This is a genomic window from Halalkalibacter alkalisediminis, from assembly GCF_028610705.1.
GTDB classification, from domain to species: Bacteria; Bacillota; Bacilli; order Bacillales; family Bacillaceae_D; genus Halalkalibacter; species Halalkalibacter alkalisediminis.
This window is the reverse complement of record NZ_JAQQWT010000001.1, coordinates 403701-461371: the sequence shown is the minus strand read 5'-3', so window position 1 is coordinate 461371 and position 57671 is coordinate 403701. Positions and strand designations below refer to the sequence as shown.

At 37.2% G+C, this 57671-nt stretch carries 61 protein-coding genes, 2 pseudogenes and 1 riboswitch (2 of these 64 cut by a window edge); of the genes and pseudogenes, 16 read left to right on the top strand and 47 right to left on the bottom strand.

What is annotated here, in order from left to right; translation table 11 throughout:
• The 4 genes from PQ474_RS02300 to PQ474_RS02285 form a co-directional block, all read right to left on the bottom strand.
• Nucleotides 1-465, bottom strand: partial view of an ABC transporter ATP-binding protein gene (locus PQ474_RS02300; RefSeq protein ID WP_273840204.1) — the start only. It extends 1569 nt beyond the left edge of the window; the window shows 465 of its 2034 coding nt (coding positions 1-465); it begins with the start codon at nucleotides 463-465; its stop codon lies beyond the left edge, outside the window.
• Nucleotides 466-2214: an ABC transporter ATP-binding protein gene (locus PQ474_RS02295; protein WP_273840203.1), complete on the bottom strand. Its 1749-nt coding sequence runs from the start codon at nucleotides 2212-2214 to the stop codon at nucleotides 466-468.
• Between the two features lie 449 nt (nucleotides 2215-2663).
• The gene (locus PQ474_RS02290) at nucleotides 2664-3551 is read right to left on the bottom strand and encodes a TIGR01777 family oxidoreductase (protein ID WP_273840308.1); all 888 of its coding nucleotides are present in this window, start codon (nucleotides 3549-3551) and stop codon (nucleotides 2664-2666) included.
• Nucleotides 3552-3895: 344 nt separating this feature from the next.
• A complete protein-coding gene (locus PQ474_RS02285) occupies nucleotides 3896-4261 on the bottom strand; it encodes a DUF1801 domain-containing protein (RefSeq protein WP_273840305.1) in 366 nt (121 codons plus the stop codon).
• A gap of 127 nt (nucleotides 4262-4388) precedes the next feature.
• On the opposite strand from PQ474_RS02285, the gene PQ474_RS02280 reads away from it, so the two are divergent.
• The 3 genes from PQ474_RS02280 to PQ474_RS02270 all read left to right on the top strand — a co-directional run bounded on the left by PQ474_RS02280 (nucleotide 4389) and on the right by PQ474_RS02270 (nucleotide 6607).
• Nucleotides 4389-4838 carry a YtxH domain-containing protein gene (locus PQ474_RS02280; RefSeq protein WP_273840202.1) on the top strand — a complete coding sequence of 150 codons (450 nt, stop codon included), beginning with the start codon at nucleotides 4389-4391 and terminating at the stop codon, nucleotides 4836-4838.
• A gap of 22 nt (nucleotides 4839-4860) precedes the next feature.
• The gene (locus tag PQ474_RS02275) at nucleotides 4861-5139 is read left to right on the top strand and encodes a thiamine-binding protein (protein WP_273840201.1); all 279 of its coding nucleotides are present in this window, start codon (nucleotides 4861-4863) and stop codon (nucleotides 5137-5139) included.
• A 544-nt stretch (nucleotides 5140-5683) separates the two neighbouring features.
• Nucleotides 5684-6607, top strand: a complete 924-nt coding sequence (locus PQ474_RS02270) for a 3'-5' exonuclease (protein WP_273840200.1) — start codon at nucleotides 5684-5686, stop codon at nucleotides 6605-6607.
• Between the two features lie 521 nt (nucleotides 6608-7128).
• Here the strand turns inward: PQ474_RS02270 and PQ474_RS02265 are convergent.
• Both PQ474_RS02265 and PQ474_RS02260 read right to left on the bottom strand, forming a co-directional pair.
• Nucleotides 7129-8574 (bottom strand): DHA2 family efflux MFS transporter permease subunit, encoded by a 1446-nt coding sequence (locus tag PQ474_RS02265; RefSeq protein ID WP_390186140.1) that lies wholly within the window; start codon nucleotides 8572-8574, stop codon nucleotides 7129-7131.
• Nucleotides 8575-8655: 81 nt separating this feature from the next.
• Nucleotides 8656-9234 carry a TetR/AcrR family transcriptional regulator gene (locus PQ474_RS02260; protein WP_273840196.1) on the bottom strand — a complete coding sequence of 193 codons (579 nt, stop codon included), beginning with the start codon at nucleotides 9232-9234 and terminating at the stop codon, nucleotides 8656-8658.
• Nucleotides 9235-9445: 211 nt separating this feature from the next.
• On the opposite strand from PQ474_RS02260, the gene PQ474_RS02255 reads away from it, so the two are divergent.
• Nucleotides 9446-9610 carry a hypothetical protein gene (locus PQ474_RS02255; RefSeq protein ID WP_273840195.1) on the top strand — a complete coding sequence of 55 codons (165 nt, stop codon included), beginning with the start codon at nucleotides 9446-9448 and terminating at the stop codon, nucleotides 9608-9610.
• A gap of 338 nt (nucleotides 9611-9948) precedes the next feature.
• Here the strand turns inward: PQ474_RS02255 and megL are convergent, their stop codons facing one another.
• Nucleotides 9949-11136 carry a methionine gamma-lyase gene (gene megL, locus PQ474_RS02250; RefSeq protein ID WP_390185990.1) on the bottom strand — a complete coding sequence of 396 codons (1188 nt, stop codon included), beginning with the start codon at nucleotides 11134-11136 and terminating at the stop codon, nucleotides 9949-9951.
• A gap of 451 nt (nucleotides 11137-11587) precedes the next feature.
• Here megL and PQ474_RS02245 point away from each other — a divergent pair, with 451 nt between their 5' ends.
• The 3 genes from PQ474_RS02245 to PQ474_RS02235 all read left to right on the top strand — a co-directional run bounded on the left by PQ474_RS02245 (nucleotide 11588) and on the right by PQ474_RS02235 (nucleotide 12755).
• Nucleotides 11588-11947 carry a hypothetical protein gene (locus PQ474_RS02245; protein ID WP_273840193.1) on the top strand — a complete coding sequence of 120 codons (360 nt, stop codon included), beginning with the start codon at nucleotides 11588-11590 and terminating at the stop codon, nucleotides 11945-11947.
• A gap of 318 nt (nucleotides 11948-12265) precedes the next feature.
• Complete coding sequence (locus PQ474_RS02240) at nucleotides 12266-12430, top strand: hypothetical protein (RefSeq protein ID WP_273840191.1); 165 nt, start codon at nucleotides 12266-12268, stop codon at nucleotides 12428-12430.
• A gap of 106 nt (nucleotides 12431-12536) precedes the next feature.
• A complete protein-coding gene (locus PQ474_RS02235; RefSeq protein ID WP_273840189.1) occupies nucleotides 12537-12755 on the top strand; it encodes a hypothetical protein in 219 nt (72 codons plus the stop codon).
• A gap of 124 nt (nucleotides 12756-12879) precedes the next feature.
• Here PQ474_RS02235 and PQ474_RS02230 read toward each other — a convergent pair whose 3' ends face one another.
• The 4 genes from PQ474_RS02230 to PQ474_RS02215 all read right to left on the bottom strand — a co-directional run bounded on the left by PQ474_RS02230 (nucleotide 12880) and on the right by PQ474_RS02215 (nucleotide 15052).
• The gene (locus PQ474_RS02230) at nucleotides 12880-13089 is read right to left on the bottom strand and encodes a CDGSH iron-sulfur domain-containing protein (RefSeq protein WP_273840187.1); all 210 of its coding nucleotides are present in this window, start codon (nucleotides 13087-13089) and stop codon (nucleotides 12880-12882) included.
• Nucleotides 13090-13142: 53 nt separating this feature from the next.
• Complete coding sequence (locus PQ474_RS02225) at nucleotides 13143-14066, bottom strand: alpha/beta hydrolase (RefSeq protein ID WP_273840186.1); 924 nt, start codon at nucleotides 14064-14066, stop codon at nucleotides 13143-13145.
• A 335-nt stretch (nucleotides 14067-14401) separates the two neighbouring features.
• A complete protein-coding gene (locus tag PQ474_RS02220) occupies nucleotides 14402-14695 on the bottom strand; it encodes a phosphatase PAP2 family protein (RefSeq protein ID WP_273840304.1) in 294 nt (97 codons plus the stop codon).
• 18 nt (nucleotides 14696-14713) lie between these two features.
• Nucleotides 14714-15052: a phosphatase PAP2 family protein gene (locus PQ474_RS02215; RefSeq protein WP_273840185.1), complete on the bottom strand. Its 339-nt coding sequence runs from the start codon at nucleotides 15050-15052 to the stop codon at nucleotides 14714-14716.
• Nucleotides 15053-15232: 180 nt separating this feature from the next.
• Here PQ474_RS02215 and PQ474_RS02210 point away from each other — a divergent pair, with 180 nt between their 5' ends.
• Nucleotides 15233-15322 (top strand): YjcZ family sporulation protein, encoded by a 90-nt coding sequence (locus tag PQ474_RS02210; RefSeq protein ID WP_035663752.1) that lies wholly within the window; start codon nucleotides 15233-15235, stop codon nucleotides 15320-15322.
• A 267-nt stretch (nucleotides 15323-15589) separates the two neighbouring features.
• Here PQ474_RS02210 and PQ474_RS02205 read toward each other — a convergent pair.
• Nucleotides 15590-15682, bottom strand: a pseudogene (locus PQ474_RS02205) (NAD(P)H:quinone oxidoreductase, type IV); the annotation flags it as partial.
• A 170-nt stretch (nucleotides 15683-15852) separates the two neighbouring features.
• Entirely contained in the window at nucleotides 15853-16047 is a 195-nt protein-coding gene (locus PQ474_RS02200; protein ID WP_273840184.1) for a hypothetical protein, read from the bottom strand.
• A 115-nt stretch (nucleotides 16048-16162) separates the two neighbouring features.
• On the opposite strand from PQ474_RS02200, the gene PQ474_RS02195 reads away from it, so the two are divergent.
• Complete coding sequence (locus tag PQ474_RS02195; protein ID WP_273840183.1) at nucleotides 16163-16558, top strand: GNAT family N-acetyltransferase; 396 nt, start codon at nucleotides 16163-16165, stop codon at nucleotides 16556-16558.
• An 82-nt stretch (nucleotides 16559-16640) separates the two neighbouring features.
• On the opposite strand, the gene ald is transcribed toward PQ474_RS02195, so the two are convergent.
• Together ald and PQ474_RS02185 are read right to left on the bottom strand one after the other, a co-directional pair.
• Nucleotides 16641-17762: an alanine dehydrogenase gene (gene ald, locus PQ474_RS02190; protein ID WP_273840180.1), complete on the bottom strand. Its 1122-nt coding sequence runs from the start codon at nucleotides 17760-17762 to the stop codon at nucleotides 16641-16643.
• 139 nt (nucleotides 17763-17901) lie between these two features.
• On the bottom strand, nucleotides 17902-18321 hold the full coding sequence (locus PQ474_RS02185) for a hypothetical protein (RefSeq protein ID WP_273840179.1): 420 nt from the start codon (nucleotides 18319-18321) through the stop codon (nucleotides 17902-17904).
• Between the two features lie 125 nt (nucleotides 18322-18446).
• Here PQ474_RS02185 and PQ474_RS02180 point away from each other — a divergent pair, with 125 nt between their 5' ends.
• On the top strand, nucleotides 18447-18878 hold the full coding sequence (locus PQ474_RS02180; RefSeq protein WP_273840177.1) for a DUF2621 domain-containing protein: 432 nt from the start codon (nucleotides 18447-18449) through the stop codon (nucleotides 18876-18878).
• A gap of 41 nt (nucleotides 18879-18919) precedes the next feature.
• Here PQ474_RS02180 and PQ474_RS02175 read toward each other — a convergent pair whose 3' ends face one another.
• The 11 genes from PQ474_RS02175 to PQ474_RS02125 all read right to left on the bottom strand — a co-directional run bounded on the left by PQ474_RS02175 (nucleotide 18920) and on the right by PQ474_RS02125 (nucleotide 29447).
• Complete coding sequence (locus PQ474_RS02175) at nucleotides 18920-19462, bottom strand: DUF6944 family repetitive protein (RefSeq protein WP_273840175.1); 543 nt, start codon at nucleotides 19460-19462, stop codon at nucleotides 18920-18922.
• Nucleotides 19463-19619: 157 nt separating this feature from the next.
• Nucleotides 19620-20126, bottom strand: coding sequence for a CcdC family protein (locus PQ474_RS02170; RefSeq protein ID WP_273840174.1), 507 nt, complete (start codon nucleotides 20124-20126; stop codon nucleotides 19620-19622).
• 203 nt (nucleotides 20127-20329) lie between these two features.
• Nucleotides 20330-22117, bottom strand: coding sequence for an ABC transporter ATP-binding protein (locus PQ474_RS02165; RefSeq protein ID WP_273840172.1), 1788 nt, complete (start codon nucleotides 22115-22117; stop codon nucleotides 20330-20332).
• Nucleotides 22107-23870 carry an ABC transporter transmembrane domain-containing protein gene (locus tag PQ474_RS02160; RefSeq protein WP_273840171.1) on the bottom strand — a complete coding sequence of 588 codons (1764 nt, stop codon included), beginning with the start codon at nucleotides 23868-23870 and terminating at the stop codon, nucleotides 22107-22109. Before PQ474_RS02160 ends, PQ474_RS02165 begins: the two co-directional genes overlap by 11 nt.
• Before the next feature lie 45 nt (nucleotides 23871-23915).
• Complete coding sequence (gene mnmH, locus PQ474_RS02155) at nucleotides 23916-24968, bottom strand: tRNA 2-selenouridine(34) synthase MnmH (RefSeq protein WP_273840169.1); 1053 nt, start codon at nucleotides 24966-24968, stop codon at nucleotides 23916-23918.
• Between the two features lie 74 nt (nucleotides 24969-25042).
• Entirely contained in the window at nucleotides 25043-25258 is a 216-nt protein-coding gene (locus tag PQ474_RS02150; RefSeq protein WP_250095513.1) for a YneF family protein, read from the bottom strand.
• Between the two features lie 125 nt (nucleotides 25259-25383).
• Nucleotides 25384-25842, bottom strand: a complete 459-nt coding sequence (sirA, locus tag PQ474_RS02145; RefSeq protein ID WP_273840165.1) for a sporulation inhibitor of replication protein SirA — start codon at nucleotides 25840-25842, stop codon at nucleotides 25384-25386.
• Between the two features lie 291 nt (nucleotides 25843-26133).
• On the bottom strand, nucleotides 26134-28131 hold the full coding sequence (tkt, locus tag PQ474_RS02140; protein ID WP_273840163.1) for a transketolase: 1998 nt from the start codon (nucleotides 28129-28131) through the stop codon (nucleotides 26134-26136).
• 137 nt (nucleotides 28132-28268) lie between these two features.
• Nucleotides 28269-28508 (bottom strand): DUF896 domain-containing protein, encoded by a 240-nt coding sequence (locus PQ474_RS02135; RefSeq protein ID WP_273840161.1) that lies wholly within the window; start codon nucleotides 28506-28508, stop codon nucleotides 28269-28271.
• A gap of 65 nt (nucleotides 28509-28573) precedes the next feature.
• On the bottom strand, nucleotides 28574-29233 hold the full coding sequence (locus PQ474_RS02130) for a YneB family resolvase-like protein (RefSeq protein ID WP_273840159.1): 660 nt from the start codon (nucleotides 29231-29233) through the stop codon (nucleotides 28574-28576).
• Nucleotides 29226-29447: a hypothetical protein gene (locus PQ474_RS02125; protein WP_273840158.1), complete on the bottom strand. Its 222-nt coding sequence runs from the start codon at nucleotides 29445-29447 to the stop codon at nucleotides 29226-29228. The genes PQ474_RS02130 and PQ474_RS02125 overlap by 8 nt, the downstream gene beginning before the upstream one ends.
• 155 nt (nucleotides 29448-29602) lie before the next feature.
• Here PQ474_RS02125 and lexA point away from each other — a divergent pair, with 155 nt between their 5' ends.
• Entirely contained in the window at nucleotides 29603-30226 is a 624-nt protein-coding gene (gene lexA / locus PQ474_RS02120; RefSeq protein ID WP_273840157.1) for a transcriptional repressor LexA, read from the top strand.
• A gap of 26 nt (nucleotides 30227-30252) precedes the next feature.
• Here the strand turns inward: lexA and PQ474_RS02115 are convergent, their stop codons facing one another.
• Both PQ474_RS02115 and PQ474_RS02110 read right to left on the bottom strand, forming a co-directional pair.
• Nucleotides 30253-30459, bottom strand: a complete 207-nt coding sequence (locus PQ474_RS02115) for a hypothetical protein (protein WP_273840156.1) — start codon at nucleotides 30457-30459, stop codon at nucleotides 30253-30255.
• A 247-nt stretch (nucleotides 30460-30706) separates the two neighbouring features.
• Complete coding sequence (locus PQ474_RS02110) at nucleotides 30707-30934, bottom strand: phage holin (RefSeq protein WP_273840152.1); 228 nt, start codon at nucleotides 30932-30934, stop codon at nucleotides 30707-30709.
• Between the two features lie 481 nt (nucleotides 30935-31415).
• Nucleotides 31416-31500: riboswitch (cyclic di-GMP riboswitch) on the top strand.
• A gap of 73 nt (nucleotides 31501-31573) precedes the next feature.
• Between PQ474_RS02110 and PQ474_RS02105 the strand changes: the two genes are divergently transcribed.
• Nucleotides 31574-31888: a hypothetical protein gene (locus tag PQ474_RS02105; protein ID WP_273840150.1), complete on the top strand. Its 315-nt coding sequence runs from the start codon at nucleotides 31574-31576 to the stop codon at nucleotides 31886-31888.
• A gap of 35 nt (nucleotides 31889-31923) precedes the next feature.
• Here PQ474_RS02105 and PQ474_RS02100 read toward each other — a convergent pair whose 3' ends face one another.
• A complete protein-coding gene (locus PQ474_RS02100; protein ID WP_273840148.1) occupies nucleotides 31924-32409 on the bottom strand; it encodes a peptidoglycan recognition protein family protein in 486 nt (161 codons plus the stop codon).
• A gap of 201 nt (nucleotides 32410-32610) precedes the next feature.
• Here PQ474_RS02100 and PQ474_RS02095 point away from each other — a divergent pair.
• Nucleotides 32611-32919, top strand: a pseudogene (locus PQ474_RS02095) (tyrosine-type recombinase/integrase); the annotation flags it as partial.
• Nucleotides 32920-33077: 158 nt separating this feature from the next.
• Here the strand turns inward: PQ474_RS02095 and glnA are convergent.
• From glnA to PQ474_RS02070, 5 genes are all read right to left on the bottom strand, one after another.
• The gene (glnA, locus tag PQ474_RS02090) at nucleotides 33078-34427 is read right to left on the bottom strand and encodes a type I glutamate--ammonia ligase (RefSeq protein ID WP_273840145.1); all 1350 of its coding nucleotides are present in this window, start codon (nucleotides 34425-34427) and stop codon (nucleotides 33078-33080) included.
• Between the two features lie 234 nt (nucleotides 34428-34661).
• Nucleotides 34662-35915, bottom strand: coding sequence for a methionine gamma-lyase family protein (locus PQ474_RS02085; RefSeq protein ID WP_273840144.1), 1254 nt, complete (start codon nucleotides 35913-35915; stop codon nucleotides 34662-34664).
• Nucleotides 35916-35925: 10 nt separating this feature from the next.
• On the bottom strand, nucleotides 35926-37200 hold the full coding sequence (gene hflX / locus PQ474_RS02080) for a GTPase HflX (RefSeq protein ID WP_273840142.1): 1275 nt from the start codon (nucleotides 37198-37200) through the stop codon (nucleotides 35926-35928).
• A 238-nt stretch (nucleotides 37201-37438) separates the two neighbouring features.
• The gene (gene spoVK / locus PQ474_RS02075) at nucleotides 37439-38392 is read right to left on the bottom strand and encodes a stage V sporulation protein K (RefSeq protein ID WP_273840140.1); all 954 of its coding nucleotides are present in this window, start codon (nucleotides 38390-38392) and stop codon (nucleotides 37439-37441) included.
• 269 nt (nucleotides 38393-38661) lie between these two features.
• Nucleotides 38662-39114, bottom strand: coding sequence for a hypothetical protein (locus tag PQ474_RS02070; RefSeq protein WP_273840138.1), 453 nt, complete (start codon nucleotides 39112-39114; stop codon nucleotides 38662-38664).
• A 483-nt stretch (nucleotides 39115-39597) separates the two neighbouring features.
• Between PQ474_RS02070 and PQ474_RS02065 the strand changes: the two genes are divergently transcribed.
• The 3 genes from PQ474_RS02065 to PQ474_RS02055 all read left to right on the top strand — a co-directional run bounded on the left by PQ474_RS02065 (nucleotide 39598) and on the right by PQ474_RS02055 (nucleotide 41979).
• Nucleotides 39598-40596, top strand: coding sequence for a tyrosine-type recombinase/integrase (locus tag PQ474_RS02065; protein WP_273840136.1), 999 nt, complete (start codon nucleotides 39598-39600; stop codon nucleotides 40594-40596).
• Between the two features lie 361 nt (nucleotides 40597-40957).
• Nucleotides 40958-41824 (top strand): permease, encoded by an 867-nt coding sequence (locus tag PQ474_RS02060; protein WP_273840134.1) that lies wholly within the window; start codon nucleotides 40958-40960, stop codon nucleotides 41822-41824.
• 14 nt (nucleotides 41825-41838) lie between these two features.
• Nucleotides 41839-41979: a hypothetical protein gene (locus PQ474_RS02055; protein WP_273840133.1), complete on the top strand. Its 141-nt coding sequence runs from the start codon at nucleotides 41839-41841 to the stop codon at nucleotides 41977-41979.
• A gap of 23 nt (nucleotides 41980-42002) precedes the next feature.
• Here PQ474_RS02055 and hfq read toward each other — a convergent pair whose 3' ends face one another.
• From hfq to rny, 13 genes are all read right to left on the bottom strand, one after another.
• Entirely contained in the window at nucleotides 42003-42233 is a 231-nt protein-coding gene (hfq, locus tag PQ474_RS02050) for an RNA chaperone Hfq (RefSeq protein ID WP_273840131.1), read from the bottom strand.
• Between the two features lie 30 nt (nucleotides 42234-42263).
• Nucleotides 42264-43205 carry a tRNA (adenosine(37)-N6)-dimethylallyltransferase MiaA gene (gene miaA, locus PQ474_RS02045; protein ID WP_273840130.1) on the bottom strand — a complete coding sequence of 314 codons (942 nt, stop codon included), beginning with the start codon at nucleotides 43203-43205 and terminating at the stop codon, nucleotides 42264-42266.
• Between the two features lie 44 nt (nucleotides 43206-43249).
• Nucleotides 43250-44023: a class I SAM-dependent methyltransferase gene (locus tag PQ474_RS02040; protein ID WP_273840128.1), complete on the bottom strand. Its 774-nt coding sequence runs from the start codon at nucleotides 44021-44023 to the stop codon at nucleotides 43250-43252.
• A gap of 263 nt (nucleotides 44024-44286) precedes the next feature.
• Nucleotides 44287-46164, bottom strand: coding sequence for a DNA mismatch repair endonuclease MutL (gene mutL, locus PQ474_RS02035; protein WP_273840126.1), 1878 nt, complete (start codon nucleotides 46162-46164; stop codon nucleotides 44287-44289).
• 45 nt (nucleotides 46165-46209) lie between these two features.
• Nucleotides 46210-48810: a DNA mismatch repair protein MutS gene (mutS, locus tag PQ474_RS02030; RefSeq protein WP_273840123.1), complete on the bottom strand. Its 2601-nt coding sequence runs from the start codon at nucleotides 48808-48810 to the stop codon at nucleotides 46210-46212.
• 185 nt (nucleotides 48811-48995) lie between these two features.
• Nucleotides 48996-49556, bottom strand: coding sequence for an outer spore coat protein CotE (locus tag PQ474_RS02025; protein ID WP_273840122.1), 561 nt, complete (start codon nucleotides 49554-49556; stop codon nucleotides 48996-48998).
• A 477-nt stretch (nucleotides 49557-50033) separates the two neighbouring features.
• Nucleotides 50034-50465: a YlbF/YmcA family competence regulator gene (locus PQ474_RS02020; RefSeq protein WP_273840121.1), complete on the bottom strand. Its 432-nt coding sequence runs from the start codon at nucleotides 50463-50465 to the stop codon at nucleotides 50034-50036.
• Nucleotides 50462-52090, bottom strand: coding sequence for a tRNA (N6-isopentenyl adenosine(37)-C2)-methylthiotransferase MiaB (gene miaB, locus PQ474_RS02015; RefSeq protein ID WP_273840120.1), 1629 nt, complete (start codon nucleotides 52088-52090; stop codon nucleotides 50462-50464). The genes PQ474_RS02020 and miaB overlap by 4 nt, the downstream gene beginning before the upstream one ends.
• A gap of 269 nt (nucleotides 52091-52359) precedes the next feature.
• Nucleotides 52360-53226: a 2-oxoacid:ferredoxin oxidoreductase subunit beta gene (locus PQ474_RS02010; RefSeq protein WP_273840118.1), complete on the bottom strand. Its 867-nt coding sequence runs from the start codon at nucleotides 53224-53226 to the stop codon at nucleotides 52360-52362.
• Complete coding sequence (locus tag PQ474_RS02005) at nucleotides 53227-54990, bottom strand: 2-oxoacid:acceptor oxidoreductase subunit alpha (RefSeq protein ID WP_273840117.1); 1764 nt, start codon at nucleotides 54988-54990, stop codon at nucleotides 53227-53229. It lies immediately after the preceding gene.
• Between the two features lie 234 nt (nucleotides 54991-55224).
• Complete coding sequence (locus tag PQ474_RS02000) at nucleotides 55225-55485, bottom strand: stage V sporulation protein S (protein ID WP_035663695.1); 261 nt, start codon at nucleotides 55483-55485, stop codon at nucleotides 55225-55227.
• Nucleotides 55486-55650: 165 nt separating this feature from the next.
• Complete coding sequence (locus tag PQ474_RS01995; RefSeq protein ID WP_273840110.1) at nucleotides 55651-56445, bottom strand: TIGR00282 family metallophosphoesterase; 795 nt, start codon at nucleotides 56443-56445, stop codon at nucleotides 55651-55653.
• A 201-nt stretch (nucleotides 56446-56646) separates the two neighbouring features.
• Nucleotides 56647-57671: the 3' portion of a ribonuclease Y gene (gene rny / locus PQ474_RS01990; protein WP_273840108.1), read on the bottom strand. It continues 541 nt past the right edge of the window; 1025 of the gene's 1566 nt are visible here — the last part of the coding sequence; the start codon falls outside the window, past its right edge; its stop codon occupies nucleotides 56647-56649.

Sequence of the window (57671 nt, the reverse complement as noted above, 5' to 3'; positions counted from 1 at the left end):
TTGAATGATGGGCCTGATTGCTGGTGCATAAAACGCAAATAGCTCTTGCTGGCTTATGCGATTTACTTCATAGCTTGCCGTGTTATCTCCCTGTGAAATCGTTAAGATATTACCTTCGATTGAACGTTCTCCATCAAAAGCTACATACTCACTAGTGGCATAAAAAGCTCGACCGACTTGAACAAGTTGCAATTCAGCCTCTCCAATGCGATCTGTCTCCTGTACATACGAAGTACGTTTATATAAACGATCTTCATATTGAACACTTTTGTCGTCTTGACTCACCACTTCAACCCAAGGCGTCTCAATTCCCATCATATGCTCATCAATCATCTTTTTAGCAATAATCGGTCCTGTTAATTCTGCCCCGACTGCAACCACAAGCATCGCAAGAGCAATCAGAATCGTTCGTTTATATAAAAGAGCATATTGAAAAAGTCGTTTCGCCGTATTCTTTTCTCTCATTTAGCTGACCTCCCCGTAGGAATCTGCCTGTTGCCGGTCAAATTGCTCTTTGTACCAACCTTTTTTATCTAAAAGCTCAGCATGAGTTCCTTCCTCTACAATTCGGCCTTCTTCCATCACAACTATCCAATCGGCATGTTGGACAGCAGAGAGACGGTGAGCGGTTATAAAGGTCGTTTTTCCGGCTCTTTCTTTACGGATATTTTCGATGATTTTCGCTTCAGTCTTGCCATCAACAGCAGACATCGCATCATCCAATAAAAGAATCTCAGGATCTTTAATCAGTGCTCTAGCAATCGAAATACGTTGTTTCTGACCACCAGATAAAGCGACCCCTTTTTCACCAACAAGAGTATCTAACCCTTTTGGTAAAACGGTTAAATCTAAGTGGATCGCAGCCATCTCTAAAGCCCGATCTATCTCTTCATCACTCACTTCTTCTTTACCAAAATAAAGATTTTCTCGAATTGTACGTGAGAAGAGAATCTGCTCTTGCGGAACATAACCGATCCAAGACAAAACTTTGTCAACAGAAATGGACTGAAGCGGATGATCCGAAATGGCGATCGACCCGGTTCCTACTGGATACTCCCTTAACAATTGTTTTAATAACGTCGTCTTTCCGCTTCCTGTTTTTCCTACCACACCAATCGTCTGTCCTCTATGAACATGCATCGTGACATCTTTTAAATTGTCCGTTGTAGAAGTTGGATAGCGGAATGTAACGTTGGTAAAAGAGATTGTTTCGGCTACGCTCACTTGAAGCGGATCTTCTTGATCTTGAACATCAGCTTCATAAGTTAGTGTTTCATTTACCCGATCTAATGAAGCGTTTCCACGTTGAAGTACATTAATTAACTCTCCAACAGCAAACATCGGCCAGATTAACATTCCTAAATAAATGTTAAAACTAATTAATTCTCCTAGTGTAATGGTTTGATAGAAAACAAGATAAGCTCCGTACCCAAGTCCGATGACATAACTTAAACCAACTAGAATTTTTATCGTTGGTTCAAACAAAGCATCGACTTTTGCCACGTCCATGTTTTTCTTGAAAACATCCTCTGTGGCATCATTAAAACGACTTTCATCTGCTTTTTCTTGGACATAGGCCCGAATGACCCTTGCTCCGGCAACGGATTCAAGAACGTTGTCGTTTAAATCTCCAAAGGCATTTTGTGCGACTGTAAAACGCTGATGAATCAACTTACCATAATAATTGATCGCAAGTGCCATTAACGGCAAAGGCAATAGAGCTGCAAGTGTTAGCTGCCAGCTGATCGTAAAGCCCATTACTGCGATGATTATGATCATAAAAATAGTTGAGTCAATTAACGTTAAAATCCCAAAACCAGCCGTCATGGAGATGGCCTTTAAATCATTCGTTGCTCGCGCCATTAAATCTCCGGTTCTATTTTTCTCATAAAAACTCGGTGTCATTGAAAGCAAATGTCGCATAAAGCGGAATCTTAGTATCCGTTCAATTAAAAAGGCCCCACCGAATAACTGATACATCCACACATAGGTAATGACATAACTAACTACAATAAGTCCCCCATAAAAAAGCAGGATCTCACGCAGACGGTCTCCTGTCATCTGCCCAAATTGAATATCGTCAATCGCCATCCCAATTAACTTTGGTGGAATCACATCTAAGAAACTAACGATAATCAATAATGAAACAGCAATTGTATAACGTTTCCAATATTGTTTAAAAAACCAACTTAACTTTCTAAGAACTGAGAACAAATGGGTTCCTCCTTTGATTGTCTACAATAAATTAAAAACGTTAGCCTCCTTCAATCCAATCCAAAAAAATCATTCGAATCACCTTTTCCTTTTCCATTAAAAACACTCCCTTTCAATTAATTTATTTATTGTTACGAGCTAGAAAACCCGGAACAAACGCAAAAAAGGCATCATGCGTGGTCGCACGATACCGGGTAGTCTAGATAGAGCGCACGTCACTATTTGTGACCTGCAAATGAAAGACATTAAAAAAAGATACAAGAATGGCCATTCATTGGTCGGGTCACATATTTATATGAAGTTAATTTATTGTTCATCATAACTACTCTCATTTCGTAACCCTCCAATCTTTTATTCTATTTATCAAAGATATTGTATATTTTTCCAGTGGTCTTTGTCAATTGTTTTTTTAGAGAAGCGAAGTAACAGCGTCTTACCACTTATGATCCTCACTTTAATATTTGTTTCAGAGCCTCATCTAAATGCCTATATGTGAATGTAAACCCAGCCTTTTCCAACCTTTCTGGAAAGACCCACCGACTCTTTAAGACCAGTTCAGGTTCTGTTCGTATAAAAAACGCTCCTATTTCAAGCATCCATTTCGGAGTCGGCAATCCTAGATTTACGTTCATCATTTCTCGTAAGCGCTCCATTAATTCACTGTTGGTAATGGGATGAGGCGAAGAACAATTTATTACACCACTTATCTCTTTTTGATCTCGAACAAATAAAACAATCTTAAATAAATCTTCAATATGAATCCAACTGAATTGTTGGTTCCCAGACCCTTGCGCCCCACCAAGACCACATTTGACAATATTTTTTAAAGGAGTCATTACCCCTCCTCTGTCCCCAAGTACAATCGCAATTCTTAGCGCTACTTGCCTTGTTTCGGGCAAGTGAAAAGCAAAAAAAGATTGCTCCCATTCTTTTGCAACATCAACAGAAAAGCCAGTGCCAATTTCCCCATCTTCTTCTGTCATTGGTCGATCTTCAGCATGTCGATAAATCGTAGCAGTACTAGAATTAATCCATAACGACGGTGGATTTTTGCATGCTAGTAGTGCTTTTCCCAAGATTCCCGTTGTTTCGGTTCGTGATTTTAAAATTTCAGCTTTATTCTTTTGATTATAACGACAGTTTACTGACTTTCCTGCCAAATTAATTAAAGTATCAGCATCCTCAAGGGCTTCTATCATCCCTACCTGATCTTCCCAAGAAATATGCTGAGGTTGCCTTGAGACCATCATCACTTCATATCCGTTATTCATAAATTCGTCCTTAAAATACTCTCCAATGAAACCTGTACCACCCGCTAAGACCACTTTTTTTATCACAAAATCACTCATTTCCATTGGCTTAACTCGTTAAAAATATACATAACCATTTATTTATCTCCTTCTAATCTACCACTTTATGAATCAACAAAAAATCTTTTCTTGTAATTTTTTTAAAAATAACCCTTTAAATGAAAGAATTACAACCTATTGTAAGATCATTCTCGATGCAAAAATACAACGCCATCTAGATCTATTTGTTTTAGTGTGTAACTCTGTTATATCATTACCATCTCAAAGTCTTAATGATAAAGGCATCAAAAAAGAGTAGAACCCACTAGAGGAGCTTACTCTTTCGGATACAATTCTTGTAAGAATTTTACGGATTGGTGAATTAGTGCTCTTCATACATTCTCGTCAATATCAGCTACTTTGTTGATGTATACACATGCTTTTCCTGTAGTATGTTTTCCAAAGTTTTTTAGAAGGGCTTCGCGTTTCTCGTCACCCGTAGCAAAATATAAGCTAATTTTTGATTTCCGTGGAGAAAATCCCACTAGTGGAGCATCTCCTTCATGGCCAGACTGATACTTATAATGGTACGAACCAAATCCAATAATACTTGAACCCCACATCTTCGCTTTATATCCAGTTGCTTCTGTAAAAATATCTAACAAGCGGTAAGCATCTTCTCGTTTTTTCGGGCTTGCCACCATCTCTATAAACTCAATAACACTGTTCTCGGTTTCTTGTGTTTTAAGTTCATACATTGCCTTGATTAAGTAACTTTTCTTTCCTAATATTAGCATAGTTGTTACAAATTCCATAAATTGGATGTTTTACCACTAAAAAAAGTGGTTAGAGAGAAATAAGTACAATAAAAGGAGTTGATCGTAAATGAAAAATCAAAAAAGTGTTGCACTAGGTACCGTCGTTGGAGGAGTAGTTGGTGCTACAGCCGCATTACTCACGGCTCCAAAACCAGGAGAAGAATTACGAGAAGACATTAGTAATCAACTATCTAAAAAAGCAGCTCAAACAGAAATACTAGCAAGTGAAGTAAGAGAGAAAATGAGTGAGTTATCAACTTTGCTCAATGAAAGCGCGTCAAATGTCTCTCAAACCGTTAAAGAAAAAAGTGATAAAGTAATCAATGAAACGATGGAAGTACTTAGTAACAATCAATCATCTAGTAAAGAACAGATCAAAATATTAGTCGGTGACATGCTTAAAGAGGAAATGAATGCGAGCGAGGATCTAAAAGAAGTGGTTGAACAAGAAATTAAAGAGATTGAAGCAAAATTAAATAAAGATATTAACGATCTAAAAGACACAGTAAAAAAATAACTAAATGAAAGGATGACTAAACATGGCAACAGTTACAGCTGGGTTTCAAATTTTACCAGACGGAAAAGACATGCATACTGATGGGATGATCCCTGAAATAATCAAAGTGATTAAAGAATCAGGCTTGAATTACCATGTTGGTCCCATGGAAACGGTGGTTGAAGGAAACTTGCATCAAGTGTTTGAGTTGATTCAGAAGGCACAACAAGTCGGAATTAACACAGGAGCATCTGAATGTATGGCAAATATAAAAGTTCATTATAAACCCAACGGTGTGACGATTGCAGATAAATGGTCTTAATGAACTATTTCAAACAACTGAAACTTACAGGACAGAGCTTCTCATTATGGCGTTAATGATTAATTGGGGAATTTGGGAGCTGAAGCGGCGGCGTTCCTCTCCTTTTTTTGAGAGTTATCAGAAGCACTGTTACAATTTCCACTTTACCATTTATGTTTGTTGCTTTCATATGGTCAATTCAGCTCCATGAACCACCTATAGTGAAAGGATTATTTCTATAACTGAAATAATAAAAAAGTAAAACGAATGAATGTTGGTAGTCAACCAAATGGAATTGCCTATTTAAAGCGATAATCATACTGCAATTGACCTAAAAGCATTTTGCTTTTAGGTTATTTATTTATACAAATACTCTAGTTACTTACACCTTTTTTGCTGTTTCAACGAATAAGAATACGACAATAATCCCTTTCAAGCAGGACTAAAACCTTTACGATGTAAGTATGCATGATAAACCCATTAAAAATGGAATCTATTGGTCCTTTCCTTTTCATCTAAACTACCCTATAATTTCCTGTTAAAGGAAGGAGATGACAGGTGAAAAATGGCACAGCTAAAACAATATATCTTTTTTGATTTTGAAATGCTTTGCGCAAGTAAAGGGCTAACCTTTGAATCTATGGAAGCCATTAGGCTCGGTGCGGTTAAATACGATCTAGAAACAAGACAAATCACCACGTTTGATCAGTACATTAAACCTATATCAAATGAACCTTTAAGCGAATTTTGTAAGAAACTAACTGGAATTAGTGATGAAGATTTAATAGACGCAGCAGATTTTAAAGAGGTCCTTAAAGAATTCTTAACCTGGGTGGGAGGGATAAAAAAATCACAGTTCTTCTCTTGGTCATCGAGCGATTTAACACGTCTTTGTCTGGATGCATCTTTTCACGAAATTTCTAGCTCGACCATCAAAAAGATTCAACAGCGCTATGTAGACTTTCAGGCTATCTTCACACAACGTGTCTCTAAAACAAATGCCTCTGTTGAAACAGCCTTACATTTATACGGGCTAACTTTCGTTGGAGAGAAACACAATCCAAAGTGGGATGCTTATAATACCCTTCGCATCTACTTACAATTTCTGAATCAACCATTAGCTTCTGACTTGATTATGTTGAAGTCTTTTATTTTTGAAGAGGAAGAGCAATATTCGGTAGAACGAGTCAATACCCTTCTTCACCATAAATTAATTGATGACTTCTCCTCAATATTAGGGGATCGTGACACCTTTCCAATGAAAGAGGCTAGTAAGTTAGTCAAGAAAACAAGGAATTTAGTTAAAAAATACAACAACATTCTTATTAATCGCTCAGGATTGTTTAGCCAAGACATTCTTTTCTTAGTTAAACGATTAGTCGATTTTCATCATACTTTCATAAGTGCTTATGAAGAACATAGAGCATATTCATCAAAGATCATAATTCTTGATGACTCAGAAAGACCATTAATCTTGAAGCGAAGATAAACATCTTCCTTCATACATAGCATCCTTCACTTACTCTCATTCTATGTTTAACTGCAAAAAGGACGCCTAGCTTATGCTAGCGCCATTACTTATGCACGAGACTTCGATAATCGATACAACACCTCGCACACCCGTTCCATGAAAATAACTTTACTTGCTTATCAAAACAACTAAGACATATATATCGCTCACAATATGGGCACTCTTTTTGATGGTCTCCCCCTCTTTCTAAGCTTCCACAATCAGCACAACGCTCCACCGCCATACTATATCTCCTCCCTCTTCTATAAAATATATGGACATGTAGAGTCGTTTAGACCTTTGAATCCTAAACAAAATATATTTTTCATCATGTATTACCATGTTTTTTCATAGAACAATGAGTACTATCGCTACTTTCTACTTAAGTTAAGGAGCACTTTTTTATCTTCCAAACTGTATTGAGTCATATCTTATATCTTTTTCTTACAAACAATGAAAAAGCCAATCACTCTCTAAAGAGTCATTAGCTTCTCCATTAACTATTCTTCAATCGGTGCTTTCGTCCGTTTAATAAATAAAGTTAGGATAAATCCAATGATCGCAAAAGCTAAGGCAACCTTAAAGGCTCCTTGGACTCCCACTGTCATCGCCTCAGCCTGAATATTGGCCACAGTAGAAGGATCTGTGTTTTCTATATAGCGAATCGAACTGTTAGACATGATACTAATAAAGAAGGCGATTCCGATGGCCCCTGCTACTTGCTGTAGCGTATTTAAGATCGCCGTTCCATGTGGATAATATCTACGAGGCAATTCATTTAAGCCATTCGTTTGCCCAGGCATCATGATTAATGAAACAGCAATCATGAGCAATGAATGTAGAACAATAAATGTCGTTAATGAAGTGGTGGTTGTGACCGTCGTAAATTGCCAAATAACGATCACTAAAAGCACGGAACCAGGAATTATAAGAGCTCTAGGACCAAACTTATCGAAAAGCTTTCCCGCTATTGGTGACATAAAACCATTTAGGATGCCTCCTGGTAAAAGAGCCAACCCTGCAACATACGCACTTAAAAGTAAACCGCTTTGTAAAAACATCGGCAAGATAATCATCGTCGAGAACATCGACATCATCACGATAATCAATAAGACAGTAGTTAAAGCAAACATCGGTGATTTAAACGCCCGAACGTCAAGCATTGGCTCTTTAAGCTTCAACTGTCTTAAAACAAAAAGGATAAGTGAGATAAAGCCAACAATAATCGTTATATATACTTCAGGGTTTGTTAATCCCGCATCACCTTCCCCTGCACTGCTAAATCCGTAAACGATTCCACCAAAACCAACAGTAGATAAAAGAATCGACAAGACGTCAACTTTAGGTTTTGTTAGCTCAGAAACGTTTTTCAAGAAAATCATTGCAAACACAATTGAAAACACGGCAAAAGGAATTACAATAAAAAATAACCATCGCCAGTTTAACGCTTCAATGATGAGGCCAGATAAAGTCGGTCCTAATGCTGGTGCAAACATAATAACCAGCCCCATCATTCCCATTGCAGCACCGCGTTTTTCTGGTGGGAAAATAATCAAAATCGTATTCATCATAACCGGTAGTAACAGACCAGTGCCACTTGCTTGGACAAGACGTCCTACTAACAAAGTTGAAAAATTCGGTGCAAATCCACTGATAATCGTACCAATGGTAAAGAGAATCATAGCCCCTAAAAACATTTGTCTTGTTGTAAACCAACCGCTTAATAATGCAGTGATCGGAATTAAGATTCCAACCACTAACATGAATCCAGTCGATAACCATTGAATCGTACTGTGTGTCACACCAAATTCAGCCATTAAGTCTGTTAGAGCTACATTTAATAATGTCTCATTTAATATTGCGAAAAAGGCACCTATGATTAAAGAGATCATGATGGGTGCTCTTTTAACATCTACTGGTGCTTGTGCATTGGGTCTTGCTGTCATACTTAAAGAATCCATTGGCATTTCCACTCCTGTTTTTCATTAGACCAGTCTATATAATTTTAGAATAATTAAAGGTTAAGGCTAACTCTTATTTAATAGAGAAGGGATTTGCTTCGCAATAATAATAAACGGTTGACTTGTCTTATTCACAACAGACAACGTTACTGCTCCTTCAACTAACACAATCATAACCAAACTTAATTCTTTTGCTCTCGTTTGGTCTATCCCACATTCAATCATTTTAGCTTCAAAAATCTTTTGCCACTCTTCATATGATTCTTTGCAAATCCTTCTTAATGGTTCGCTCATTGAAGAGGTTTCTAAAGCAAGTAAGCCAATCGGTGCACCCTCTTCTTTCTCTTCATCATAATTGTTAACGAACTCCTGAAAACCAGCGAATAAAGCTTGAAAGGCCTCTTCCACATGATGATAAGGAGCCAAAGTCTCCATTAGAGCTAAGCTTGCATTAGCTTTTGTTATCCTAATAGACTCAACGGCAAGTTCTTCTTTTCCATTTGGAAAGTAATGATACAACGATCCTTTTGGAGTACCACTCTCTTGAATAATTTGATTAAGTCCAGTTGCATGATAACCTTGTTGTCTAAATAAACGTGCCGCCGTTTTTAAAATCTTTCTCTTAGTGCTTCCCTTTTCATTCATTTAGTTTCTCCTCCATTATAACGATCGGTCTATATAATTTATAATGAAACAATGATCATTTGTCAATTAAAAAGTGCAGTTCAACTCATTTTTCGAATGATCGTTTATCTTGTGATTCTGTTGTCTATGCTGAATTACAGAGACGCATATTTAATTAATTACTAATTCGTTCGTTAGCCAAAAGAAAAACTCGACCTAATAGGAGGGATTTATGGTTTCTTTTCGAGGAGATGCACATAAATTTTATTTAAAGCTAAAAAAAGAAGCCGCTAAAGGATTAAACTCAGAGAAATTGCGAGAAATACAGGAGCTTAAGGAGATTAAAAATTTCTACGAAACAATTGACACTTCAACACTTGAAAACATTCACCATTAGATTCTAAAAGAAAAAAATGGATCCGGTCTCATTCCAATTCTTGTCACAGCAGTGCCCTGGGTCCTCTTTATTTTTGGGAAACAAGTTCAAGCTTTTTTTGAAAACGACAACTACATGTGGGTTATATTTGTCTTACTCTATTTATTTGCAGTTACGATTAGCGTCAGCATTCATTTTAGAGAACGTTCATGGGCAACTGTTCATTCAAGAATTATTGAAGATATTTTCAGAAAAAGAAATGTTCATTTCCAAAGCTACTCGGATGAATAGGAGATTATAATTAACTAAAAAAAGTGACTCTGGTGCTACTGCCACTCTTGAGTCACATTTCTAATGCATTATATAGAATCTAACGCCTGTTCTATATCTCCCCAAATATCTTCCCACGCTTCAAGACCCACTGATAAACGCAACATTTCATTGGAGATTCCCATGTCCTTTCTAATATTTTCAGGAACAACGGCATGTGTCATAGATGCAGGGTGTTGAATCAAGGTTTCCGCATCACCCAGACTTACGGCAATTTTGATGAGTTTTAAGTGATTAACTACTTTAACGGTATCTTCATAGGTCCCTTCAAGTTCAAAGGAAAGTAGTCCTCCTGCTTTACTCATTTGTTTTTTCATGACATCATGATCAGAATGAGAGGCATGACCTGGATAATAGACCGACTTCACTTTTGCATGGTTTATTAAGCGGTTGGCTATCATTTCAGCATTTTCACAATGCCGCTCCATCCTTACAGCTAAAGTCTTGATTCCACGAATTAACAACCATGCGTCGAATGGTGAGATTACACCTCCAATATCCTTTTGAGTCGTTTTCTTAATCTCTTCAATAGTTGTTGCCTCTCCAACAACAATACCTCCTATAACATCGCCATGCCCGCCAATATACTTCGTTGCGCTGTGCACTACTATGTCACAGCCTAAAAATAATGGTTTCTGTAAATACGGTGTCGAAAACGTATTATCTACGACAACTTTAATCCCTTTCTCCTTAGCAATGCTAACAAGTAATTGTAGATCAATTAGTCTCATGGTTGGGTTAATGGGCGTCTCTATATAAATACAAGTTGTATTCTCATTTATGTGAGAGCGAATTTCTTCAGCCGTTGATAAATCTGATAAAGTATAATCAATGTGATATTTTTCCTTAAGTAATTGAAGAAGTCCAAACGTACATCCATAGACTCCTCTCGAGCACAAGATGTGATCATTCGCTTTGGTTACGTTCATTAAAACCGCTGAAACTGCTGCCATGCCAGAAGAAAAACCTAAAGCAGCTTCACCTTCTTCTAGTTGAGCCATTCGTTCCTCTAAAACCGTGACCGTCGGATTGGTCAGTCTAGAGTAAATGTAACCGTCCTCCGTACCCCCGAATCGTCTCGCTCCTTGCTCTATTGATGAGAACGTAAAAGTTGATGTTTGATAAATGGGGGGAGTTAAACTGTCAAGATGTTTTTTAGGGTCATAACCAGAATGAATTGCTTTCGTTTCAAAGCGGTGTGTATTCTCATTTTTCACCCTTATCCATCTCCTTTCCTCTAATGATGGTAACGCTTTCATTTTATCTTACTTTCACTACTCTCATTTCGTTACACTTCCATGAAAAAAGACGCATACAGCGTCCTTTATCCTCCACCAAATATAAGAATAATAATAGCAGCAATTGCACAACCAATGACGCCGGCTGTTACAAAAGGCTTCAAGCGATCTAATATTGTCATTTGGGCATCCCCCTTATCCAATCTTAAGTGCTCGAATAGTAAATTATATGTACAAACCTCACTTCTAAGACATTTTATTTATAGGAGTTTTGGGGTGTTTTCACAAATGATACTAGCTATGAATACATGCTACAAACGATTTACATTGCTCAAATGATTTTATTTCTGCTAGAATAATACTATTGCCAAATGAGGGCTTACTGAAAAAATTTTTTTATCAGTTTTCTCTCAAATGAGGAGGTCTTTTTTTGTTTAAAGGTAAAGCTTTCTGTGAAGCTAGCATTATTTTATACTCCAAACTTCATGCAAAAGAAGAAGAGTTAACCAAGAGAATTAAATCCATTTCTAATTATCAAAGTCCTACTGTTAAGGTAACAGATGTGCGTATCGTATCTACTGGTTACGATGAAAAGTATATGGAAAATTTCACATCATTATCAGTCCGAGCTGACGTTCTTGTAAAATACGATCCTCACATCACCCACCTGAATGATTACCGAGTGAGGGCGTGTACCATTTTAAGAGAACAGCTTCCTAGATCAGGTGCGATCATGGCTCATTCAATAGACACCTATACCCCTTTAAGAGATTCAGGTTTTAAAAGATAAAAATGTTTTTCAACATAAACCATCTCGAGCTTCTCTCCCCTCCCTTTTCTAGCGCAACAATTCCTTTGTCTCGCTTAAATTTTCACTTAAAAAAGGCGCAACTTAAACGAGTCTACTGAAAATAAACTTTTTCGTAGCCTTGTTAGGGGCGCCTTTTTATGGATAAATTATTACTCTTGTCCTACCGTCAGTATGATTTCCATACAAACGTAGTTAAATGTTTCTCTTCATTTTTTTTTTCAAAAGCGGAATTTATTCTTAATAAAAGGGAAGGTTTCTGAATATATTTTGTTAAATTCCTTAACGGAGGTGTTGTCTATGGTTCATTGGAAAGTTACGGCCATCTTAAAAAACGGGGATTATGTACTTCAATACGGGTCTTCTGAAAACGAAGAAATGGCGCAAGAGCATATGAAAGCGGAAGAGGTACTAATTAGGCAGCAATATCAAGATCATATAAGTGAGATGCAATATTGGATTTGATTGATAAAGGTTTCCATTTCAGAATCTAAATTATATTTTTCTCCCTATATCACTCCTTCATGTGACTAGCATATTATATATCATCACATGAACGGAGAGATGAATGATGGCGAAAAAAACGAATAAGAAAAAAGCAGCTCCTAAAATTTCTGCGAGTGAAAAATATGCATTTACAATGAAGATGGTCACCTCTGATACATGTTTTTCTTGTAAACAACAATGCACTAGAGGCCTAGCGTACTTAAACAAAATGTCTGTTCCTGGCGCTATAGGAAAAGGCGTACCTTGTGTGCTCACTAAGGGGCGTGCAACAAACAAGAGGTAAATCTTCTCGTTGCCATTGTTTTGTTAATAGATGATTCCATCTCATATAAGTCTAAAAAAGCGTAATGGATTGAATCAGGGTCCACTACGCTTTTGCTTTTTCTAATACTTAACAACCTCTCTGTCTATTTAGCTCTCGGTGCACTCTCAAATCCAATTGCCTTATGTGCACCATCACAGTAAGGTTTATTATTAGAGGCACCGCATCTACAGAGGGAAAAGGTTGGTTTTGATTCGTATGGATTTCCTTCTCCGTCCACTAATTCAACATCACCTGTTACACGGATAGATCCGTTATCATTTACTTTTAAAACTACTTTTTTCGTTTCACTCATATTTATCACCCCTTTATGAAGATTATACCATTCTGAACGTAGACAAGAAGATATTATAATTGTTGTTCTACCCATTTTATTATATCAAGTGTCACATCATCCCTATTAACTTCATTCAGCATTTCATGACGTCCTTTTTTATAAAACTTATACTGGATATTTCTTATTCCTTGCTTTTTATATTGATGAATGACATTTAATACGGCTTTTGTTTTTTTTCCTAAGGGATCCTGGTCTCCACTAAAAAAGAAAAACGGCAAATCTTTCTCTATTTTTTTGACTTCCTCATCTTGATGGATGAGTTCAAGGCCTTCAAATAAATCTTCAAAAAAACCGGCTGTCGGGATAAACCCACACAACGGATCGTCAATATATTTTTGAACTGCCGTTTTATCTCGAGAAAGCCAGTCATACTCTGTTTTTGGTGATTTTATTTTTTTGTTGTAATGACCAAATACGAGTTTGTTTAATAACGGGCTTTCTTTTTGTTTCCCCAATTTTCGAATTTGGCTTTTCACTACGTTCTTAGCAAGTTTTCCCGCAATCCCAGGGTCACCGCCCGTACCTGAGATGATTGCACCTTCTACTACACCCTGGTATTTTTGAATAAATCGTCTTACTAAAAACGAACCCATGCTATGACCTAATAAGAAAACAGGAACTTCTTGATGTTGATGATGAATAAATTCATTGATCTCCTTTAAATCCGTCACCGCCCGGTCAAAACCGTTTTCATCATTAAAATGACCAAGCAACCCACTCTTCTCTCCTGTTCTGCCATGCCCACGGTGATCATTTGCGTAAACCATTATCCCATTAACAACCAACTGCTCCGCAAATGTTTGATAACGTGCTCCGTGCTCCGCCATCCCATGAGCAATTTGAATGATTGCTCTTGGTGCTACCGTTTCATCACTCCACCTATAGACAAAAATTTCATGGTTATCAGACATGGGAATCCACATTTTCTTCTCCATTCATGCTCTCCCCCTTATAAAAAAAGACCAAAGTTTACATTTGGTCTTTTACCTTCCTATAAACATTCATATCCTTCTTTAGACGGAAACATTCCCTTTATCAATGTATTTATTGTTCTCTGATTGATAGATATTTAACTTTACAAACACATACGGTGCACCAAGTAATCCCCACAATCCAATGCAACTATAGTGAATAAAAATCAAATATAGATAGATCTGGAAAAATTATTTTCAACCCGACCTGAAGACCAAATAAACCTATAATCCCAATCAAATAAGCAAACATTTTTCTGGCTAGCTTACCGCTTATATTCATCCGAACTTTCTTTGATTCAAGCAAAATACCCTATTCCTGCACCTAATAGAAAACCTGCATATTTAATTCCCTCTTCTTCAGAGAATACCGCTATGATCAATAGCGATGTAACGATTGCAAGTACCCAATGATAGGTAACAGAAAGTTTCGCTATTTTGTCTTGAACGAAAATAGCCATAATTAATACGATTACAGCCACCATGACTCCGATAAGTACATCACTTGGCCAATGTAGCCCGGTATAAAGTCTGGAAAAAGAAATGAGACCAACTAGAGCAACCGATAAAATCCAAAATGAAGGTCTTCTCACCAATTAACCTAAATACCCCTAAAGTGTTGTTGAACCTTGGGCATGTCCGCTCGGAAAGGAATCATATGGATAATGACTTCCAACCTCTGCTGATGAAATGAAGATTGACTGAACACCCTCCACTCCTATTGGTCGCAAAATTGCATAAGTGATTTTTAAAAAGGCATTTACAGTCACAGAAAGTAAGAAAATATAAAACAACCTGAAACCTGCTGTTTTAGAAAAGCACCAATAAACGAGTGGTACTAGTAAAAAGTAAAACTCTTCATTCCCTAAAAAAGTTAAAACGACCGCAATGCTGTCTAACAATGGGTGTTGATACTGTGTGATCGTTCTTAAAAACTCAGCTTGATTCATATATCCTCCAAAAAATATAAAATAATTACTTTTATTACTTCCACCTTTAGTAAACGTTTTCCTTTAATCCTGAAAAAAATGTAGAGCGTTGTTACAACCTTCCGATTTCCATTCTTCTTTCACCTTTTTATTTTTCTTACATAGGTATATGGTGTAGCAACTCAAAAAGGAGGTTATCTCATGACTCACTTTGCAGGCGCTAGCAGCTTTACACTAATTGTTGTGTTATTTATTTTATTAGTGATTGTTGGTTCTGCTTATATCGCATAAGTAGACTGAATTAAATCTCAAAAGGTGTTGTTTAAAACCTTTTGGGATTTGATTTTATATGTAGGCCTCTTAATTAAATTTTCTCGCTTGGGGCAAAGGACCTTCTACACACGCTTATTATACTAAGATAATTCTGTAGTCACTTTAAAAGAGAGTTTACATTACGTGTTGCTTCCTGACCACTCAAACTACCCCTACAATAAAAAAACATGTTAAAAGGGATTGACCAGGTCAATCCCTTTTAACATGTTTTTTAAAGTTTCTTCGTCCTGTTTCAGTACCACCTTCTTCTGCCCACTGAGCAAGCTGATAATTAGTACCTGTTGAACTATAATAGATAACGGCTAAATTTACTGACATGATGGGTGTTCTCCTTTTTTGGCTAAATTGAACTTCCTCACTATTTTTAGCGTAATAGATGGTACTATTCAGCAAAACATGAGGAAAAAGCAAGTACCCATTAATGTAACAGGTACTTGCTTTGAAGATATTTACCTATTTGTATGAAGAAAGAACCAGAATTATCCCTTCTATTTTGTCCAGCCAGGCTCATACGTGTAGATGGTCTCTCCACCGTGCTGTGCGTTCCCTCGAAAATCAATGGCATCTTCCTGTTTTAACAATACTCCGCAAAAAGCTAAGAAATCACCTTTTGACACACGATAAGATTCTATTTCCTTATTTCGTAGCTGTTGCAAAATCATTAGAATATCTTCATTATTCATCTTTATACTTCCTTTCATAACAATAACACAAACTCAAATAAAGCATTGAAAACGACTTTAACTCATAGTAGGATCATAATAATCAATATTTTACCAGAGAGTTGGAGGAATTCCTATGATTACCTATAAAGTGAATGAAGCCATTAGTCCTGAACAAATGGCAAAGGTGTTTCAAGAATCGGGCATCAAACGCCCCACTTCGGATTTAGCTAGGTTAAAAAAGATGATTGATCAAGCTGATTTACTTATTACAGCCTGGGATCAAAATGAATTAGTTGGACTCGCTCGTTCCCTTACCGATTTTGCTTACTGCTGCTATTTATCCGATCTCGCTGTCCATTCTAGCTATCAAAAATCAGGAGTCGGTAAAGCCTTATTTGAACAAACTCGAGTTGCAATTGGGGATCAATGTAGCTTAGTCCTACTCTCCGCTCCAGGAGCTATGGACTACTATCCAAAAATAGGGATGGATCAAGCTGAAAATGCATTTGTCATTAAAAGAAAACAGTAAGCTCTAAGGTCTAAAATTGATCTAATAACTAAAAAGGCTACATTTCTTAGTAGAAATGTAACCTTTTTCCCATTCTAATTACCTACACTTTTGCTAATGCTTCTGTTACCGATGTATATTCATATCCAAGATCACTAGCCACAGCTGCATAAGTGACCGAACCAGCTGCTGTGTTCAACCCAAGCTCTAATGCATGATTGTCTACTAAAGCCTGTTTTACGCCTTTGTTGGCTATTTGTAGGGCATATGGAATTGTAACGTTCGTTAGAGCTATGGTTGATGTTCTAGGAACAGCACCTGGCATATTAGCTACAGCATAGTGAACAACATCATGCTTCGTATACGTAGGTTCATCATGAGTTGTAATACGATCAACGGTTTCTATGATTCCACCCTGGTCAATCGCTACATCAACCACAACTGATCCTGGCTTCATTGATTGGATCATTTCTTCTGTTACCAATTTTGGTGCTTTTGCTCCTGGGATGAGTACAGCCCCAATCACTAAATCAGAATCTGCTACTGCTTCAGCAATATTAAGAGGGTTTGACATTAATGTTTGAATGTCTGTTCCATATAAATCGTCTAATTGACGTAAACGATCAGGACTAAGATCCATAATGGTTACATCTGCACCTAAACCCATTGCGATCTTCGCTGCATTTGTTCCGACAACGCCTCCACCAATTACCGTCACTTTTCCACGTTTTACACCTGGTACCCCAGACAACAAAATTCCTTTACCGCCTTTTGGTTTTTCAAGAAATTGTGCGCCAATTTGAGCAGCCATCCGTCCTGCTACTTCGCTCATTGGCGTAAGAAGCGGTAATGTCCGACCAACCTGAACCGTTTCGTAGGCAATTGCTGTTACTTCTTTTTCTACTAATGCTTTAGCAAGTTCTGGTTCTGCAGCTAAATGTAAGTAAGTAAATAAAATTAACCCTTTACGGAAATAACCATACTCTGATGGTAATGGTTCTTTTACCTTCATAATCATGTCTACTTTTTCCCAAATCGATACAGTGTCCGCTTCAATTTCCGCTCCAGCTTGTGCGTATGCTTCATCATCAAACCCACTACCGACACCAGCGTCTTTCTCAATCATAACTTGATGTCCCGCTTGTACAAGGGTCATTACGCTTGCCGGTGTCATTGCAACTCGATTCTCGTTGTTCTTAATTTCTTTAGGTACACCAATTAACATATCAAGTCCTCCTCGAATCATAACTAAGTTATTGTTAGTATAGCCACTTATAGAGAACTTGACATTGTCTAGATTGCAAAACGTTCATTTATTCGTTTGTAAGAAACCACAAACACAATACCAAATTCAACCAATTATATTACAAATAGATCACAACTTTCATTAAAAACATCGACAAAATGGCAATCATCAGTACAAAACTAAAAAATCTTAACTTCGCAATTTCATCCTCTGTTGATTGGTGTAACTCTTGTTTTTCTAATATTACTCTCACCATTTTAGCTGACATTCCTAGAAATGCACTTATAGCTAGCCAAATGAGTGTAACGATCATAAACCAAACAGTGAACCAATTGGTTGTCATTAATATCCCTGAAACGACCGCGACGACTACTCCCCCATGAGCAGCCCAGATGATTCGTTTGTAGATTTTCAACAAAAGCTGAAATCGACCAGGCTCGTCCAACAAACTCCCTTTAATTAAGAAAGGAAATGGAATAAGTAGAAAAAATAAGACCGCAACAAGCATATGAAACGCATAACTAATTAAATAGATCATTTTATCACCTCAGCTTATAATCTTACCATTACAACTCCATTTATGGAACAAACATGTGCTATTCTATTAGCGAGCCATTGTTTTTTATGGTAGGATAGGAATGAATAAAAGCTGAGGTGAAGACTATGCCTACTTGGTTTATGTGGTTTATTGTTTTATGGACCATTTTCTTAATAACTGTTATGTTTATTGGTGGATATTTTATGTTTCGGAAATTCCTAAAAAGGTTTCCAAAAGAAGACGGAAAGTCCATTTTAGACTGGCAGGATTATTACATCGAGAAAACGTTACATTTATGGAAAGATGAACAACGTCAGCTCCTAAATGATTTAGTTGAACCAGTTCCCGAGTTATTCCGTGATGTAGCAAAAGGGAAAATAGCTGGTAAGATTGGTGAACTAGCATTAAAGGATCAGATAAGCGAATTGACATTAGATTATATTATCCGAGGATATATTCTAGCTACGCCTAAACGCGATCATAAATTTCTTAAGAAGAAACTTAGAGAAAAGCAGATTGATATGAAACCCTATGAGAAGTTGTTAGAATCCTCTTAGAGAAAGTAAAAAGCAAGAAGCCACTAGAGCGCTTCTTGCTTTTATTCTCGATTCTCTTCCTGATAAGTTAGAACAATTGCCTGTAAGAATGCACCAGAGGTTTGAATCCAACTTCCTATAAACGTTAGAAACCTTCCTTTTTGTTCCAATCCAGACAACTCATATACTCCACCAATCGCCTCCAGTCCAGGGCCTATTATTTGTAGTCGAATAGCTATTAATAAAGTATCGTCATCTTTATTTACTGCTGAAATAGCCGGACCGAGCACTTGTAACATATCCCCTAGAATTTCAAGTCGTATGCTCTCAAAATCTTCTTCTCCTGCTTCTAGCTGCTGCGAGACAGCGATACCCGAAGTTGCTGCGCCTGCAGCTTCAATCCAATCGCCTATTCTATCCAATTTATTCGTTTCACCAATCGCTTGTAATGCATTACCCAATGCCTGAATTCCTTCTCCTATAAGTATTAATTTTTGATTCGCAATCGTTGTTTCGACAAGTTGCTCTGTGTTACCAATCGATGAGAGAAGCTGGCCGATAGCATCAAGCCAACTCCCAGTTAATTGAAGCTGTTGGTTCTCCACTATACAACCACCTCACATACTAGTGCTTTTATTTACATCTTATTCAATAACTTTTTAGAAGGAATCCGCTTTAACGTCTATTTCCCCTAAATAAGGGTAATCTCACGTCACTAAAAAAAGACCATTTTAAACTAAATGGCCTTTTACCTAAAACAGTTTACGGTTGCATAGAGACGGCATTCGCTTTAACATGTTTTTCAAGATCTTTCTCGATTTTTCGGTAGTTTACAAACATTGATATCCGCCAAGGTAAAATCATTCCATATGCTAAAAGAAAGAACATCCCCGCAAGTTCTTCTACATTAATGGTATCTCCAATCAATAGCTTAAAGATAATTCTTATTAGTAATAAACCAATCAAAATAAATGCAAATGCTTTTGATCTTTTTAAATAGATTTCTTGACCTCTGATCTCAAACTTTGACGTCTTTATTAATAAGATAGAAAAAATCATTCCTACCGTAACAGCTTCTATCACTTGTAGAAAAGCTGGTCTAGCTGGTTCATATAAGAACATTAAGAATCCAGTTGACATGGCAAAGGGCGGTATAATAATTTTCTTAACTGAAACTGGTTTCTTAGTCGCTCGTAAACGAATGATCATAGCAATCGATGCCATTACCACAGCTCCAACCGAAGTGATCCAAACATAGATGTCGTCCAAGCTGTTCACCCCTTTCCTCTATTCGCGGTGAAGTAGTTGTCTCTTAAAGATACATGAAAGCTTGTCCTCTTTCAATCATTTAACTCAAAAGGATTCTCTTTATAGTTTGTCTATTTCTTTATATTCTTTAAGTTCATTATCCATTGTGCAAATTTAAAAAGAGAAACACCTTCACCAGTAGAAGATGCCTCTCGTTTCTTATTTTATTTAGTATGCTCTAATTCTGATCCTTTTTGTAACAAGTACATCTTATGGTAGAGACCTTTTTGCTGAAGTAACTCTTGATGATTCCCTCGCTCTACAATTTCTCCCTTGTGAAGCACGATAATTTGATCAGCCTCTTTAATGGTTGATAGTCTGTGCGCAATGGCAATCGTCGTTCGTCCTTTTTGCATTCGTTTCAGTGCATCTTGAATAGCCTCTTCCGTTTCTGTATCGACATTGGCTGTTGCTTCATCTAAGATTAAGATTTTAGGATTGGTTGCAATGGTCCTAGCAAACGATAAAAGTTGTCTTTGGCCACTGGATAACGTAGAGCCCCGCTCTGTCACCTCAGCCTCGTACGCACCAGGCAATCGTTCAATAAATTCATTGGCCCTTACAAATTCAGCTGCCGCCTTAACTTCACTGTCGAATAACTGATCTCTATACAACCTAATGTTGCTTGTTATCGTTCCTGTATATAAAAATGGATCTTGAAGAACGAGACCTACATTTTCCCTTAGCTCAGTATTTGCAAATTGGCTTAGTGGATGTCCGTCAATCAAAATTTCTCCTCGTTCTAATGGGTAAAATCTCATTAAGACATTGATAATTGAGCTTTTTCCACTTCCGGTATGGCCAACTAAAGCAACTGTTTCACCCTTTTTAACAGTAAAGGAAATGTTCTTCAACACATCTGTTTCCCCATCATAAGAAAATGATACATTTCTAAATTCAATATTACCTTTTTCAATCAAAGGAGAAGTAGTACCTGTTTGAACGGGAGCAAATTCTTTATGATCCATGAGCTTGAACACACGCCCACCAGAGACAATGGCTTGTTGAAATAAAGACAATCGCATCATCATTTGATTAACCGGTTCAAAAAAACGATCCAAATAGTTTACAAATGCATATAATACCCCTATTTCAACAGGGCTAACAAAAGACGTCACCCCAAAAAAGCTCAAGATCAAAATAAGCGCCAAGATGGAAATTAAATCAACTGCTGGTCTCAGCAAGAGACCGTCTAATTTCATTGTTTTTATACCAGCTTGAAAGTGCTCCTCATTAACATCACTAAACTCTTTTCTAAGCCTACGCTCTTGACGGAACATCTGAACGATTGCCATCCCTTGAATCGTCTCATTCATTTTAGCATTTAATAAACTTAACTTTTCACTCATATCCGCATACAAACGTGAGCTTATACGGCGATAGAGTTGCATAAGACCAAAAATAATCGGTAAAAGAATCATACAAAAAAGAGCAAGTGTTGGGTTTAAGTAGAACATCGCAATAAATATACCTATTAAAAACAAAATGTTCTGTACAAAATTAGCAAGAACCGTTAAATAAAATTCTTTGATTGATTCTGTATCATTTGTAATTCTTGAAATGAGAGCCCCTGCTGGCGTTTTATCAAAAAATTTCAGCCCCTGTCTCTCAACATTCGAGAAAACATCAACACGCAACTCTTGAACAATTTTTAACGAGATCGTTTGAAACATAAATGCCTGAAAATAATTAATAAAAACAGAAGAAATGTGTAGAACGACATATAGAATCCCTAACCAAAGCAAGGGCTCAAATGGAAATTCCCCTGGTGTTAAGTAATCATCAATAAAAATTTTCACCAAAATCGGTCCAATGAGTTCAGCAGCTGTTGCGAGTAAGAGCAAGACAAAAGCTAGGAGCAATGATTTTTTATGGTTTTTCGCATAGCCAAGTAAGCGCCATAAAATCGCACGCTGCTCCTTACTCGTTAAAATTTGATCCTTATGCTTCATCTTGCTGACCTCCTTGTTCAACAAGCTCTTCTAGTTGTTGGTGCTCATACATTTTCCGATACCAGCCACGCTCTTTCATTAACTCCTCATGTGTTCCCTGCTGGATGATTTCTCCTTTATCTAATACAAGGATTAAATCTGCATGTTTAATGGCACTTAAGCGATGAGCTGTAATGATCGTTGTTTTTCCTGCTCTGTTCTTTCGTAAAGAATGTAAAATTCTCTCTTCTGTTTTTGCATCTACAGCTGAGAGTGAGTCATCTAGTATGAGTACATTCGGTTCAGGAAGAATCGCTCTAGCAATGGAAATTCTTTGCTTTTGCCCTCCTGATAACGTAACACCTCTCTCGCCAACTACCGTCTCATAACCATCCTTAAATGAAAGGATATCCTCATGAATACTAGCCAGCTTACAACTCGCTATTATTTCACTGATTGTTGCTGAAGGCTTAGCGAACGCAACATTATCAGCAATAGTCGCAGAAAAAAGAAAGTGGTCTTGCGGCACATGACCAAAAGTCGCTTTCAAATCATCCAGACGGTACTGCTGTAATGTTCGCTCTCCAATAGAAATCGAACCATCCTCTATGTCATATTCTCGTTGTAACAATCGGATTAACGTTGATTTTCCACTCCCTGTCTTCCCAACAATGCCAAGGGTTTTTCCTTCTTCTAGTTTGAAATCAATGTTTAAGAGTGCTCGTTCTTCACTTCCCGGGTACGAAAACTGATGAATGGTTACTTGAAGATTACCTGTTACTTGCTGCTCACTCGATGCTTTCTCATCAGTAATGTCTTGTTTCACCGATAGCAAAGAATATATTCGATCATATGAAGCTCGTCCTCTTTCCACAATGTTAAATAACCATCCAAACGCAAGCATCGGCCAAATAAGTAAGCCCAAATATAAAGTGAAGCTAGTTAATTGCCCTAAGGTTAAATCACCAGTAATGACGAATCTAGCTCCAAATACAACCGCTAAGAAATAAGATATTCCAACAATTAAAGAGATCGTTGGATCAAACAAAGCATCAATTTTAGCAACTGCCACGTTTTTATCAACAACCTCTTTTGACTTTGTTTTAAATCGTTCAACTTCATCCTGTTCTTGACCGAACGTTTTCGCTACTCTGACTCCCGTTACGCTTTCTTGAACATTGTTATTCAACTCTGAGAAGGCAGATTGTGCATGGTGAAAACGTTTGTGTAGTAGAGTCCCATAGTAACTTGTCAGGTAGGCCATAAAAGGCATGGGAATTAAACAAATTAAAGTGAGCTGCCAACTTATCGTAGCAGCCATCGTAATAATAACAAATCCTCCCATTGTTAGAGAGTCGACCAAAGTTAAAACCCCTTGCCCTGCGGTCATTTGGACGGCACGAATATCATTAGTCGCATGCGCCATCAGATCACCCGTTCGATGACGCTGATAAAAACGATGAGACATATTCGTAAAGTGTTCGTATAATTGATTTCGTAATAAACGTGCTAATCGAATAGAAGCTCCAAAAATCATAATTCGCCAAACATATCTAAGGCCGTATGTTAATAAACCAATCACTAATAAAACTCCCACCCACATGAGAAGAAGGTTTCTAGTTAATGTTTCTTCAACGATATGGTCGACAATAACCCCTACAATTAACGGAGGGACTAGTGTAAAGAACGAAACAAAAGCTAAAATAACAACCCCTAACCCATAAGCCATTTTTTCTTGTTTAAAAAACCACCATAGATCTTTAAATACTTTCACGCTCTAGATAACACCCTTCTTAAGACAGCAATTTCTATTAATCTTCTACCTTGAAACGGACTCTTCAATGAAAGAAATTAATTTTTCAACACCATCATCTAATTCATCAAATTCTATTATAGATGCTTGTGATTGATAAGTATCAAACGTATACGCATATCTTGGGTCATAATATTCTTCCAAAAGCTTTGCAAATAACTGTTTGTATTCACCTTGGTTCTGAAGAATGATTATTTCGTTTTTAAGACTATGAGTTAGATACTTACTAATTTTTCCGATTGCTTCTTGTATTTTTTCTTTATAATTTTGTGGCTGATACGTTTGATAGATATGTTCAACCCTCGCCCAAAATGGATAAACGAGTTCAACTCTCTTTCCGTTTTCTTTTCCTTTTAGTATGAAATCAGGAATCACAACACGTCCAAGTCTTTTGCTTTCACCTTCAATAATAATATAAGGTGAATTTCCGATTTCCTCTAATCGTTTCATTAATAAGTACTCAAATTGTTTTTGGCTGTTTGGATTTACACCTATATGACCAAACACAGACCCCCTGTGACCTGCTAATTGCTCTAAATCAATAACAGGATAACCTCTATTTTGTAAAACCTGAAGGATTTCCGTTTTTCTTGATCCTGTATGACCAGCTACAATTAAATACTTTCGTTTTCTTTCAGCTTCTTTTTCTAACCCTACTTGTACAATTTTTCTAAATGCACGGATCCCACCTGTTAATTGGTAACACTTCACACCAAGTAGTCCAACAGTGCCAGCCACCGTTTTACTACGCATTCCCCCGCGCCAACAATAGACAACCATACGTCTATTCGGCATTTCTTCTTGTAAACCCTTTAAACTTTTATAAAAAGTTTCGATTTTCGGAACATATAACGATAATCCTAATTCAATGGCTTCATCCTGACTTTTTTGTTTGTATGTTGTTCCTACTCTTGCTCTCTCGTCGTTTGTAAACAATGGAATATTAATAGCATTCGGTAGGCAATACTCAGCAAATTCAGCAGGTGAACGCACGTCAATGTACAAATCTTCTTCATAGTGTAATTCCTCTATAGATATCTGTTTCACTTGAACGGTCACATTATAATCCCCTTATAATTTCTTTTATTTAAAGCAGAAAAACACCTCATATTTGAGGTGCTTGTCCATCCAAACTATTTAGATTGTTGTTTCTGCATAGCTTTCATCATTTGATTAATTTTCTTCTGTGATGGGTTTTGACCCATTTGCATCATCATGACGCGAAGCATTTGTTCATTAAATGGCGGGTTCTTTTTCAAATAAGACATCATCGTCTTACGTGCTATAAAGAAGCCAATCGCAATACCAGCTGCAACAGCTAGTGTATACCCAAGAATATGAATCCACATAAGTCCAACGTCCTCCTTCGTGCTATCTAAACCAGTTCGAGTTTAAACCCGAATCAACCTTATCTATTATATCTTAATGACAAGGGTTTTAAAAGCACTTCAGAAAAATATCATTCTAATCTGATTTAAACTTGATTCATTCGTAAAAAATCTTCTTGTTTCAAGGGTTTTAACCAACCAAATCGGTGATCATCTATTGAAAAAGCAAAGAATGAGGGTTCAACTTTCCTTAAGATTTCAAAAAACAACGTTTCAACTTCATATGTTCCTTTGGCCGTTAAATAGAGTGCATCCGCTCCAATAACTAGCTCTGCTTTAGAGTCTCGTTCTGCAATCTCAATTACATGATTATTTTTTTTCTTACGGTACCCATCTATTTTGGTTAAATCTTGTTTTAATTTTTGTTGTAATAAAAGCGACGGAATGGGTTTCGTAATATATTCGATTTGTTTCCGTAAAATTTCTTTTTGCGACCCTCTTACTTTTTCATGTTCTAAGAATAAATAAAATAACTTGGATTCTTGTCCGTAGTATTGACGAGCAACATCTTCTTCAACAATATATAACTCGTAATGTCTCATCATGGACACCCTCTCGTATTTTTATTTTCTCTAAGTATACGAAAAGTGTATTAAAATGATTGTCTTAAATCGGAGAAGAATCCCACTAGTTTTGTCGAATGACTAAAAACGTAGAAGTAAATCGGGATAATTTGAAATAAGGCATCAATATAGAGCATGAAGATAAAAAATAGACTATATTAATTATAGATACTAGACTAAGCTTTCCTTATTAAAGAATTTAGATCCGAGGTTAGAAAAAATATAGCCCAGTTTTTAAAAAAGAACTGACTCATGAGTCAGTTCTTTTTAGCTTTATTTTTGTAGTAGGACTTTCACTTTTGCTACAACATTCTCTACAGTGAATCCATACTCTTCCATGATCTTTTCTCCAGGAGCAGATGCGCCAAATTGATCAATAGCTAATACGTCACCGTGATCTCCTACATACTTTGACCAGCCTAGTGAAGAAGCCATCTCGATACCAAGACGTGCCTTGACATTAGGTGAAATTACTTCATCTTTATACGCTTTCGACTGTTGTTCAAAGCGATCCCAACTCGGCATACTAATTACATCTGCAAAAATGCCTTCCTTCTCAAGCGCTGATTGAGCTTCTATAGCTAATGGTATCTCAGATCCTGAAGCTAGAAGTAGTGCATCCGTGTTTCCATTGGATTTAGATGCAATGTATGCACCTTTTTTCACGCCTTCATAGGCAAGCTCAGTCGTTTCTTCTAATGTTTTTAAGTTTTGACGAGTTAATACAAGGGCCGTTGGAGTATCCTTACTTTCTAGAGCAACCTTCCATGCTGCAGCCGTTTCATTACTGTCTCCAGGTCGAATGACCGATAACCCTGGCATCGCACGTAATGCTGGTAATTGTTCTACTGGTTCATGAGTAGGCCCATCTTCACCAACAGCAATACTATCATGTGTAAACACATAAATAACTGGTAGTTTCATTAGAGCAGCTAAACGAATAGCAGGACGTAGGTAATCAGAGAAAACAAAGAATGTCGCTCCGAATACTTTCAACCCACCATGAAGAGCCATTCCGTTTATAGCAGCACCCATAGCAAACTCACGAACACCAAACCAGATATTGCGACCTTCATAATGATCTCTCGAGAAATCTCCTAAATCTTTCATGTAAGTCTTATTTGACCCCGCAAGATCAGCTGATCCCCCGAAAAGCTCCGGTACTGTTTTTCCAAAAACATTTAACACTTCTCCAGAAGATGAACGAGTTGCTACATTTGAGCCTGGCTCATATACAGGTGCTCCACGATCCCAACCTTCAGGTAATTCCCCACTCATTGCTCGCTCAAACTGGCCAGCTAATTCAGGATACGCTTCTTTATATGAACCAAAAAGTTGATTCCATTGTTGTTCCTTTTTCTCACCCTCAGCTTTAAGAGCAGCAAAAAACTCGCTTACTTCTTGTGGTACATGAAATTCTTCTTCATGTTCCCATTTATAAGCCGACTTCGTTAAGACCACTTCATCTTTTCCAAGTGGAGCTCCATGAGAAGCTGATTTTCCAGATTTGTTAGGCGACCCGTAGCCAATAACTGTTTTAATTTCGATTAAAGTCGGACGGTCATCCTTTTTGGCTTCCTCAATTGCTGAACTAATCTCATCTAAATCCGTACCATCTTCAACACGAATAACCTGCCAACCATAAGCTTTATAACGATCTTCTACACTTTCTGAAAAAGAAATATGTAAATCACCATCTAAAGAAATATCATTTGAATCATATAAAACAATAAGACGACCTAATTTAAGATGACCAGCTAGAGACGCAGCTTCTGCAGAAACTCCCTCCATTAAGTCGCCATCTCCACAAATCGAATATGTATGATGATCAACAACATTAAAACCTTCTTTATTATATGTCGCAGCAAGGTGACGTTCTGCCATTGCCATTCCAACAGCCATGGCAACCCCTTGTCCAAGTGGACCTGTTGTGGCCTCGACACCAGGTGTATGACCGAACTCAGGATGACCCGGTGTTTTACTACCCCATTGACGGAATTGTTGTAGTTCTTCTAGCGATAAATCATAACCGCTTAAATGTAATAAGCTATATAGTAACATTGATCCATGACCCGCTGATAAAACAAAGCGATCACGATTAACCCACTCTGGATTTGCTGGGTTATGATTCATAAATTTAGTCCATAGACTAAAAGCCATTGGTGCAGCTCCCATAGGTAAACCTGGATGTCCTGAATTTGCTTTTTCAATACTATCAATTGAAAGTGTGCGAATTGTATTTACTGCAAGTTGTTCTACTTCTTTAGCCATACTCTTTATCCCTACCTTCCAAAATTAACTGAAATTTTCTGTATGCTTTACATCATATACTTTATCCTTATTTTCTACAAGCATTCAAGAACTATTTACCCCAAGACAAAAAGCCTCTATAGAAAGACTATGAGGCTTTAGTGCATACGTTTATTTTGACTTATTTTACTTTCTTTTAAGGCATCAGGAGTTACATCATTTCCATTTTCGTCAACGACCGTCACGTTATGGAGTTGATTTTTAAACGAATTACGAAATGTTTGTAAATACTCTTTTCTAAGCGATTGTTGTTCCTGCTCCTCTTGTTTCGTTAGTCCAATTGTTTTCGCACGTTTTGATAATTCATTTATTCGATTTAATTTATCTTTTGATAACATTTATACACCTACCTTTATCAAACATTCACCCATCATACTTTACAGCATAAAATGAACGTTTTCAACTATGAGGAACTTTCATTTCGCTTACAATATTCTATGTAACGCCTATTGACTGTAGCCTTTGAAATATCATATCCAAAACCTCTTAATGTAGCTGCTATATCATGAAAAGTTAACTCCATCTTTCTTAAACGTACAATTTCATCAATGGGCACTTCCTTTTTAATTCGGCCGGCACCGGTACCGGCACCTATTTTTAAATTTTTCTCAGGCCGATACCCATTTTTAATAGCTTCATTCATACCTCTTTTAATTTTACTATTATGTATTTTACGTTGAAATTCTTCTACTATAGATACAATGTCTAGTACCATCTCATCTGCTTCAGACAATGTAAGTTCCCCATTGTCATAGATCGTTAACACTTTTACACCTGCTTTTCTTAACTGATGTAGTAAAGCCGTTTTGGCATGTCCTCTACCTAATCTAGTGTCATCTTGTATGAGAAGAGTTTTAATATCACCCTTAGTCATTTCACTTAAGACCATTAAGATACCTTCCGGATCAACCTCAAATCCACTAGCTCTTTCCTTTATTATATCTACTATTTTCAAATCAAATTTCTTAGCTAGCCCTTCTAACTCAACTGCTTGTCTTTCTAAAGATGTTTCTTGTTCACTTTTATCCGTACTGACGCGACAGTAAATAATAGCTTTATTCATGATCGTCTTCCTTAAATAGACTTAGATAGGCGAAAGAAGAGTTCTCCCCTATTTTTTTATGAATCTCAACACCGTCAATTAGATTAGGCTGTTCTTCCATTTCTGATAATTCATTTATAGGAGCAGATAAAATAATCGTTGTATACATAAATAACAATACAAAAATCGCAGAGAATAGGATAAAAATTTCTTGACTGGATAGCTTTTTAATCATCATAATCACCTCTAATAGAATGTTTGTTCGTATTCATTTTATACCGAACACTCGTTTGTGTCAACAGTTTTTTAGAACTAACGTTTGCGTTACATATGTTCGCATGATACAATTTAGACAATTAGAAAAATAGGAAAGTAAGTGAGGTGGTTTAGGTGTCAAAGCTATCAAAACGACAACTTGAAATACTAGAGTTCATTAAGATTGAAGTGAAAAAGAAAGGGTACCCGCCATCCGTACGCGAAATTGGTGAAGCCGTTGGACTAGCGTCTAGCTCAACCGTTCATGGTCACCTTTCACGTTTAGAAAAGAAAGGATTTATTAGAAGAGACCCTACTAAACCAAGAGCGATTGAAGTACTTGATTTGGATAATGAGTTAACTCCAACTCCAGATAGAAAAACAACATATGTACCTGTCCTCGGTAAAGTAACGGCTGGTTTACCCATTACAGCTATAGAAAATATTGAGGATTATCTACCTCTTCCAGAACATCTTGCCGCAGATGGGAAAGCTTATGTACTAGTCATCCAAGGTGACAGTATGATAGAAGCTGGTATCTTTGATGGAGATATGGTTATCGTCCGTCAGCAACAAACGGCCAATAATGGTGACATTATTGTTGCAATGACCGAAGAAAATGAAGCTACTGTAAAACGTTTTTTCCGTGAAAAGGATTATATTCGTTTACAACCTGAAAATTCGACAATGGCTCCTATTCTGTTAAAGGACGTTACCGTACTAGGAAAGGTAATCGGAGTCTTTCGTACGATTCATTAAACCTAAAAAGCTTGCAACCGCATCACTTATTCAGATGCAGTTGCAAGCTTTTCTTTTCTTCTTTCTTTGAGGTAAATACGAAGTATGAAAGTCATAACTAGAGCACTAAGAATGACCATTCCATATCCTCCAGTTCCTTCAAGTGTTACAATTCGAAACACACTACGTAAGAAAAACATCAATGATAGCACATAGATTATTAATAATGCTGTTTTTTTACTAATTTCAATCACCTCTCTCTTTATTATTACTAAGAACCGTATAGAAGACAAGAATTATCAATTAGATTCTCAATTCTAATCATAATATTCATATTTTTTGGTTAGTATATAAACAACATGGTTTGCAAATATCACCCCACGAAAAAACACCACAACCATGTTGGAGGGTGACTCAAAAGCTCTGATCCAAAAAAGCGAACATGTAACCTTATAACGTCGCTTCATTGTTCTCAATGCTTTTTGGTCATCCCTTTACCTTTTAAGTTAATTTATGCTCCTTTAAGACTTCCTTTTGTTTCAAACCCTTCTTACTAAGGTAGTTGTTCTTCCACCCTGCCCAAATAAAGTACACACCTGATAAAATTGCCACGACATCATTAACAAACTGCTCTGATATCGTTTGATACCCTAACAAATTCAAGACCGCGTTTATAACGGCTACAATTAAAAAAGTAAAACGTGAAATCGAAGTAACATCCTTATTCATGTCTCATCCTCCTTAACCTAAACCACTCTACTTTACTCCTATCTTAGAGCTAGTCTATGACAAACCTGGGTAAACATGACTACTGCTTCGATATAAGAGATGTCGTTGTCGTTATTTTCGATATAAAACAACCTGGCAAAACTTATTTCTTACTTAAGAATCAACCTCTAAGTTTATACATGCGTCCAATTGCTTCTAATCATTAAACTTAAAATTACATGTCTGTGAATAGAAATGCATACAAATACAGTTACAGTAGTTCATTAAACCTTATTTAATTACAATAAATTCCACTTAATCCTGTATACAACATCTTTCTCCTGATTTTGGATACATACATCTTCTTCATTAAAAAATTTCTATTTTTATTACAGTTTTCCCTTTAACACTATGACAATATGAGTTATTATTTATGTATATATACCTAGGTATAAGGAATTGAGATAGGAATTAAAGTTAAGTAAATTAACACATGTTTTCATCTAGAAAACGGCAAACTTATTGAAAAATAAGGACGCAAAGCTAAAGGGACTAACGGGTAAAACCTAAGTCAGCCAGCTGCCTCGAATGAATACTCCTTGTCTAACAGGGCTGAAGAAGTATTTAGGCAGCACTCTGTATAAGGAAAGGAGTTTTAGTATGGAATATTACGAACCTGAATTAAAAGATTTACTTATAACGTTTGAGAAGTTGTTAGCTAAATATCCAGACACACCAGACTCTGTCTATGTTTTCAAAAACTTTCTGAAACAGATGATCCGAATTAAGCCAAAAAGAATGCCTGTACCAAGTGGTGAGATTATGTCTATTATTAATCACAAGAAACCTATTGTTTTTTCAATGCTGAGAATGCAAGCTTCAGATAATCCTTTTCTTTATTTTCTAACCGATATTAATATGAAGTTTGATCAAGCAGAAACGAGTATTAAACAGTTTAAAGCAAAACTTAAATAGTCTATCTACAGAAGAAACCGTTGTATTTATTAATACTAGGGTTTCTTCTTACCTGCATATTGTTGGTGCTTATGTTCAAGAAAAACCTCAACACTAAAAGTGTTGAGGTTTTCCATCTTAATAATTCTGCAAATGAAAGGTGTAATATGATGTAGTACTCTTTGTGTAGTAACTTGAGCTCCCTTCACTTCTAGAACGACTTCTTCTTTAACAACACCTGTATTTCCTTTTAATGACTGTCTTTCTTTGTTCATATCGATGCCAGGACAAGCTGTATTTTGACCGTTGAATTCTTTGTGGCCAAGAACATTACTATCTTTAAATCCGAACCGTTTCATAGCTAGTTTTACTCGTTCTTCCCAAGCTTTCTCTTGAGTGTCAGTGAATGCACTTAGTCCAACTAAGCAAATGTTATTAGAAATTGTATTATGTCCAGCTACTCCATTAGTAATAACTGTTGGATCATAACAAAGTTGAACCGTTCCGTCTGGTAAAATAATTTCATGATAATCACTAGCCAAGACCTTTCCATCTGCCGTGCCAGAAAGTCCAGAAGTCTTCCCTTTAGTTACCGATTGATGTCTAGCGATTTTAGAAATGCGTGATAAAACTCTTGTGGATTGTAGTTATATCCAGATCACCCACACCTTCACCTCATTCAGACAAAAATTAAAGAGCCAACACTTAGACTGACTCTTGCTTCCTCTTAAATTTGACAGTAATGGCAGAACCAAAATAAATTAGCTTCAAATGATGCCTATAAGCATGACCTGTTCCTCGTACTGTGTAGGTCAAACGGAGATTTTAAGCCAAAGAGCACACTATTTAACGCATTTAGACGCCTAACCAAAAGATGTGACCTCCCAGCTCTCCCTATACATTCTCTAAGGCATACACACGCTGTTGTTCTCCTAGAAGCAGGTGCAAGTATAAAATATATTCAAGAAAGACTTGGACATGGCAGTATGCAGATCACAGCCGATGTATACTCACACATATCAAGAAATTTAGAACAATCTACAATAGGCTAATATGAAAAGTACATGAGCAAGCTAACAGATTAGCTTTTTATTTTTATAATTTTTTTATGGGTGCTTCATGGGTACCTTTAAAAACCTCAAGCCCTCTCCGCTTAATCACCCATAAAAGAAAAACCCTCAACACCAGTAGTGTCAAGGGTTCAATCATCTTAATAATTTTGCATATACTGGTCACGTTCCCACGGATGTACTTGCGTGCGGAACATATCCCATTCAATTTCTTTTGCTTCAACGAAGTTTTCAACTGCATGTTCTCCAAGTGCTTTAACCATTACATCGTCTTGGATCAACTGGTCAATTGCTTCTTTTAATGTTGCTGGTAGGTCATTAATGCCTTCCTCGATACGCTCTTCTTTGCTCATTACGTAGATGTTACGGTCTGTTGCAGCAGGTGGCGTTAACTTTTTCTTAATACCATCTAGGCCTGCAGCAAGCATTACAGCCATAGCTAAGTACGGGTTTGCTGCTGGGTCTGGACTACGAACCTCAACGCGTGTACTTACACCTCTTGATGATGGAATACGAATAAGTGGGCTACGGTTACGCATAGACCAAGCTACATATACTGGTGCTTCATACCCAGGAACAAGACGCTTGTAAGAGTTCACAATTGGGTTTGTGATTGCAGTAAATGCTTCAGCATGTTTTAAAATACCTGCTAAGAATTGCATAGCTGTTTCACTCAATTGAGATTCTGTACTTTCATCGAAGAATGCATTTCCTTCTTTTGTAAATAAAGACATATTGCAATGCATTCCTGACCCATTTACACCAAATAGTGGTTTTGGCATAAAGGTTGCGTGTAAACCATGTTTACGTGCAATTGTTTTTACAACAAGCTTAAATGTTTGAATGTTGTCACAAGCTGTAATCGCATCAGCATATTTAAAATCAATTTCATGTTGACCTGGAGCGACCTCATGGTGTGATGCTTCAATATCAAAGCCCATATCTTCAAGCTCTAATACGATATCACGGCGGCAGTTTTCCCCTAAATCTGTAGGAGCTAAATCAAAATATCCACCTTTGTCATTAAGCTCTAAAGTTGGTTCACCATTTTCATCATTTTTAAATAGGAAAAATTCAGGCTCTGGTCCAATGTTAAACGCAGTGAAACCAAGCTTTTCAGCATCTTTTAATACTCTCTTTAAAATACCACGAGGGTCTCCGGCGAAAGGCGTCGGCTCTTCACCTGGTTTACCTGGTAGGTATACGTCACAAATTAAACGTGCAACTTTACCTTTTTCAGGTGTCCATGGGAAGATTACCCACGTATCTAAATCTGGATAAAGGTACATATCTGATTCTTCAATACGTACAAATCCTTCAATTGAAGAACCATCAAACATCATTTTGTTATCTAATGCTTTTGTTAATTGATCAACTGGAATTTCGACATTTTTAATCGTTCCTAATAAATCAGAAAACTGAAGTCGAATGAAACGAACGTTGGCTTCTTTTGCAATGCTTAGAATATCTTCTCTGCTATACTTTGCCATCTTATGTATTCCCCTTTCAAAAAATCATTGTTTTTAGTTTGACACATTAACCGTTTGTTCATGTCATTAATCACAATCTAGTAAACTGTGTTTATGTATTGAACACTTTGCTTTCAAAGCATTCAGATAACGTACTATTACCATGTTACTCGAACGATACAATCGTGTCAACCGCTGTCAGATTACCTTACATCCTACTAAAACTAGTACAAAACAAGTCGTTTTTTGTAAGTCTTATCTAGGTTCGAATATTGAATCAATGGCTTGAAGCACAGCGATTTTTACATGTTCATAAGTAAGTCCCCCTTGAACATAAGCAACGTATGGTGGACGAATAGGCCCATCTGCGGTTAATTCAATGCTTGCTCCTTGGATAAACGTACCAGCAGCCATAATAACAGGATCTTCATACCCTGGCATTGGGCTGGGCTGGGGAGAAACATGAGCATTTACTGGTGAAGCTGTTTGAATGGCTTGGCAAAAAGCAATCATTTTTTCAGATGTTGGAAAATGAACAGATTGAATGAGATCGGTTCGTCTCTCCTCTGCGTTTGGTGACGTACTCATCCCTACTTTTTCTAACATAGCGGCAGTGAAAACAGCTCCTTTTAATGCCTGTGAAACAACATGCGGTGCTAAGAAAAAGCCTTGATACATTTCTAGAAGGCTGTAGAGACTCGCTCCACCTTCAGCACCGATTCCAGGGGCTGCTAATCGGTATGAAGAAAGTTCAACCAACTCTTTTTTCCCTACAATATATCCACCTGTTTTTACAATGCCTCCACCAGGATTCTTAATTAAAGATCCTGCCATTAAATCGGCTCCCACTTCACATGGTTCCCTCGTTTCTACAAATTCTCCGTAGCAATTATCGACAAATACAACTACATCTTCTTTTATGGACCGTACAAATGAAATCATTCTTTCAATTTGGTCAATTGTATAAGATGGACGATCGCCATACCCCTTAGAGCGCTGAATCCCAATCATCTTTGTGTTTTCATTTATTTTACTTCGAATAGACTGTTCATCAATCCATCCTGACTCAAGTAATGGAACAGCTTCATACCCGATATGGAATTCCTTTAAAGAACCATTTCCATTTCCGCGGATCCCCACAATCTCTTCTAACGTGTCATATGGTTTTCCCGTTATATACAATAATTCATCTCCAGGTCTTAAAACGCCAAATAGAGCTGTAGCAATGGCATGTGTCCCTGAAATGATTTGTGGACGGACAAGAGCTGCCTCTCCTCCGAACACCTCAGCATAAATGGACTCAAGGGTATCACGTCCAACATCGTCATAACCATAACCTGTTGAAGGTGTAAAATGGAAATCGGCTACTTGGTGACTACGAAAAGCCGACATAACTTTAGCTTGATTTGATAACGCGATTTCTTCTATTTCCTGATGATGTTCTCTGATTTCTCGCTCTACTTCTTTTGTTATTTCACTTAGTTCATTTTCGTGCTTTAATTTCAGCATTCATTTCCCTCTACTTTCGCTTTACAATCGTTCGAATCGCCAATTCATGTCCCAACGCCGTATCTGGTAAGACATAACCACGAACTTCATAATGTTCGGTTTCTTCAATCCAATCTTGTTTTTTAATTAACGTTGTTTCACGACATCTTGAAAGCAGGCTTCCCTCATCTGCTTTTAAAAGAACGTGATATTCCTTCATCTGTTCTATCAACTTTTCTTCTATCGCATGCTTTAAGCTATCTAAATCGTCCGGATCAAAAGCACTAATTTCAATGGAATCTTCCTCGTGCGAAGGGAAAAAATCAGGATCTTTCTGTTCACTTTTATTGTACACGATTAATTGCGGGATTTGTTCTGCATCTAATTCTCTAATAAGTTGTTTAACCGTTTTTTCATGTCGAATATAATTAGAATTTGAACTATCCACTACGTGCAAAAGCATGTTCGCTTCTTGTAGCTCTTCTAGTGTTGACCGGAACGCCGCAACAAGAGTAGTCGGTAAATCTTGAATAAATCCAACTGTATCAGATAGTAGTACTTTCATGCCGCTAGGTAAGTTAAACTGCCTCGTTGTTGGATCAAGAGTAGCAAACAATTGATTTTCTTCAAGTGTCACCACTTCAGCTAGTCGGTTTAAAATTGTTGATTTTCCAGCATTCGTATAACCAACAATGGCCACTTGAAACGCTTCATTTTGCTTACGGCGTTCGCGGTAGCGTTGACGATGACCGACTACAGCTTCAAGTTGATGCCTAATTTCATCCATCCTTCTACGAATGTGACGGCGATCCGTTTCAAGTTGAGTTTCCCCTGGTCCTTTTGAACCGATCCCACCACCTTGACGGGAAAGAGCTAAACCTTGTCCTGCGAGTCGTGGTAAAAGATAAGAAAGTTGCGCAAGCTCTACTTGTAATTTTCCTTCTTTTGATCTTGCTCGCTGCGCAAAAATATCAAGAATCAATTGGGTTCGGTCGACAACGGTTATCTTTGTTCTTGTATGAACATTACGGATTTGGCTTGGGGATAATTCATCATTAAAAACAATGGTATCCACTTTTTTCTCGTCAATCAAAACCTGAAGTTCTTCTACTTTACCTCTACCTATATATGTAGACGGTTCAACCTTCTGTCGCTTTTGTGTCATCGTTCCAACTACGGTACCTTTAGCCGTTTCAACAAGGCTTTTCAACTCATCCATTGACCTTTCGAAAGCTAGATCATCATTATCCAATTGACATCCTACTAAGACGACATTTTCCGTCTCTCTATGATTTATTTCTTGCAAGTAAGTCACATCCTTCGTTTACCGTTCTTTCATTACTATTTGTCCTTGTGTTCATTTCATACGCATCATACCATGAACATATAAAAAATAGAAAAGATCATCCCTTAAAACAACAAATTTGATGTACATTTGCTCACACTCTTAATACCACTTTTTGGTTGAACACATAATAAGCACACCTTTATGAATGAAAGATGTGCTATCATTTTGATTATTTAGCTTTTTGTTTTGCGGGTAGTTAATTTAATTTAACATGCGAAGAATTAAAATTGAAATCCTCCCGTCTCATCGTCAAAAGGGCCTCTTTATCAAATCGATTTTCTTTAAGTAATCGAACAGCTTGCATTCTAATCGCTTCTTCGATGATATTTCTAATATAGCGACCATTACTAAAAGTCCTTTCTTGTTCTTGTCTAATTTTTCTTATATGCTCTTTTATATGAAACTCGCCATCTTTAGTTAATTCATATTCCCTTTCCCTCAGCATCCGTCGCACCATTTCCATTAATTGCTCGGTTGTATAATTCGGAAAATCAATCGAGATTGGAAACCGAGAAGGAAGTCCTGGATTAAGGGACAAGAAATACTCCATTTCTTTAGAATAGCCCGCTAGTATTAATACAAAATCATGCTGGTGATCTTCCATTGCTTTCACTAACGTATCAATTGCTTCTTTCCCGAAATCTTTCTCCCCACCTCTTGCTAACGAATAGGCCTCATCAATAAATAATACTCCACCACTTGCTTTTTTTAGGACATCTCTTGTTTTTTGAGCTGTGTGGCCAATGTATTCTCCAACTAAATCCGCACGCTCGACTTCCATAAAATGACCTTTTGATAAAATCCCCATTTCATGAAGGAAATTCGCTATAATTCTAGCAACAGTTGTTTTCCCTGTACCAGGATTCCCTTTGAAGATCATATGAAGAACTTGCTTACTTGCTCTCAAGCCCATCTCTTCTCGACGTTGATTAATATAGAGCCAAGCGTATATCTCATTGACTAGCCGCTTTACTTCTTCAAGTCCTACGTAGTCTTCTAGTTTTTTTTCGAACCGCGTTAGAATGTCATGTTCTTCCTTTTCTTGATCTGTGGAAAATAATGAATCCTTCTGGCTTAATCTGTCGTCTTGTTTATGATTCAGTACAACGTTAATTCTACCTCTTTTTTTGGAATTAACCGGGTTACTCATTTGATGTACACCCCTTTGCTGTTCCGTCTAATACCAAGGTAATATCTCCTTTTACTATACGCAAAAATGGGCGAACATGTGACAAACACCCATCTCAAAATTCCCACTATTATTTCTTACTATATGTACCATCTTACGCACTAAAAAAAGGAAGGATGACTAATTTTAGCACCTTCCTCCATTCTACGAATTAAATCTGCTGATTTATTTAGAATTAGTCGCTTTGATTTGAATAAGCCAACTGATTAACCAGTTGGCTCTTCACTCTCTTATCTTCTTTGGTCAACATAAGATTGAACTGCATACATGAGAATGGATTTAACCAAAAAGCATAGCGATAGCTGAAATTTATTCATTTCAACGAGTGTGACATACCGTATACGTGTAAACCATCTTAGTAAAACATAAACAAAAAAAGAATCAACGATAAAATTTATGAACATATAAAGCCAAAATCGACCGTAAGTAAATTTAAATATCCACAATGAACCAATAAAAAATGGACTGACAGTTAGAGGGATGATACCAGTCACATTTGGCTTTAATTTTTGATAGAACCACCACCAATTTCTTTTTTGTGCTATTGTTCCTTCTCCCAACAAAAACAAACTCATAAATAGTGCACCAGGCCAGAATTTTCTTATCGTTCTCTTCCCTATAAATGGAAATGTCAACCATGGGATAATCATTATTGCTAAGATGAGAGGCTTCTTATTTTTCAACTCATGTCAGTCCTTTTTTCTTTACTTTGCCTTCGGTAAATCGTGTTATGCACTTCATTCACCTTTAATACCTTATACATTTCGTGATAAATATTATACTTTTGTTCAAAGTTATTTAAGAAATAACTATTTATGTTTTACAATTAATTCTTCTCACAATGTAAAATAAAACCCTTGCTATGAAACGCGTTTCATCATTTAAGCTAAAAAAGTAAAAAAGAGCTGATGGGAGGCACGGTTTATGGCAATCGTTATGGGTATCTTTTATCTTTTTCTTTTATGTTTGATCATTTTATTCTTTGCATCTTTCATCACTTCTCAATACGAGACTAAAAAGACAAACATAAAGAAAGATCCGTACAGCTATTTATTTGATGTATATAGCAAATGAAAGAACAACTTGAGTTTTTCAAGTTGTTTTTTTCATTTGCAGGAATTACAAAAAAAACATCTAACTGTAACTATAGGAAGGGAGTGTGTTCAATGGAGTATATGTTTCCACCATTTATTGAAAACTACATTAACGAACTTACACGTAAAGGTCGGAAAAGCTCTACAATAAAACGCTATATGTATGATATAAATGATTTTGCTTACTGGTTGCATAAAAAACGAGCAACAACGGAGGAAATTAATTGGAAATCAATATCGAGAGAAGAACTAGAACTTTTCTTCAATGAATTAATAGAAAAACGAAATTACCATGTACGAACGATCAGGCGTATTCACAGTGTTTTAAAACAAATCGCCAGCTACCAAAAATCAATTGGTCAAAGTGAACTGAAGTCAATCGAAGACATAGCACCTCCAGAACTGAATTATAGCCTATTAGAAGAATCAGAATGGATCACTCTAAGGGAGGCACAACAGTTATTTAAAACCCTTTCTTCAACAATCGGATTATCAGAACAACAGATAGAGACCTTCCCTTTCTATAAAGAGAGAAATATTTTAATTGTTCGTTTGTTCTTACACTACGGGCTCACCTTGCATGAAGTCCATAACCTTTCCATGAATGATATTATTTTCGAACGTAATCAAATCAAAGTTGAACAAGAAGAACTAGTAAGATATATTCAACTTAACGAAAAAGATAAGCAACTTGCTTATTCCTATTTTAAAACGATTCCTGAACCTGTTCGCCCACGCTATTACAGTAATGATCCTTTTATAGTGGCCTTTGATTTTAAACGAAAGACCTTTCACTGGTCATATGAGTTAGATCAACCAAAAAGGATGTCCATGATTGCGATACAGAAAATGCTCAGAGTAGAAGTGAAGCGAGCTCAATTAAGAAAAGGCATTAGTGCTCAAACCCTTAGAAATACGTTTATTCTTTCAACTCTTTTAAAAGAAATTTCTTCTGATGAACTTATGCAACGTATTGGTTATACAACTCCTTTGTCTTTAAAGCGCTATATAGATACTGTAAATTCACTAAAAATAAATCAAATGAAACTTCTCCTAGCGAACGGGGCGTAAAAGCCCCTTTTATGTGAAAAATAAATCCATTTTTTGATGGAATAGATTGACAGATACAAAAAATGGATATATGATCATTACATCAAGATAATTAGATTAACTATTTTATCTTCAAACACTTTGTAAGTCGCTAAATTTTGATTTCAATATCAATTTTTCTTGATATTAAAATCAAAATAATTTGTTTTATAAAGGGGAGGTGTGTGATCCATGTATTTACAAAATGAGCTTATAGCCAATCAAAGAAAAAAGAGATCGAGGAAATCGCTCAGGAGGCTTGGAAACAAAATCATACTACACAGTCATATAAATCTCTTCTTCAAGCATTAGTAGCTTTACTAAACCTATAGGAGGTATGAATATGTGGATGGAAACAATGAAAAGTTTTTTATTTATTGCTTTAGAGTTAACGTTTTTATTCATGGTCATTTCATTTGTGATTAGCCTAGTCCAAGGATATATTCCTTATAAGAAAATTGAAAACAAATTGGCGGGGAAAAACAAATTGCTTGCTGCTTTTGCAGCGATTGCGTTTGCCTTTATTACGCCTTTTTGTTCTTGCTCAACGATACCCATTGTTGTCAATATGCTTAAGAAGAAAATGCCATTTGGAATCGTGATGATCTTTTTGTTCGCCTCTCCTGTTTTAGACCCGACTATCTTAACGATCATGGGTGTGATTCTAGGCTGGAAGGTAACCATTCTCTATTCCGTTGTAACAATCGTCTCTTCTATTGTGATTGGCTTTACACTTGAAGCACTAGGCTTTGAAAGATTTGTAAAAAACATCGTGATGAAAGGGTTCGAAGAACAAACGAGCTCCTTCAATCTCAAGCAAGCCTTCAAAGAGACTTTTGATTTAATGAAAAGTGTGTACCCCTATTTATTACTTGGTTCTGCTATTGGTGCTATTATTCATGGTTTAGTACCAACAGAATGGATCACCAGTACGTTCGGGACGGAGCATTGGTGGTTGATTCCTATTGCAGCTATCATTGGAGTACCTCTTTATATTCGACTATCTAGCATGATCCCTATCTCACAAGTTCTTATATTAAAAGGAATGGCATTAGGTCCAGCAATGGCAATGATGATCAGTTCAGCAGGTGCGAGCTTACCAGAAGTTATTCTTTTAAAATCAATCTTTAAAAAAGAATTAGTGATTACTTTTATTCTCTCCGTCATTACCATGTCAACCGTTTCAGGATTTATCTTTCATTTAATTTAAAAGGAGCGATCCACATGTTTTCTTTTTTCAAAAGAAAATCAGATAAAAAAAAGGCTTGCTGCCAAATTGTTATAGAAGAGGTCAAACAAGAGTATTGTACCAAAAAGGAAGATGATAGCATTGCGAAAGAAATAAAAGAAGACTCCAAAGGTTAGAGCTACCTTTGGAGTTTCGCTTCTTATGCTTCTTCCGTTTTCAACTGAATATTTCGTTGTGGTGCAAATGTTGAAATCGCATGTTTGTAAACGAGTTGCTGCTTACCCTCTGTTTCTAAAATCACTGTAAAGTTATCAAATCCTTTGATTAAACCTCGAATTTGAAATCCATTTGTTAAAAAGACGGTAACTGAGATGTTATCTTTACGTAATTGATTTAAAAATTGGTCTTGAATATTAATAGGTTGTTTCATCGGGGTGTCCTCCTCTAATTGACTCTCTCTTTATTTCGATATAAAAGGGATTTTTCCTTCAATAAATAAACAAATATCGTGAAAATTTTGTTCATCTAACCCATCGGTCACGTCGAACCATGTGGTTTCCGTCTTATTTCGAAACCAAGTTAATTGTCTTTTGGCATATCTTCGTGAATTTTGCTTTAATGTTTCAACTGCTTCTTCTAATGTACTGTGACCATCAAAATACTCAAAGAGCTCTTTATAACCGATCGCTTGTACAGACTGACAACTTCTTAAACCACTATCGTATAATTTTCTGGCTTCCTCTAATAAACCTTGGTCCATCATTAAGTTAACTCGTTGATTAATTCGGTCATACAACTTAATGCGGTCCATCGTCAGTCCAATCATAACAACCTCATACGGCGATTCTATATCTTCTTCAGTCTGTTGTTGTGAAAATGGCATTCCGGTTGCTTTTGTAACCTCAAGTGCACGTATAACTCGTCGAACATTATTTGGATGAATCAACTCTGCCGCTTTTTCATCCACTTTTTCTAAAAGCTTATGTAATTCATTTGGACCTACTTCTTTAACAAGTTGTTCGAGCTCTTGTCGATATTCTTCATCTGTTGGCATAGACTCAAACCCATACTTTTTTGTAATTGCATTAACATAAAGTCCTGTTCCCCCTACTAGTAGAGGAATTTTTCCTTTATGATTAATCTCAGAGATTAAAGGAATGCATCTTTCCTGAAATTCTGCAACTGAAAAGGGATCTTCAGGTTTTTTAATATCTATCAGGTGATGTGGAATTCCCTTTTGCTCTTCCTTCGTGACTTTAGCGGTGCCTATATCCATCCCTTTATACACTTGCATGGAATCTCCACTAATAACTTCACCTTGATAGTTTGTTGCAAGCTTTACACCTAGAGCGGTTTTTCCAACAGCGGTTGGACCTACAATGACTATTAACTTTTCTTTCATCATCTTCTCCCTATTTTCATAAATTCAAACATTGGTTGAGCTTTTTAGATTTGTATAAAAGCGTAATGAAAAGCTGAATGTTGTCGCCTGATCACATTAAAACCAAAACGTTGAAAACGAGCACTCTGGAAATGATCTTTTAGAACTACTCTTTTCTTAGCCACCCGTAAGGCATGAGTGATAACTTCTTCGTCTAGATCATCATGACATGCAAATTGCTTCAAACCCCTTATTCCAGTTGAATCAGAAAGATGTTGCTCAAACATGGGGTCAAAATATACCACATCATAGGACTCGCTTGAAAGTGACGCCAAGTAAGAAGCGTGGTGCTGATGGACAACATTAATTTTTCTCATCGCATTTAGCATCTCCGTACCACCTTCTTGCCAACTCTGAAGTCCACTCTGAACCATATATGCTAACATTTGATTAGCTTCTACCCCTGTCACAAGCCCTGATTGCCCAACCGCTATTTGTGCAACGAGACTATCAGATGCAAGACCTAATGTACAATCAAGAAATGACATTCCTTCCTTTAAATCAGCGGTTTCTACCAGAGGATCATAACCAGTTTTTATAAACTGCTTTACCCTAAACATAGCTGAGTTAGGATGATAAAAAAAAGGCTCAGTGCCTTCTTTAGGATAAAGTGTTTCTCTCGCTTTGCCTACGACAAGAACGTCTTCTCCGTAAGCATTTATTAATTCTTGTACAGATGCATCATTTCTGACAATAAATCGACCATTTAGTTCTACGCTCCACAAGCTTGCCTTTTCCGCTAGCTCATTTGCTTTTTTCCTAGTTGTTGTCACGATCATGTTCTTTGGCTCCTCCAAAATTTTCTATTGCAGTTCCATAAGGAGCAAATAAGATAAGATAAAAAGCTGATAGATCATACAAAAAGGTAAACTTCGACCTTTTTGTATCTGTAATATCTACTAACCATGGGTTTGCAATGGCTCCACTCGCTGCGCGCTTCCTCCGAGAAACCCGCTGGTGAAAGCTTAAAACCCTGCAGCGGCTCCGCTCATTGCTGATAGATCATACAAAAAGGTAAAGTTCGACCTTTTTGTATGATCTATCACATAACCCGTTTAAACATTTTTTCTAGTGCGTATGTTGAGAAGTGTACGAGAATAGGCCGGCCGTGTGGGCAAGTGAATGGATCACTGCTTTTTCTCAGCGACTCTAGCAAGGCAAACATTTCATCTTGACGAAGATGGCGATTCGCTTTTATTGCGGCTTTACAAGACATCAAAATAGCCGCCTCTTCTCTTAGTTTTGCTAGATCGACACGACGGTGCTCTAATAAAAATTCAATCATCTCACGGATGGTTTCTTCCTCATGGCCCTTGGGCAGCCAAGTCGGATGAGCCCTAACTACATAAGCTTGTTTTCCAAAAAGCTCTGGAAATACTCCAACAGCATTTAAATCATCTAGATGCTCATTAATGATCGCCATTTCTTGTACAGTGAACTCAAATGTTATTGGTATTAATAGTTCCTGTAAACGCGGATCGACCTCAGCTACCTTATCACGGAAATACTCATACTTAATTCGTTCCTGCGCTGCATGTTGATCAATTAAATACATTCCTGTCTCATTTTGAGCAATAATATACGTCCCATGCATTTGTCCGACCGGATAAAGAACAGGGATACGTTCTTGGGTTGGTTCTAGCTGTTCCTTACTTCTATCTGCTACTTCGGTTTCTATTTTGATTTTAGTTTCGCTATCGTGATCTTCCTTTATTTGACTAGGATACACATTTGTTTCATTACTAGTGGTCGTAATAGCCTCTGTCCAGATAGGAATTTCACGATTTTGTTCTGCAGTTGCCACTACTTCTTTAACGGCTGTATTAGTTGATGGTTCCGATTTTTCGTACACTCGTTCAAAATCCAACGAAACTTGCTCACTTTTATAACCTTGAAACTCTGTCCGTTTCTTAGTATCTGCCGCCGGGATTAACGTTTGTTTTTCGAAGACCTCTTTTATCGATCTCGTAATTAAATGTCCGAGTTCTTCTTCCTTACTTAATCGAACTTCCAATTTTGCAGGGTGTACATTGACATCAATTAGCTTCGGATCCATCTCAATCGCTAATACAACTAATGGGTATCTTCCAATCGGTAAAAGGGTGTGATAACCATCTTGAATCGCTCTAGCTAAACCATAATTGCGAATATATCTTCCATTTACAAAAATAGACATATATTGTCTAGATGCTCTTGTTAGCTCTGGCATCGCAACAAAACCACTTATTTCATAATCTAGTGATTCCCCTTTAATAGGGATTGTTTTCTTAGCTACTGCTCTGCCATAAATAGAAGCTATTACTTGACGGATATCACCATTTCCCGCTGTTCGCAACACTTCTTTTTCCTGGTGATAAAACTCAAAAGCAACATGTGGATGAGCCATTGCCAATCTATTTATGATATCACTGACATTACCAGCTTCCGTATGGACAGTTTTTAAGTACTTCAGTCGAGCTGGTGTATTAAAAAATAAATTTGTAACAACGATTTCTGTTCCTTTTCTTGCCGTTGCTGCTTTTTTATTAATGATTTTTCCACCTTCAATTTTAAGCTCTGTTCCAGGCCCTATTCCTGTACTCGTTTTTAAGCTGACATGAGCAACAGATGCGATACTCGGTAACGCCTCTCCGCGAAATCCAAGTGTCGCAATCTGAAAGAGATCGCGATCTGTTCGAATCTTACTTGTTGCATGTCGATAAAAGGCCGTTTCTACATCCTCTTCTGCGATCCCATCTCCATTATCGACAATTCGAATCGATGATAGTCCACCTTCTTCAATTTCAATTAAGATATGCGTGCTATTTGCATCTAACGAGTTTTCTACTAATTCTTTGACAATAGAAGCAGGACGTTCGACGACTTCCCCTGCAGCTATTTTATTAGATAACGAGTCATCTAATTTAATAATTTTTGTCATCGAACCCCTCCATGATCATATTGGTGTATCTACATAATTAAACGATTATTTTAATAACCTTTGCAATTCATTAATAAATTGAATGGCCTCGATCGGTGTCATATTTAAAACATCTTTTCTTACTAACTTTTTCAGAACTTTTTCTTCTTGCTCTGACACGTCAACCGTGGATTTACGTTCCTTCACTAGAACAGCAGTTTCTGGTTCATCCATAAAAAGAGATAGTTGTTGTTCCTCTTTTACATCTGTCTGTTGAACTTGAAGGGTTGTTGTACTTTCTTCAAACTGCTTAAGTAAAGTCTCAGCTCGTTCCGTTACTTGAGATGGAAGTTGTGCAAGTTCAGCCACATAAATACCGTAACTTCGATCGGCTTGTCCATCGACCACCTTATGCAAAAATACAACTGTTCCATTTTCTTCCACTGCAGACACGTGTACATTTTGTAAATCCTTTAATGTTTCATCTAGTTGGGTTAACTCATGATAGTGAGTTGAAAACAACGTTTTAGCACGAACAACATCATGAATATACTCAATAATAGCTTGAGCTAACGCCATTCCATCATAAGTCGATGTCCCCCGACCTATTTCATCCAGTAATATTAAGCTGTTTTCTGTCGCTTTCGTTAGCGCATATTTAGTTTCGAGCATTTCAACCATAAATGTGCTTTGTCCACTTGCTAAATCATCAGCAGCTCCTATTCTTGTAAATACTTGGTCAAAAATAGGTAGTTCCACAGATCTTGCAGGAACATAACAACCAATTTGTGCCATAATCGCTAGTAAGGCTAGTTGACGCATATACGTACTTTTACCGGCCATGTTAGGACCTGTTATTAACAGCATCTCTCTGCCTTCATGCATTTGCACATCATTCGCTACATATTGACCTTTCTCAATCACAGTTTCAACAACAGGGTGACGACCATCTACAATATCAATGTTTCGTTTCACTGAGAACGTTGGCCTTACATAATGTCTTTTTTCACTTACAGCAGCAAATCCTGCTAATACATCTATTTCACTAATCGCATGAGCAAGTTGCTGAATATATTCCAAATATAATTTGGCTTCTTCACGCACAACTACAAATAACTCATATTCTAGCTGTTCCATTTTCTCTTCCGCATTAAGAATGAGCGCTTCTTTCTCTTTAAGCTCTGGCGTAATAAAACGTTCCGCGTTTGTTAAAGTTTGCTTACGTTCATATCGACCTTCAGGAAGTAAATGTAAATTAGCTCTAGTGACCTCAATATAATAACCAAACACTTTGTTAAATCCAATTTTTAACGATCTAACTCCTGTTTCTACTTTCTCTTTTTGCTCAAGTTCAGCAATCCACTGTTTCCCATTCATACTTGCATCTCGATAAGTATCGAGCTCTTGGTGATATCCTGGACGAATCATTCCTCCGTCTGTAACCGATATCGGTGGGTCTTCCACTAAACTGCGTTCAAGTAAATCAATTAATTCATCGACCTGATGTTCCGTACTAAACCATCGGTCTACAAATGTCGGTGCGATCTTATTTATATACTCTTTTAATAGAGGTGTCTTTTGTAATGAACGCTTTAATTGAACAAGTTCTCTGGCATTTACACTTCCATATGCAATTCTTCCAGCTAGCCTCTCTAGATCATATACATGTCTTAACTCATCTCTAAGTTCTTCTCTTTCGAAGAATGCATCTTTGAACGCTGTCACTAGGGTTAGACGATTCTCAATCTCTTGCTGATTAATGAGTGGACGTTCGATCCAGTTTTTAACTAGCCTTCCTCCCATTGCTGTGACGGTTTGGTCTACAATTGCAAGTAGAGAACCCGCTTTTTTCTTTTCTCTTAACGACTCTGTTAACTCAAGGTTCCTCTTCGTATGCGTGTCCATTTTCATAAAGGCACTGTTTTGGTAATGCTTCACTTGCTGCAGGTGCCCCAATGCTCGTTTTTGTGTGCGAGTTAAGTATTGTAAAAGTCTCGCGAAACTAGTGACCAATTGATCAGACTGTAGGCTCTTCACTAAATGATGATAGTCTTCATGAAGCTCTGTTTCATTTTCATAAGATACTGTTACTGGACACTTCTCTTGAATTCGTTTCAAAACATTTGGATCTAATTCCGTTTCAACGACTAATTCTTTCGTCCCAGAGCTAGCTATATCTTGAATCACTTCATCAAGATCACCTTGGATAAGCGTAACTGCACACTCTCCTGTTGTTAAATCCGTCCTTGCAATACCATAAGATTGTTCACTAAATTTTGTTAGTGCTACTAAATAATTATTTTCTTTTTCTTTAATCGTATTTCCATACATCATCGTTCCAGGCGTAAGAACTTTTACGACCTCACGCTTCACAACACCTTTTGCTTGTTTTGGATCCTCGACCTGCTCACATAAAGCAATCTTATATCCTTTTTCTATTAAACGTGACATATACTGATCAGCCGAATGATAAGGAACTCCACACATTGGAATCCGTTCTTCTCCTTGCCCACGACCTGTAAGTGTAATCTCTAATTCTTGTGCCGCCAAAACAGCATCCTCAAAAAACATTTCGTAAAAGTCGCCTAAGCGAAAAAATAAAAAGGCATCCTTATGCTGGGCCTTTATCTCTAAATACTGCTTCATCATTGGGGTATTCTGTGCCATTATTGCCCTCCACCGTACAATATTAATCTTTTATATTATAGCATAGCTTCTCAAAAACTCGCATTAGGGATAAACTCCCACTAGCGTGAATCTCCCTTTGTCTGTTGTTTGCCAAGGGCAAAAAAATCGCAAAAATTATGAGACTGCATAAAAAAAAGCAAGCCACTTTTGGCTTGCTCTTCCGCCTATTTATCAAATTCCTCATGAAGAAAATTTGGATCAAGACGCTCATATTCCTCGTCACTAACATCATCATAGTCAGCTGCAGGAACATCTTCTAACAGACCATCTGGGTTTACCGCTACGGCTACTTTTGTTTCTCCAATACATTCGACAACAAATTCGCGCTCTACTTGCACATCGATATTTGCTCCATTTTCAGAAATGGTTGCTTCAAGCGTATTCGGTTGTTGAATCGCTCGTGCAATGACATCCATTTCGTCTGAAAGAATGTTTGAATCTTGCATCGTAAGTGGAATGGCGTCTGAGTAAGTAACTGTCTGCGTAGCGACGTCTGTTTTCGTATTTTTGTTATACGAGAACCAGGAGTTAATGTCATAGCTACCTTGCACTACAACTGTGTTACCCTTCTTTTCTGCACTATACTTGTGATTGATGATCCAGCAGCCAAGAATGCTTGTCGGTCTGTGTGAAGGGCTAATCGTATGAGTTGCTTCAGAGAACTTACGACCTTTACCACATACCGCTTTTGTAATAATCTCACGATAATTAAATTTTTGAGACATGAAACAAAACCCTCCTCTTTCTCATATCATATCGAGTTGTCGGTCGCTCGTGTCGGCCTCTCGTGCCAAATTCGCTCCGCCAAATGCTTCACTGTCATCCTATGCAGGGCGAATAACCAATGTGCGAAAAAAAGATATAAAGATGATAGCAAAGCGTTATCTGTACCACGATATGTTGTGATTACAAAGTTTAGTACATGAATCGTTAAAAGTTGCTGAAAACCTATAAAATTTATTTAAAAGGAGCTTAGATTCAAAGATTCATTATCTACTTCTTTCTTTGACAAAACCTTCCCCAAAGATCCTTCTAACCATTTTTATTATATGTCCTACAATTTAATTTAGAATCCTCATCTATAATGATTAAATTTTATAATGAGAGTGATATTTTGCACATTAAGAAAAAAAAGAAGAGACCAGATCTGAAATGGTCTCTTCTCACTTTTCTATTTTTTAAAGAATACTGAGCCTTCTCGTTTAATCCTGACAACCACCATCAAAGTATGGACTTTTCGTGGTCGTTCCTTTTAATAAATCTCCGCCCATTGAAGTGATAATTTCGTCAGTCACCGTTTTAGAGATCGTGTTTGATACCATCTGTAATAATTCATTTACTTCAATTTGACTTGATTTAAATTCTTGTACAAGCGGGATCGAGTCAATCTCGTCATGTAAAGCGTCGATTTTGGCTTCAACTTCTTTTAAAGCTTCCGATTTTCCATAATGCTGAAGATTTACAGCTTCTTTTTGTAACTTTTTAATCGCAGCAATTAATTCTTGTATTTTCAAATGCTCATTAATCTGCTTTTCGGCTCTTTTAAAGAAATCAACTTCTTCTGTTTCAGCCATCATTTTTGCAAGTTCCTTTGCTTTTAAACGAATATCATCTCTTGTATAAATGGTTGTCATGATCCTTTTACCTCCGCTAGCTCAACTAAATCTCCATTGAGAGACCAAGTTTTTGCTTCTGTTACTTTTACATATACGATTTCCCCAATCATTGATTTGGGAGCTTTGAAGTTAATTAACCGATTGGTTCTTGTACGACCTGCTAATACTTCAGGGTTTTTCTTGCTTTCTCCTTCTACTAAAACTTCAACAATCTGATCCTGGTAATCCAAGTTTTTCTTCGCTGAAATTTCATTTACTAGTGCATTTAATCTAGCTAATCGCTCACGCTTTACATCCATCGGTACGTTATCTTGCATTTTTGCTGCAGGCGTTCCTTCACGTGGTGAATAAATGTAGGTGAACGCACTATCAAATTCTATTTCACGCACAAGAGATAGAGTTTCCTCAAATTGCTCCTCTGTTTCATTCGGGAATCCTACGATAAGGTCTGTTGTAAATGAAGCATTTGGAATAGCCATTTTAATTTTATGAGCTAATTCCACATATTGTTCACGTGTATATTTTCTAGCCATCAATTTTAGAATATCTGAGTTTCCATGTTGAACTGGTAAATGAATGTGCTCAACAAGATTTCCACCTTTTGAGAGAACTGATATTAAATAGTCATCAAAGTCACGCGGATGACTCGTTGTGAAACGGACGCGTGGAATGTCAATTTTGTGAATTTCATCCATCAAATCTCCAAGTCCATACTTCCGATCAGAGAGATCTTTTCCATATGCATTTACATTTTGACCAAGTAACGTGATCTCTTTATACCCTTGACGAGCTAAATCACGAACCTCAGCAATAATATCTTCTGGCAGTCGACTACGTTCCTTCCCACGTGTATATGGCACAATACAATACGTGCAAAATTTGTCACAGCCATACATAATATTAACCCATGCTTGTGTCTTTCCTTGTCTAGCTCTTGGCATATTTTCGACGATATCGCCTTCTTTAGACCAAACCTCGATAACCATCTCTTTACCAAACAAAGCATTACGAAGAAGTTCTGGTAGTCGGTGAATGTTATGTGTACCAAAAATCAGATCAATATGTTGGTGCTTTTGCATAATACGGTTAACGACATTCTCTTCTTGAGACATACAACCACAAACACCAACAATCAGTTCCGGTCGCTCTACTTTCAATGTTTTTAGATGTCCAATCTCACCAAATACTTTGTTCTCTGCATTTTCACGAATCGCACATGTATTTAAAAGAATAACATCCGCCTCTGTTGTCTCATCTGTCGATTCAAATCCCATTTCCAAAAGAAGTCCTGCCATATGCTCAGAATCATGTGTATTCATCTGGCAGCCATACGTACGAATGAGAAACTTCTTGCCGGTCCCAATGCCCTTCATTTCATCTGGAATAAGAGTATCCGGGCGAAGCACTTGAATATCTTCTTTCCCACGACGTTTGCCTTGCTTGTAATCAGGCTGATCGTAAATAGAAATTTCTCGTCCTTCTATTCGTATTACTTTTTTATGGTCTTCTTCAGATATAACTTTAGCCTTAGAAAAATCAAAATATTTACTATAATCTTTTTTAGATTTATCATTTGTAGATTTACTGTTCTCATTAGGTGTTGATGTATTACCTAAACGTCCTAAACGTTGGTCTTCATTCATCTTTAAATCTCCTTCCATTCAATCATTCAACCAAAATATAAAAAGCTCAATAAGTTTGAGCGAATTTTAGCCTAGTTTCCTTCATACATTATACGTGGAACTTTACATAAACTCAATGAATGTTGTTTGTCGATTTATAGTACGAACGAAATAAAGGCCTAAATGCCTCCTAGTTAGCTAACCCTTGATTGTTTAAAAGGTCAAAATTACCATCAGTTTAACTCTTAAATATAAAAATCGATGCTCTTTTTTGAGCATCGATTTTTTAATTACATAAATTGAGCCATCATTTCTTTAAATTTAGCTTCATCTAATTGTAAATCTTGATGAGCGAGTGGCTTTTTATCATACGTCGGAATTAATTCTTGGTACGATGGTTGTTCTGTATTTTGATAAATAAGTCCTGTTACAAGTCCATTATGCTCCATCAATGTTTGCATTGCTTTCATACGATTGTTAGGATCGTACTCTTCTACATCTGCTAGTTTCGTAATGTTTTGCTTGAACCAATCATATGTGTTCACTTTATTAAATGTAACACATGGGCTAAATACGTTAATAAGAGAGAAGCCTTTATGATTAACTCCTTGTTCAATTAATGCTGTTAGCTCTTTCAAGTCACTTGAGAAACTTTGAGCGACAAACGTTGCTCCTGCTGTAAGTGCCATTTCCATTACATTAAGAGCTGATTCAATTGAACCACCAGGTGTACTCTTCGTTTTAAAGCCCATTTCACTACGTGGTGACGTTTGACCTTTTGTTAGTCCATAGATTTGGTTATCCATAACTATATACGTGATATCGATATTACGACGAATGGCATGAATTGTGTGACCCATACCAATTGCAAATCCATCACCATCTCCACCAGAAGCGATAACCGTTAAGTCACGGTTTGCCATTTTCACACCTTGAGCAATCGGTAAGGCACGCCCGTGGACACCGTGAAGACCATATGAATTAATATAACCTGAAATACGGCCTGAACATCCTATTCCAGAAACAACAGCAAGGTCATCTGGCTCAATACCAACATTAGCTGCCGCACGCTGAATCGCAGCTTGAACAGAGAAATCACCGCAACCTGGACACCAGTTAGGTTTTACTTTGTTACGAAAATCTTTGAATGTTGCCATTTAGACCAACTCCTTACTTGCTTCAACTAATTGCTTACATGTTTGATGTAATTCACCCGGTAAAAATGGATTTCCATCATATTTAAGTACGTTTTCGATTTTAACTTCTCCAACATTCATTTTAATAATATTCGCTAATTGAGCAGTCGCATTGTTTTCAACTACAACTACTTTCCTTGCTTTTGCAATTTGCTCTTTTAATGCATCTGTTGGAAATGGATGTAATAAACGAACTTGTGCATGGTTCACTTTAATTCCATCAACTTCTAGCCTTGGCATTGCTTCCTCAATCGTACCACGAGTAGAATTGACACCAATCACCAAAAGATCCGCGTTATCATGATCAGCATGAACATAAAGAGGGTTTTTAAAAGTCTTTGGTAAATTTGCTAGTTTACGCATACGCTTATCCATTTGAGCAACACGATTTTCTGGACTCTCAGATGGCTTGCCAGTCTCATCATGCTCAACACCTGTTACATGGTGAATCCCGTTTTTCATACCAGGAATGACGCGATTAGAGACACCTGAATCTGTTACTTCATAACGTTTATAATAAGCTCCATCTACTCGTTCAGGTAATTCCTCACCAAGTTTAAGCGCTCCACGACGAATTTCCACTTTATTAAAATCTAAAGGTTCAACGGTTTGCTTCCCTAAAGATAAGGCCAAATCAGTCACTAAAATAACAGGACATTGAAATTCTTCTGCCAGGTTAAAAGCCTCTACTGTATCGTAAAAAGCTTCTTCTACCGTACTAGGCGTAATCACAATTTTAGGAATATCGCCATGTGTACTATAAATCATTGCCATTAAGTCCGATTGTTCTTGTTTAGTAGGTAAACCAGTACTTGGACCTCCACGTTGAGTATCCATAATCACAAGAGGCTGCTCTGTCATTCCAGATAGGCCAATAGCTTCAGCCATTAATGAAAGACCTGGTCCTGCAGAAGCTGTAAATGAACGAACACCAGCATAGTTCGCACCTATGGCCATTGTACAAGCTGCAATCTCATCTTCCGTTTGAATAACAGTACCACCAAACTCAGGTAGTTTTTCGATCATGTATTCCATAATTTCAGATGCCGGTGTAATTGGATAAGCTGCCATAAAACGACTTCCTGCAGCGACAGCACCCATTCCAATCGCATCGTTTCCAATCATAAACATACGTTTTTTACCGTCTGCTTCTGCTAATTTTAAATTGGGAAGTTGACCAATTGCTTCATTGCTAAAATAGTTCGCACCTGCACGGATCGCTTCCATATTTTTCTCAACAACAGTAACTCCTTTTTTCAAGAAAAGATCTTCTACTACGTCTTGATAAGATTCGGGATTTAATCCTAAAATAGCACTTGATGCTCCAACAGCAACCATGTTCTTCATAAGGGACGTTCCGAGCTCTGTTGCAATCTCCGTAAAAGGAACAGCAAACAAGCGTACATCATAACCCTCTGTTAAAACAGGATTAAATTTAGCATCAGCAATAATAACACCATCTTCACGAAGTTCGTGAAGATTCACATCGATTGTTTCTTGATCAAATGCAACCAAAATATTTAAATCATCAGAAATTGAATTTAATGGCTTTGTACTTACGCGAATTTTATTATTCGTATGTCCACCTTTAATCCGTGACGAAAAATGACGATAACCATATAAGAAATACCCTTGGCGATTTAAAGCTGAAGCAAAAATCTCACCTGTACTTTCAATACCTTCTCCTTGTTGACCGCCAACTTTCCATGATAATTGCTCTCTCAATCTCTCCACCCCTTACTTATCTATTAAACTCAAGTCGGTTTTTATTAAAATTTATATTAGCTTAGCACATTTCCGAGTTAATTACTAGACTTTCTAAAATGATTGTTAGTAAACGTTATTATGATAGTCCCTCTTGTCCGAAAAAGCAAGTATCTATTGTTCCATTTTTATGTTGTCAACAAAAAAAAACCAACTTACACAAAAGGTAAGTTGGGTAGGAAATTGATAATGACTTTATCTAGGCTCAACAATGATTTTCATTGCTGTTCGTTCTTCTCCCTCAATTTTAATATCTGTAAAAGCAGGGATACAAACAAGGTCAATTCCACTTGGGGCTACAAACCCGCGGGCAATCGCGATCGCTTTAATAGACTGGTTAAGCGCTCCTGCTCCAATTGCTTGAATTTCTGCTGCTCCGCGTTCACGGATCACTCCGGCGAGGGCGCCAGCAACAGAGTTGGGAGTAGATTTTGCTGAAACTTTTAAGACTTCCATTTCTTGTACCTCCTCTGTAAACGATAAGTGGGCTGTCTATGATTACGATTGTCGTCATGCATTACTAACGAGCAAGGAAATCGCTAATCGTACAAGATGTTCATCTAATTCATCATATTTCAGAAAACCTGAGCTTATTCCTAAATCTAAAAATTTATTAAAGGATTATGAATAAAATGGATGATCTTCATTTATTAAAATCCGTTTAATCGATGTTGCTTGTCCGGTTTTCGGATTAAGATCAATCACGACACCACTTAATTGTTCTCGTCCTTCAGCAACAGTAAAACGAACTGGGAGGTTTGTTAAGAATTTATGAAGAACTGCCTCTTTCTCCACTCCTAAAATCCCATCATAAGGCCCAGTCATTCCAACATCGGTTAAGTAGGCTGTTCCTTGTGGTAAAATACGTTCATCTGCTGTTTGAACATGTGTATGAGTACCTACTACGGCAGAAACACGCCCATCTAGATACCACCCCATTGCTTGTTTTTCACTAGTTGCTTCAGCATGGAAATCGACAAAGATAAACGGAGTTCTTCCGTCTAGTTCATCTAAAATTTCATCAACTTTTTGAAATGGACAATCCATCGCAGGTATAAATGTCCGTCCCATTAAATTAATTACCGCAATCTCAAGTTGATTAAATTTAAAAAGCGTATATCCTTTTCCCGGTACCCCAGCAGGATAATTAGCTGGACGGACAAGGTTCTTGGCTTGATCAATAAAGTCAAAAATTTCACGGTTATCAAAGCTATGATTTCCCAGTGTTACCACCTGTGCTCCTGCGTCTAAAAAGCTTTTATAAATCTTTTCAGTAATTCCTTTGCCGGAAGCCGCATTTTCACCATTAATAATGGTAATCGTTGGCTTATATTGTTGTTTTAATTTCATCGTATACTCTTTAATCATATTTCGGCCAGGAGAGCCGACTACATCACCTATAAATAAAATTCTCATATATTCTCCTTAGTAGTTAATCTAATTTATCCTTTATATGCCCGTACACAAAACTTTTACGCACCTGTTCGGGGAAGACCGCTCGAACAGACTTAAAACCTTGCATCGGCTCCGCTCATCGCTTCGAGACTGAACAAAAAGGTAAAAACCAACCTTTTTGTTCAGTCTCTCAAAAAAAATAAAGTGACGAGGATCGCCACTTTATTTCGCATACTCAACTGCTCTAGTTTCTCTAATTACCGTAACACGAATGTGTCCAGGATAATCAAGCTCTTCTTCAATTCTTTTCGTGATATCTCGAGCGAGTTTGTGAGCAAGCGCATCATCTACAACATCTGGTCGTACCATGATTCTAACCTCACGCCCCGCCTGTATAGCATAGGTTTTTTCGACGCCTTCAAACGACTCTGATATTTCTTCAAGTTTTTCTAAACGACGAATATATGTTTCAAGCGTTTCTCTTCGGGCACCCGGCCTTGCTGCTGAAAGCGCATCAGCTGCTGCCACAAGTGTTGCAATAATAGAAGTTGATTCTGTGTCACCATGATGAGAGGCAATAGCATTAATAACAACTGGATGTTCCTTATACTTCGTTGCTAGTTCTACCCCAATTTCAACATGACTTCCTTCCACTTCATGATCAATTGCTTTTCCAATATCATGAAGGAGACCCGCTCTTTTTGCAAGCTTCACATCTTCACCTAATTCAGAAGCCATTAACCCAGCTAAGTGAGCTACTTCCATAGAATGCTTCAGTACATTTTGACCATAGCTTGTTCTAAATTTAAGACGACCGAGAATTTTAATTAAATCAGGATGTAATCCATGAATTCCCATTTCAAATGTCGTTTGCTCTCCATACTCTCTAATCGCTTCGTCCACTTCACGACGCGACTTATCGACCATTTCTTCAATACGAGCTGGATGTATCCGTCCATCTTGAACAAGTTTTTCCAATGCTGTACGAGCAATCTCACGACGAATTGGATCAAAACCAGATAGAATAACTGCTTCAGGCGTATCGTCAATGATTAGATCAATACCAGTTAGTGTCTCTAGTGCACGAATATTACGGCCTTCACGACCGATAATTCTTCCTTTCATCTCATCGTTAGGCAAAGTAACGACAGATACAGTTGTTTCTGCTACATGATCGGCAGAACAACGTTGGATGGCAAGAGACAACACTTCCTTCGCCTTTTTATCAGCTTCTTCTTTTGCTTGTG

Bases quoted from the DNA above. Each gene is read 5' to 3' on its own strand.
- PQ474_RS02230 (WP_273840187.1), bottom strand. From the start codon at position 13,089: ATGAGTGAAACGAAAAAAGTAGTTTTAAAAGTAAATGATAACGGATCT.
- PQ474_RS02275 (WP_273840201.1), top strand. From the start codon at position 4,861: ATGGCAACAGTTACAGCTGGGTTTCAAATTTTACCAGACGGAAAAGAC.
- PQ474_RS02260 (WP_273840196.1), bottom strand. From the start codon at position 9,234: ATGAATGAAAAGGGAAGCACTAAGAGAAAGATTTTAAAAACGGCGGCA.
- ald (WP_273840180.1), bottom strand. From the start codon at position 17,762: ATGTTAATTGGTGTACCTAAAGAAATTAAGAACAACGAGAATCGAGTT.
- PQ474_RS02185 (WP_273840179.1), bottom strand. From the start codon at position 18,321: ATGATCTATTTAATTAGTTATGCGTTTCATATGCTTGTTGCGGTCTTA.
- glnA (WP_273840145.1), bottom strand. From the start codon at position 34,427: ATGGCAAAGTATAGCAGAGAAGATATTCTAAGCATTGCAAAAGAAGCC.
- PQ474_RS02055 (WP_273840133.1), top strand. From the start codon at position 41,839: ATGTTTTCTTTTTTCAAAAGAAAATCAGATAAAAAAAAGGCTTGCTGC.
- spoVK (WP_273840140.1), bottom strand. From the start codon at position 38,392: ATGAGTAACCCGGTTAATTCCAAAAAAAGAGGTAGAATTAACGTTGTA.
- miaB (WP_273840120.1), bottom strand. From the start codon at position 52,090: ATGAATGAAGACCAACGTTTAGGACGTTTAGGTAATACATCAACACCT.
- PQ474_RS01995 (WP_273840110.1), bottom strand. From the start codon at position 56,445: ATGAGAATTTTATTTATAGGTGATGTAGTCGGCTCTCCTGGCCGAAAT.
- sirA (WP_273840165.1), bottom strand. From the start codon at position 25,842: ATGATGAGACATTACGAGTTATATATTGTTGAAGAAGATGTTGCTCGT.
- PQ474_RS02065 (WP_273840136.1), top strand. From the start codon at position 39,598: ATGGAGTATATGTTTCCACCATTTATTGAAAACTACATTAACGAACTT.
- PQ474_RS02280 (WP_273840202.1), top strand. From the start codon at position 4,389: ATGAAAAATCAAAAAAGTGTTGCACTAGGTACCGTCGTTGGAGGAGTA.
- PQ474_RS02130 (WP_273840159.1), bottom strand. From the start codon at position 29,233: ATGAATAAAGCTATTATTTACTGTCGCGTCAGTACGGATAAAAGTGAA.
- PQ474_RS02195 (WP_273840183.1), top strand. From the start codon at position 16,163: ATGATTACCTATAAAGTGAATGAAGCCATTAGTCCTGAACAAATGGCA.
- PQ474_RS02085 (WP_273840144.1), bottom strand. From the start codon at position 35,915: ATGCTGAAATTAAAGCACGAAAATGAACTAAGTGAAATAACAAAAGAA.
- PQ474_RS02135 (WP_273840161.1), bottom strand. From the start codon at position 28,508: ATGTTATCAAAAGATAAATTAAATCGAATAAATGAATTATCAAAACGT.
- PQ474_RS02265 (WP_390186140.1), bottom strand. From the start codon at position 8,574: ATGACAGCAAGACCCAATGCACAAGCACCAGTAGATGTTAAAAGAGCA.
- PQ474_RS02010 (WP_273840118.1), bottom strand. From the start codon at position 53,226: ATGGCAACATTCAAAGATTTTCGTAACAAAGTAAAACCTAACTGGTGT.
- PQ474_RS02150 (WP_250095513.1), bottom strand. From the start codon at position 25,258: ATGTGGATTCATATTCTTGGGTATACACTAGCTGTTGCAGCTGGTATT.
- PQ474_RS02025 (WP_273840122.1), bottom strand. From the start codon at position 49,556: ATGTCTCAAAAATTTAATTATCGTGAGATTATTACAAAAGCGGTATGT.
- PQ474_RS02180 (WP_273840177.1), top strand. From the start codon at position 18,447: ATGCCTACTTGGTTTATGTGGTTTATTGTTTTATGGACCATTTTCTTA.
- PQ474_RS02255 (WP_273840195.1), top strand. From the start codon at position 9,446: ATGGTTTCTTTTCGAGGAGATGCACATAAATTTTATTTAAAGCTAAAA.
- PQ474_RS02125 (WP_273840158.1), bottom strand. From the start codon at position 29,447: ATGATTAAAAAGCTATCCAGTCAAGAAATTTTTATCCTATTCTCTGCG.
- PQ474_RS02270 (WP_273840200.1), top strand. From the start codon at position 5,684: ATGGCACAGCTAAAACAATATATCTTTTTTGATTTTGAAATGCTTTGC.
- PQ474_RS02215 (WP_273840185.1), bottom strand. From the start codon at position 15,052: ATGAATCAAGCTGAGTTTTTAAGAACGATCACACAGTATCAACACCCA.
- PQ474_RS02210 (WP_035663752.1), top strand. From the start codon at position 15,233: ATGACTCACTTTGCAGGCGCTAGCAGCTTTACACTAATTGTTGTGTTA.
- PQ474_RS02235 (WP_273840189.1), top strand. From the start codon at position 12,537: ATGGCGAAAAAAACGAATAAGAAAAAAGCAGCTCCTAAAATTTCTGCG.
- mutL (WP_273840126.1), bottom strand. From the start codon at position 46,164: ATGACAAAAATTATTAAATTAGATGACTCGTTATCTAATAAAATAGCT.
- miaA (WP_273840130.1), bottom strand. From the start codon at position 43,205: ATGAAAGAAAAGTTAATAGTCATTGTAGGTCCAACCGCTGTTGGAAAA.
- PQ474_RS02200 (WP_273840184.1), bottom strand. From the start codon at position 16,047: ATGAATAATGAAGATATTCTAATGATTTTGCAACAGCTACGAAATAAG.
- tkt (WP_273840163.1), bottom strand. From the start codon at position 28,131: ATGGCTAAAGAAGTAGAACAACTTGCAGTAAATACAATTCGCACACTT.
- PQ474_RS02225 (WP_273840186.1), bottom strand. From the start codon at position 14,066: ATGGAGAAGAAAATGTGGATTCCCATGTCTGATAACCATGAAATTTTT.
- hfq (WP_273840131.1), bottom strand. From the start codon at position 42,233: ATGAAACAACCTATTAATATTCAAGACCAATTTTTAAATCAATTACGT.
- PQ474_RS02165 (WP_273840172.1), bottom strand. From the start codon at position 22,117: ATGAAGCATAAGGATCAAATTTTAACGAGTAAGGAGCAGCGTGCGATT.
- PQ474_RS02040 (WP_273840128.1), bottom strand. From the start codon at position 44,023: ATGATCGTGACAACAACTAGGAAAAAAGCAAATGAGCTAGCGGAAAAG.
- mutS (WP_273840123.1), bottom strand. From the start codon at position 48,810: ATGGCACAGAATACCCCAATGATGAAGCAGTATTTAGAGATAAAGGCC.
- PQ474_RS02285 (WP_273840305.1), bottom strand. From the start codon at position 4,261: ATGTATGAACTTAAAACACAAGAAACCGAGAACAGTGTTATTGAGTTT.
- PQ474_RS02105 (WP_273840150.1), top strand. From the start codon at position 31,574: ATGGAATATTACGAACCTGAATTAAAAGATTTACTTATAACGTTTGAG.
- PQ474_RS02000 (WP_035663695.1), bottom strand. From the start codon at position 55,485: ATGGAAGTCTTAAAAGTTTCAGCAAAATCTACTCCCAACTCTGTTGCT.
- PQ474_RS02110 (WP_273840152.1), bottom strand. From the start codon at position 30,934: ATGAATAAGGATGTTACTTCGATTTCACGTTTTACTTTTTTAATTGTA.
- PQ474_RS02060 (WP_273840134.1), top strand. From the start codon at position 40,958: ATGTGGATGGAAACAATGAAAAGTTTTTTATTTATTGCTTTAGAGTTA.
- PQ474_RS02020 (WP_273840121.1), bottom strand. From the start codon at position 50,465: ATGACAACCATTTATACAAGAGATGATATTCGTTTAAAAGCAAAGGAA.
- PQ474_RS02240 (WP_273840191.1), top strand. From the start codon at position 12,266: ATGGTTCATTGGAAAGTTACGGCCATCTTAAAAAACGGGGATTATGTA.